Origin of the sequence: Paenibacillus allorhizosphaerae (assembly GCF_042659105.1) — a bacterium.
Classification (GTDB): domain Bacteria; phylum Bacillota; class Bacilli; order Paenibacillales; family NBRC-103111; genus Paenibacillus_G; species Paenibacillus_G allorhizosphaerae.
Window position 1 is genome coordinate 461,371 of the sequence record NZ_JBHSRV010000003.1, and the last position, 57,048, is coordinate 518,418.

A 57,048-nucleotide genomic window follows, 5' to 3' on the forward strand; every position below is an offset into this window, starting at 1 on the left:
ACGTTGTAGTCCAACTGGGAAACCATCGCATAATACATGCGCAAATATTCGTCCAGATCGTCGCCGTAGCGCAAATAGTTCGGGTCCAGCTCGTAATTCGGCGTGGGCGGACTTTCCGTTTTCGTATACGGATCGATATCGACGGCGTTCGGCCGCCGGGTCAGCCGCTTCCCGCGATACATCCGGTCAAACGGTTTGGACGGCTGTAACGGATAATGAGGATCCTGGAAAGAGACGAACATCGCGAACGGCTCATCCTTTATTTGCTCCAACCGTTCCATCGCGATATCTGCCGTCGTTTCCGAACGGTGCTTGTTGAACTCCTCCCGATTGCCGTTTTCATCAAAAAACCATACTTGCTTCAAAAAGTCGTTGTAGCACTGGTACCCGATAAAATCTTGAAAACCGCCCCGCAATTCGGCAGGCACGCCGATATTGCCTTTCCCGCCCAAGTGCCACTTGCCGACGTAGCTGGTGCGAACGCCGCCTTCGTTCAAACGATCGGCGAGACATTTGCCGTCTGCCGGCAGCGCATCGGTGTTCCCGTATATTCCGGTTTGGCAAGCATATTTCCCGGAAAACAGCACTCCGCGATACGGCGTGCATATCGGAATATTCGAATACGTGTTTCGAAACAATACGCCATCCGCAGCCAGCTTATCGAGATGGGGCGTATGAATTTCTTCGTTACCCATGCATCCCAACGCAAACGCATGCATCTGATCCGCAAACAAGAACAGTACGTTCAGTCTATCCATACCGCGTGCACACCATCCTTTTCCGGTCATCCGGTTCATTTTTTCTCCGTCTCGATCAGTTGATTCGCCTTCTCTTCCGCTTCGCGAAGCGTCGTATTCGCATTCACGTTTTCGTTAACGGTTCTGGCAACCGCTTTGTTCAACTCGTTTCTCGCTATGTTGTCGTACAGCGTAATCGGCGGCAGCGGGGCTGGCACTTTTTTATTGACGGCCTCCTTGTTCTTGCCTTTGAACGAATTCAGCCCTTCACCGAAATATGGCCGGAGCTGCGGGTCTTTCAAGCTCGTCAGCCTGCCCCGTTTATTCAGCGCGATCTGGGACGGTTCTTCCAGCAGCAGCTTCACCACTTGAAAGGCTTCCTGCGGATGCTTGCTTTTGGAAGAGACCATGAGCAGAAACAAGCTGATGCCGAATGCGTTGTTCGGCGTCTCGGCAAACGTCGGCATCGCCGCCATATCCCAATTCATCGGCTTTCCCAGATTATGCAGCTCTTCCAGCTCGCCGAGCCTTGCGCCGAGTCCGGCCAGCATCGCCAAATTCCGGTCCTGCTCGAACGACGCGACGGCTGCCTTCTCATCGGTATTTCCCGGAATTTCTTTGATGCGCTTGTACATTTCCAGAACCGTCTTCCAGCCGTCCGTTTGCAGCTTCGCCCGCAAGCTTTTCGAATCGACGATCGGCAAACTCAGTTGTTCGCCAAATCGCTGATACCCTCCGTCGATATCGAGGCCCTTGAACTTCGTTCCGTCCGTTTCACGGGTTACTTTTTTCGTAAGCTCAATCGCTTCATCCCACATCATTCCGTCTTTCGGGTAGCCGAGTCCGAACTTATCGAAGATATCCTTGTTGTAATACAATGCGGAAAAATTGAGCGAATACGGAAGAGCCAGCATTTGGCCGTTCGGAATGTAGCCTTTAATGAATTGAATGGCCGTGGGATCGAATTTGCCTGGATCGAGGTTGGTGCGCTTGATGAGGTCGTTCAAATCCAGCGCTGCGTTCAAATTGACGATGGTCGCAGCGCCGGCGGAACCGGTATAAATGATGTCAGGCATGCTGTCGGCAGCTACCAAATCCTGCGGAGCGCTTCCTTTGCCTTCGCGCACAAGCTCCAGCGTGATATGCGGATATTTAAGTTTCACCGGTTTCACGACCAGTTCCTGGAACTCTTCATCGGTCATTTTCGCCGAGTATTGGTACACGGACAAGGTGAGCGGCTCATTCGACGGTGCAGGCGAATTTGGAACGCCGGTTCCCTCCCCTTCGTTGCTGGAGCAGGCAGACAAAACCAAGAGGGACAGGCCAATCGATAGCGGCAGGAGAGCAAGCTTTCTTTTTCTGCAGCGGCACAATTGCAATGCATCGGAATAAAACGCTTTCATAGAACCGCCCCTTAATCGAACTTAAGTTGTCCGGTGCGCGCCGTTACCAGCATTGTAGCATGCTCTCCACCGTCCACTTAAGCTAAAAAACTACCCTCTTACCGGAAAAAGTTATCTTTTTTTACCCTATGCGCTGCTATCGGCCCGGTCGTTTCAAGTCGCGGTACGCTGTCGGCGTCAACCCTTTTTCGGTCCGAAACACGCGGGAAAAGTACGATACATCCTCAAAGCCAAGCTGCTCCGCAATCAAATAGACGGGGTCGTCCGTATAAAGCAGCAGCTTCTCTGCTTTCTCCATCCGAAGCGTTTGCAAATAACGGTGAGGCGTAACGCCCATCTCCCGTTTAAACAGGCGGCACAAGTAATTAGGCGTCATATGAATGTGATCGGCCAATTCTTCTAGTGTTAAAGAGCGGTGCAGATTCGACTGTATAAAAGTGAGCAAGCCGGCGACGGTGTTTTGTTTCTTCGCTCTGACTTTCGTCAGTCCGATCCGCTGCACGACATCGAAGATGCGGAATACCAGCTCAATTTGACGCAGTTTGCCCTGCAGATCGTCATGAAGCAGCTGTTGATGATGAATGATTTGCTGAAACCCTTCCGTAATGAACGACCGGAACGGAGACGGGATGAGCAGCGGGGAGCGGCGTACCGACTCAGGTAGAGCATGGCCGTAATACTCTTCGATCAAATCGAACAGCGAATCCTCGCTCGGTCGCTCGTCCTCGGCAACCAGCATGAATGTGGATGCGTAGTTGCTTAACGGATGTTCGCGGCTGGCGGCAAACTGGTGCGGTTCGTTGGGGCTAATGAGATATAGCAAGCCTTCGGTCGCTTCGGTATCGGTCCCGTTCACCTGGAACGTCCCGGAGCCGCCCGTAATATACATCAAATGATATACCGGATGGCTGTGCAGCTTGCTGAACAACCCGCTACGGTTCTCGACATAACGGGTATTGATCATAGTAACGGAATAAGTGCCTGATCGCAGCCGCAATGAAATGTCCATGCTGCATTAGCCTCCTCGTTATGGCTGTAGCGTTCCCGGGCCGCATTCATAGACGAACAACAATTACTCGTCCCCGTTCTTCCCGGCAATCCATTTTGGCTTCGGCACAGCTGCGTTTAACTGCGTTTGGTCTGCGATGGGCTGTCCAGCTCGCAGAGCAAGCTAGCCTTTGCGGCCGACCACGCAAAAATAAGGCGGCACGGACTGAGTCGCCGTGTCGGCGCCGGGCTCATCCATGCGCACGAACGAGAAGCCAGCAGCCTGAAAGTCGTTCAAGTAATAAGACAACGGCCGGTGATATGCTCCCAGCGTGGAGCGGATCGTACCGCTACCGTGGGATTTCCAGTACTGCGGCGCATATTGGAACACTCTTCTGGAACCGTCCTCCAGCGGATAGCTGAAAGGAGATTGGAAGCATGGGTGCATGACGACCCAGATCATGATGCCGCCGTCTTTCAGCACCCGATGAGCGGAGGCGAACACGGCTTTATGATCCGGGACGTCCATCAGCATCAGGCTGGAAACGACGGCGTCGAACGACGCTTCCGGCAGCTTGCGAAGCTGCATCGCATCGTCCTGGAGCCATGTGACGCCGGCGGATTTGTCCTTCGCATAGCGCAGCTGCCCCTCGCTCTCGTCCACGCCGGTAACCGTCGCCCCCCGTGTGGACAAGCGGCAGCTTAGCTCCCCTTGCCCGCATCCGATATCGCAGATCTTTTTACCGGCGATGACGGATAGCGCTTCCAACTGTTCAATAATATATCGGATCGACGTTTCCGCAACGCCTCTTTTTGTCGTCAATTCATGATACTGATCGGCAAAAGCATCGTATTTCGCCATGGGAACCACGCTCCGCTAATAGAATTCTACTTCTCTTCTATTATATGGCAATTGATTGTGCGGAAAAATAGCTGTTTTTCATCGAATCGATCTCTTTCCGAGATGAAAGATGGGGTTGTGCAAGACAGGTGCATGATAAGGTAAGAAAAAGCCCGAATCATCAGCCGCAGCCGTCATCCGGGCAATTATTAATATATAATGCTACTTCAACGCTTTATCGAGGGCAAACGGTTGCCCCGACCATGCCTTCTTCTGCGTCCACTCCGCTTCGCCTTGCCAGAATGGATGCTCCGGTCCAAGGCCGAGCGGCAAAAATACCGCAGAGCAAAGATACAAGCTGCCGGTTGAAATATACGTCTCGCCGATCTCCGGTTGATCGCCGCAAAAGCCGATGCGCAGCCATCCGTCAGCATCAAAGGTGCCCGGCGCATCGATCATGCGGCGGATGACCGCCGTGAGCGCGCAGCGGACCTGGGCCGGCTGAACGCCTTCCGGCAGCCGTTCCTGCAGCGCCATTTGCGCCAGCAGCTGGAAGGCGCCGAACCGATACGCCAGCGATCGGCCGATAGCCGGGAACGTTCCTTCCGGCGAGATGAGCCGCTCCTGAATCGCGGCATGGCGCGTTGCCCTCCGCAGCGTCGGCTCCAGCAGGCGCTCCCAATCGGCGAACTTGGAGCCGACGGTCAGCAATATATCGACAAACATCGGCTGAATAACGAAGCTGTTATAGTAGTCCCAGTGAAATTCCACGCCGTCGCCATACGTGCCGTCGCCAAGGTACCACTCGCCGTGCTTTTTCACCGCATAGTCGATGCGCATCGGATCCCAGTCCGGCTCGCCCAGCAAGTAGAGCGCCGTCTCCGTCATCGCTGCAAACAACAGCCAATTGTTGTAGCCCGGCTTGCGCGTTCGCGTTGCTTTGAGACAGGCGGCTAGATTGCGTTTCACGCGGTCGTCCAGCTTGCCGAGCAGCTCCCGCGGGGCACGAACGAGCGCATGCGACAAGAACGCCGCGTCCACGATCGGCTGACCGCCGTGCGAGAAATTCATAAAGTCGGGCGACGCGGGATCGGTCGCAGCATCGATAGCCGCTCTCGCGAGGCCGGCGAATTTCCGGCGACGCTCCTCCTCTTCCCCCGTCAAACCGGTAAGCTCAAACCAAGGAGCCATACCGCAAATGAGCCGTCCGAGCGCCTCCAAATACGTAAAATGCTCGCGGTCGTTCGTGATTGCCTGCACCGGCATCCGGCTGCGCAGTTGACGCGCTTGAAGCGCTTCCAATACGGGTTCTCCAATCCGGCACATCCAGTTGACCCAATCGTTGCGGTCAGCAGTTCCCTGATTCATAAGGGTACTCGTCTCCTCTCGTCGCTTAAACGTTTCAACTTCTTGTACCATTATAACGCGTGTGTAAAAAAATAGGGATTATTTTTTAATCCGTTGAAGCTTTTCCAGAAAAAATTTGGTACTATAGTTGAGGTTGTTTCATCTTATCTTGACGCTAAGGGGTGTTACTTACGAAAGTGCAAAAGGAAATTAAGGTGGACGAGCGCCCGCCGCTGCTTCAAAGCTTGCCGCTCAGCTTGCAGCATCTGTTCGCGATGTTCGGATCGACGGTGCTCGTACCGGTGCTGTTCAAAGTCGATCCGGCGACGATTTTGCTGATGAACGGCATCGGGACATTGCTGTACCTATTCATCTGCAAAGGGAAAATTCCCGCTTTTCTCGGCTCAAGCTTCGCCTTCCTTTCGCCGGTATTCGCCGTGCTCGCATCCGGCCAATCTTATCAGGCAGCGCTGGGCGGCTTTATCATCTCGGGGCTGATCTTCATTGCAGTGGCGCTGATCATCCGCTCTGCAGGAACGGGCTGGCTCGACGTCGTCTTCCCGCCCGCAGCCATGGGCGCGATCGTCGCCGTCATCGGACTGGAGCTTGTGCCGGTTGCGGCGGAGATGGCCGGATACATTCAACCGGCGGGTGCGACTGATTGGGCGCCCGATACAGGCGCCGTCATCATCTCATCGGTCACCCTGCTCATTATGGTGCTCGGATCGGTCGTATTCCGCGGCTTTCTCAAAATCATTCCGATTCTTGTCGGCATCGTATGCGGTTACGTGCTTGCCTTTTTGCTCGGATACGTCAAATTCGAAGCCGTCGCCGCCGCCGACTGGTTCGCACTGCCGCATTTCTACGCGCCGCAGTTCAGCTTGTCGGCCATGGCGATCATCGCTCCGGCCGCGCTCGTCGTCATCGCCGAGCATATCGGCCACTTGATTGTGACGGGCAATATCGTCGGCAAAAACTTGTCCAAAGACCCGGGGCTTGACCGCTCGCTGATGGGCAACGGGATTTCTACCGTCATCTCTGGCTTTGTCGGCTCCACGCCGAATACGACGTACGGCGAGAACATCGGCGTTATGGCGATCTCCCGCGTATACTCCGTATGGGTTATCGGCGGAGCGGCCATTATCGCCATCGTGCTCTCCTTCTTCGGGAAGCTCGCCGCGCTGATCACCACGATCCCCGGACCGGTCATGGGCGGCGTATCGCTGCTGCTGTTCGGCATCATTGCAGCGTCAGGCGTGCGGATGCTCGTGGAAACGAAGGTCGACTATTCCAAAGCGTCCAACCTGATCCTGACCTGCGTCGTACTTGTCATCGGGATCAGCGGCACGACCGTGACGATCGGCAGCTTTTCGCTGAAAGGCATGGCGCTTGCGACGGTCGTCGCCATCATACTCAGCCTCTTCTTCAAGCTGCTCGATAAACAGGGACTCACGAACGAGTAATTGACGAATCGCCAGTCTTATATAACACGACTCAAAAAAGATTCAGCTGCCTCTCGTAGGCACTGAATCTTTTTTTTCGTTGCTCCGCGCGGAACAATAGCATTGTAGAGCATGTGCTTCTTGAAAGAAGAAACCAGCATGGTAACGCTTTACTGGAAACTTATACATACTATCTTTAAACAAAAAACCTGGCCGGTTCCTCACCGCCAGGTTTTTGCCGTATGCCTAGTAATCCGATGTCGCGCTACATTTTTTCCAATATCGAGTAAACGATCGTCTTCGTATCCTTGTCGATATGCAATTCCACCGCGTAGCTCCCGATTGTAAACGTCTGATTTTCGACGGTATCGCCCGCCTCCACCCTCCGGTACACGTCGGCGAACAGCTCTTTGAACTTCAGCGCTTCATGCGCAAACAAATAATTCGCATAAGCGTCGATCGATTCCTGGTTGCGCGCGAGCACGCCGTTTTGCACGTGAACGGTAACGCCGTAGGTGCGGTACTCCGGCTCGATCCACAGCGACGCTTCTTCCCAGCTGCCATTTGGAATGAGCGTACGGTTTACATCTTTGGCTTTCGTCTCGGCATCCTTGTACAGCTTCGCCGTCGTCTCCACCAGGTCGTAGTTCGTGCCCCGCAGCTTGGCCGCTTCGCCGAGTACCTTGTACGCCTCGGCCATCTTGGCCGTCGGGAACACCACTTTCTTATAATGGCCGTCTTTCGTCGGCACGATCACTTCAAGACCCGGCGGCACCGCCGCAAGCGAAGTCGTCACGCGCTTCGATTTATCGGTAATCCGGTCCAAAATCGCCAGCGACTCGGCCCGCGTCACTTGCTGTCCCGCGCCGAAATAACCGTTCGGGTATCCTTCCATAATGCCTTTGCCGTATGCTTCCGCGACAAACCGTTTTTCCCGTTCCTTCAAGCTCAGGAAATCGCCTAAAGTGCCGGCACTCTTCAGACTAAGCGTCTCGTCTTCCGTATACTCCGTCTCTTTCACGGTATAATAAATGATTTCCGCGACCTGCTCACGCTTCAAATTCGCCTTGAAATCCGCGAATTGGCTCTTATTAATGAAATGCAGGTCGTTGGCGAGATCGATGAACGGCTTCGCCCAATAACCGAGCAAGCTCGGACGGAAGTTAAAATCCCGGTAATCCTGCTCCAAAATGCCGCGGTTCGCTGCGCCTAGCGATTGTACGAATTCTTTTTTCCATGCACGCTCGCCGTTAGGGTAAACGTTCGTATACGATAAGAGAAGCATTTTCACGAATTGATCCGCCGTTACCGGATCGTCCGGCCGAAACGTTCCGTCCGGAAATCCGTCCAATATCCCGCGGTCTACCAGTCGATTGACGGTCGCCTCCGCCCAATGCCCCTTTACATCGGAAAATCGTTGCTGCTGTTCCTGCGCATAAGCCTGCGAATAATTCGAAATAACGAACATCAACAGACATGCGGACAGCACCCGCGCGATTTGCCTCACGCAGGATGTTCCCCTGTTACTGACCCAGACCATAGTTCAACCTCGCTTGTGCCATGTCGATTAACCGCTTCTTTTGTCGTTTTGCCGCGGCCATTTTTAAGCATAAACGGTTTTACCGGGCTTGAACATTGCCCTTGAAGCCTATTATCGTTCGCATCCGAAAGACGGTAAATTAGGGAAATAGTCTGTAGTCCAATGTGAAAAAAGTAACAATACCGCCTTCGCCGGGACCTAGGGCTGCACAATAAAAAGCCCTGCATCCGTCGCTAGGACCGTTGCAGGGCATCGTAACTTGTGCATGCTCACGTAAAAGCGTTCAATCCGCCGTATTTGGAAATGGCCAGCAGCAAATCTTTTTTGATCGGCAAAATGAACTGCGCCTTCTCGAGCCGAAATATCCCGCTGCGGTTGTGCAGCTCCGACTTGATGACGTAAATCCGGTAATGCTGCATGCCGGCATGCAGATTGACCATCTCGCTGCCCGCTTCCCGGCGATTGTTAAAGCTGATCGCACGCGAAGCAGCCGGCTGATCGAACGGGGTAATGCTTATAATATCTTCCAGCTTGATATAGTAATTGGCGTGCGGCTTCTGAAACACTAACTCCTTGGTGGACACCGTCAATCCAAAGTCCCTCTTCTTATGGGAAATTTTCAAATCCCCCTCGAGGCCTTTGATCGTGATGAAATTTTCGTTCATCGTTCCTTCCTCCTCTTCTGGAGCTTACGCAAACGGACGTTTGCCGTAAGCCCGAACGTTCGGAATCACGCGGCGCAAAGACATAGGAACAGCATACCACAAACCATGTCCCATCCGCTATAAACGATTTCCGAATATCAGAGGAGGTGCCGCACGCACGAACGTTACGCTAAATCAGCGATTCCGCTCCGTCGATGAACAGCTCCGTGCCTGTAATGTGGCTGGCCGCATCGGAAGCGAGAAATGCCACAAGGTCGGCCACCTGCTCCGGCTGTCCCGGCGCATGCTCAAGCGGCTGGCTGCCTTCCGGGTATTTGACCGGGATTTTAATTTTATCGAGCTCCGGCGTCGGGTGCGTATTCTCGCTGATGTTCGTCTTGATCGAACCCGGACAAATGACGTTCACGCGAATTTTGTATCGGGCCAGCTCCAGCGCCGCCATCTTCGCAAATGCGACTTGTCCGGCCTTCGACGTGCTGTAAGCGGACATGCCGAAATTGGAGAAGACACGGCTGCCGTTAATCGAGCTGGTGATAATGATGCTGCCACCATTCTGTTTCATGTGCGGGATCGCGTGCTTGACGCAAAGAAACGTGCCTTTCAGGTTGACGAACAGCGTATGATCCCAATCTTCCGGTTTCATATCCTCGATCGGCGATAGAACGCCGTTGATGCCCGCATTCGCAAATACCGCATCGATCCGGCCCCATTGCTTCGCTGCGGCGTCGAAAGCCTGATGCACGCGATTCGGATCCGATACGTCGACGTCGGCGGTCATCACCTCGGCTTTCATGTCGGCGAGCTGCTGCTTCACTTGCTCCCTGCGTTCGTTTTTCAAATCGACAAGGCATACTTTCATTCCTTGCTGCGCGAGAGCGACCGCGGTGGCCCGGCCGATGCCCGAAGCGGCTCCAGTAACGACGGCAACTTTATCCTTCAGCTCAGGAAGAACAATCCGGGGCTTCTGTAACGTTTGAACGGTCATGATCAACACTCCTTGCTCCAGGTGGAATAAGTTTCGAATACAAGCTTATTTTGCCTGAGCGGCGGGAAGATTATGTGAACGCGGGTGTTCCGCTCGTGTTGGGCATTCATTTGTGCTACAATACGATAATTGATGAGAGATATTTACATGCGGGAGGCATTATTTCAGTTATGTTGATTATCGGCATTGCAGGCGGCACAGGCTCGGGCAAGACGACGGTGGCACGTTCCGTGATCGACCGGCTCGGTACGAATAAAGTTACATTCATATCCCAGGACAACTATTATAAAGATCATTCGCATCTTTCTATTACGGAGAGGGAAACGATCAATTACGACCACCCGCTTGCATTCGATAACGCGCTGCTCCTTGAAAATTTGAAGGAATTGAAAAAAGGATCGACGGTGCAGGCGCCGGTGTACGATTTCGCAAATCACGCACGCGCTGCAGGCCGCTCCATGGAGCTGAAGCCGAATAAAATCGTCATTATCGAAGGACTTCACGTGCTGTCGGACGAGCAGCTGCGCGACATTCTCGATATCAAAGTTTTCGTGGATACCGACCCGGACGTCCGCATTTTACGCCGCGTGCTGCGCGATATTCACGAGCGCGGACGGTCGATTCAGTCCGTCTACGATCAATATTTATTAACCGTCAAACCGATGCATGAAGCATTCATCGAGCCGTCAAAAAAATACGCCGACTTGATCATCCCCGAAGGCGGGCACAATGAAGTCGGCATACAGCTGCTCTCGATATTGACCGAGAAATATTTAATGGCCTAAGCCAATTTAGCTTCAGCTTATTTCTTTTTGCGGTATACCCGCTCCGGCCGGCCAACGTCGCCGTAAGACAAATCCGCCTGCAGTCGCCCTTCGGCGATGAGATGCTCCAGGTAGCGTCTGGCCGTCGAACGGCTGACGCCGACCCGTTTGGCCGTTTGTTCCGCCGTCAACGGCATTTCGGCTTCCAGCACGGCGTGAACGATTTTATCCAGCGTCAGCTTATCGATGCCTTTGGGCAGGGACACCGCGTTCCCTGAACTGGAGGCTTCTTTTTTGCCTGCTCCGTGCAGCAGCGCATCAATCTCCTCTTGGCTGACGCCGGCTTTTTCCTGGCGCAGGGTGAGCAATGTATGCTGGTACGCTTTGTACCGGAGTAGCGTTTCCTGCAGCCGGCTGAACAGCAGCGGCTTCATAATGTAATCGAACGCGCCGCCGCGCAGCGCTTCCCGGACGGCGTCCACTTCTTTAGCCGCCGTAATCATGATGACATCCGTCTGCCTGTGCTTTTGCCCGATCGTCCGCAGCAGTTCCAAGCCGCTCGTGTCCGGGAAATAAATATCGAGCAGCACGAGATCCGGCTCCAGCACCTCAAGCGTCTCCAGTGCTTGCGCTTCATCCGTTGCGATGCCGACGACGCTGAAGCCGGGCACTTTCTCGACGAACCGGCGATTGATTTCGGCAATCCGTTCGTCGTCTTCAATAATCAGCACCCGCAGCACCGTTTCTTCCGCTTGCAGCGTAGACCCGCTCATCTGTCATTCCTCCCCCACATCCGCCTTCTGTTTCGGAATGGACACGGAGAACACGGTGCCGCCAAGCGTCGACGGCTCGTGAAGAATGTGCCCGTTCAGCTTCTCGACCGCGTGCTTCACCAGCGACAACCCGATCCCCCGATGCTCGCCCGCTTTGCTTGAAACGCCTTTTTCGAACATGCGCTCCGCATAATCTTTGGCAATGCCCGGCCCGTTATCCTCGCACTCGATGATCAAATCCTCCCCCAAATCCGTCAAAAACAAAGTGACGCGTTTCTCGCCCGTTTGCGGTGATTCGAGCAGCGCCTCCATAGCATTGTCGCACAAATTGCCGATGATCGTAACGAGCAAATCACGGTCGATCCATGCAGGAACGTCGCGGAACGTGCTTTCGGGGTCGATCTCGAAACGGATTTTCCGTTCCTGCGCATGGCTGTGCTTGCCGATGATCAGCCCGCCGATGACCGGATCGGGAATTTCCCGCATGATGAATTGAACGAGATTCTGATGCACATCCGTCTCGCGCGAGATCATCTCGACCGCCTCCTGATACGATTCGAGCTGAATCAACCCGGAGATGACGTACAGTTTGTTCGAATATTCATGCGTCTGGGCACGCAGCGCTTCCGCGAACCGTTTCACCTGCGATAATTCTTCTGCAAGCCGGAACAGCTCCGACTTGCTGCGGAAGCTGGCGACCGCGCCGATCACTTCGCCTTGCCTGCCCATAATCGGCACCCGGTTCGCCACGACCTCCTGCTCGCCGATCAGCATCACTTCGTCAAAATGCGCCTGCCCCGACTGCATCACTTCCAGCAGCTTGGTCGACGGGACGTATTCGACAATCGGACGGCCGATCAAATCCGTATCGTCCGGCAAATCCAAAATGTTCAGCGTTTCCTGATTGGCCATTGTGATGCGGCCTTCCCGATTTACCGCGAGGATTGCTTCGCGGATCGATTGCAGCACCGCTTTTTTCTCCGTATATAGCAACCCGATCTGCTCCGGTTCCAGCCCGTGAATCGAACGCCGCACGCCGCGTGCGATCAAGACGGCGCCGCCCATCCCGAGCAGCAGCGCGAAGATGCCGATCAGCATGACTTTATCCTGGTATATATCGTCCCAGCGTTCGATATCTTCCAGCAAAAATCCGACCGAGACGATCCCGATCACATCGCCCTGTTTGGAAAGAACGGGCACTTTCCCGCGAATCGCCGGCCCGAGCGACCCTTCCGCCTTGGAAATGATCGAATGCCCTTCCAGCACCGGGCCGTTGTCGCCGCCGACCATTTCTTTGCCGATCCGGTCGGGCAGCGGGTGAGCATACCGGATGCCTTCCCTGTTGCCGACGACAATATACTCGGCCCCCGTCCTAAGGCGAATTTCTTCGGCAAGCGGCTGAATGACCGCAGAAGGTTCCGGCCGGTTAAACGCGTCCCTCAGCTCCGGCAGCCCGGCTACGGTCTCGGCGACGGACAGCGCACGTTTGCCGGTCGTCTCTTCCATCATGGTCAGGAGAACATACTGCACGATAGCGCCGACAACGCTCAGTACGAAAAACAACAAGGAACATATGAGCACGATCAGTTTGGTTTGAAGGCGCATTCTGAGGCGAGTGCCCCCCTTTCATGCTTGTCATGTATAATATATACCGAAAGAGACGCTGCAACAAATACGCGCAAGCAAGGCATGCTTTCCGTCCGCTGCACGAAAACCCATCTCCGGCAGCGGAGACGGGTTTCGATGACGCAACGATCAGCCTTCCTCGTTCACAAGCACTTTTTTGCCCTTCAGCTTCAGCACGAGCGGAATAAGCACCCACAGCAAGCCGATGATAAGGAAAATGACGGAAATCGGTTTTTGCAAAAAGATCATAAAATCGCCGTTCGAAATCGTCAGCGCCCGGCGCATATTGTTTTCCATCATCGGACCGAGGATCAGGCCGAGCACGAGCGGCGCGAGCGGAAAATCGTGCTTCGGCAAATAATAACCGACAAGCCCGCAAATCATGATCAGCATCAAATCGAAGGTCGAATATTGCACCGCGTACACGCCGAATACGGAGAAAACGATGATCAGCGGCAGCAAATATTTGGCCGGCGTCTCAATCACTTTGGCGAATACTTTTACGAGCGGCATATTAAGAATGAGCAGCATCAAGTTGCCGACGAACATGCTGGCGATGACGCCCCAGGCAAGCTGCGGATGATCGGAAAACAGCAGCGGACCCGGTTGAATGTTGTACATGATAAATGCACCCATCATAATCGCCGTCGTTCCCGAAGACGGGATGCCGAGCGTCAGCAGCGGAATCATCGCTCCGCCTGCAGCGGCGTTATTCGCCGACTCCGGTCCGGCTACGCCTTCAATGGCGCCTTTGCCGAACTTCTCGGGTTGCTTGCTTGATTTCTTCTCCACAATATAGGAAAAGAACGAAGCCAGAATCGCCCCAGCGCCGGGTAGCAGCCCGATGAAAAAGCCGAGCAGCGATCCGCGGGCAATCGGTGCCGCGCTATCTTTCAAGTCTTGTTTTGTAGGTAAAATACGGCTGATTTTAGCGATCTCGCCTTCGTTTTTGTCCCGTTCGAGAATCGTTTTGAACACTTCGCCCAAAGCAAACGTACCGACCGCGATCGTCAAAAATTCAAATCCCTGGAACAGTTCCGGAATATCATACGTGAACCGCGCGACGCCGGAAACGTTATCGATCCCTACGGTTGCGAGCAGCAGCCCGGTACCTGTCATGATGAGCGATTTGGTCATCGATTTGCCGGCCAAACCGCTAATGGCCAGCAGCCCAAGAATCATCAACGAAAAATATTCCGCCGGGCCGAATTTGATCGCAACGGCCGATAGCGGCTGCGCGAGGAAAATCAAACCGATCAGCGACACAAGTCCGGCCGCGAACGACCCGATGGCCGCAATGGCGAGCGCCGCCCCGGCTCTGCCCTGTTTGGCCATCTGGTAGCCGTCAAGCGCCGTGACGACGGAAGAAGATTCCCCCGGCGTATTGAGCAGGATCGACGTTGTCGAACCGCCGTACATCGCCCCGTAATATACGCCGGCGAGCAGAATGATCGAGCTGGTCGCCGCTTCTTCCGCACCCAATCCGGCGGTCAGCGAGGCCGTTACCGGAATCAGCAGCGCCACGCCGCTCATCGGCCCGATCCCCGGCAATACCCCGACCACCGTTCCGATCAGCACGCCGAAAAATACGAACAAGATGTTATGCCACTGCGCCGCAGTAGCCAAGCCGTGAAGTAAATAATCCAGTGTGCCCATGTTCAACCTCCTACGATAAGCCTAACCATGCTGGAAATCCGGGCAACGTGCCGTCCATCACTTCGACGAACAAATAATAAACGCCGAGCGAAAATCCTAGCGAAATGAGTAGCGATTTCCACACTTTTCCCCGCTCCATCGTTTGAAATCCAATCATCAGGAAGAGAAAGGTGGAAATGACGAACCCGATATCTTCAAGAAAAAACGCATACAGAACCGCTGCGGCAAAAATAATGCCGAATCGCTTATAGTCGAGATTTTGCTTCTGCTTCTCCCGCTGCTTGTAGCGGAACGTCTCGTAAATCAACCGAACGCTCATGAGTGTAACGAACAGCCCCAAAGCGAACGGAAATACATTCGCCCCGACATTGCTGCCGTATGAACTTTGAGTTAGTTTCTGGCTTTCAATCATAAACGCCGCACCGATGGCGAGAAAAACGATGCCGGCATAGCGATCAAACGTTTTGTTCAACGGTAGTCCCTCCTTACTGTTGCCGGTACAAAAACTTGCTTTGTAACTGACCTAAGCATAAGAGGGAGAAGAAACGTCTCCTCCCTCCGATCCTTCAGCTACTTCTGCATCCCGAGTGCGGTCAGCATATCTTTAATTAACGTTTCTTGCTGGCCCAGATACGTTTGGAAGTCGGCGCCGCTCTTGTAGTCGCTTTCCCAATTATTCGTTTGCAGCTCTTTTTTCCACTGCTCGCTCTCGGAAAGCTTCTTCAGCGTGCCGTCCCAGAACTTCTTCGCGTCCGCGCTCATCTCTTTCGGTCCGAAGATACCGCGCCAGATCAAGAATTCTGCGTCAACGCCCTGTTCCTTCATCGTCGGCACATCTTTCATGCTGCCGCTCAAACGCTGAGGAGCCGCGATACCGAGCACTTTAATTTTGCCCGCTTTCAAGTATTGGTCGAGGGAAGAAGCGTCCGTGCCGATAACGTCGGCATTGCCGCCAAGCAGCGCTGTCAGCGCTTCGCCGCCCCCATCGTAAGATACGTATTTCACCTTCTTCGGATCAACGCCGAACTTATACGCCGGAAGAATGGCAACGAGGTGATCCATAGAACCCGGCGCAGAGCCGCCGGCAACCGTAATTTTCGATGGATCCGCTTTCAAATCGTTCAGCAGCGATTTCAGGTCGTTGTATTTGGAGTTGGCCGATACGGCAATCGCCCCGTAATCTTTGGTCAATTGAGCGAGCGGCGTGGAATCTTTGTAGCCGTACGGGCTATTTCCTTCTTTTTTCAGGTTGTTGATTAAGATCGGCGGCGAGCTGACGAACAGTTTGTAATCGTCTTTCTTATCTTTCGTCGCATATTCGGCCATGAAGACAGCCCCGCCTCCGCCCGGTTTGTTTTCCACAGTGACTGGTTTTTCCACCAGCTTCGCGTCGGACAGCGTTTTGGCGATCGCTCTAGCGGTCAAATCCCATCCGCCACCCGCACCGGAAGGCGCTACGATACTAAGCGGCTTTTCCGGATACTTGGAAGCGCTTGCCGAAGAGCCCGAAGCAGCTCCGCCCTCTTTGGCATTGGGTGCGGAACCCCCTGCGCCGCATGCGGTCAAACTGAGTGCCAGTACGCCGGCCAGCGCCATTTTCCAGGAATGAGCAGATAACGTTTTCAATTTCATATAATGAGACCTCCCGTGAATAAATAAGTTGACGTATTCTTTCTTGTTAGCGCTTTCTCTATCGCTTTGTCATTGTAGCACCGCCCCGGCGGACTCGCATAGCTTATGAGCATAAGTTGAATAAGTGGTCATTTTGCGAATAAAGTTCATTTTGTTCACGGACATTCGCGCACAAAAAAAGCTCTCCGGCAGCGATGATCGGCATCGTTGCGGAAAGCTGTTCTTCTGAATGGTTGGCGGCTTTATAGGCCTACTTTGATGATTCCAAGGCGATTTGGGCGCCGCCCGGAACCTCCACCTCACGACCATCCACCTGCAGCCACACTGATTGGACGGATGGATTATATACAAAACTTGACGCTGCGGAAAACTGCAAAAGGCGAAACGCTTTCATATAATCGACGATTTCAATATTCGTAGCGTACCAAATATCTTCCCGGCCTCCGATATATTCGCAGAACGATTCGATCAAATCCCAGTTATTGTCGTTGTCAAATTCATAGCTGTGGCCCCAAACGTACATCATGTATAAATACTGGCGCTTGTTTAGGCTTACGAACTGCTCCGCCAAGCGCATCAAATCGCGCTTATGGTGGCAAGTCGGTTTCCACTCGAACCAGTCGTCGGGCATCGAGAAATTTCCGGTCGCCTCCACGACACGCGAATATTCGAATCCCAGGAACGGCAGCAGCTCTTTGATGTATCGGTTGTATGATCCGTTCGGATAAGATAACCCTCTCACCGTGTATTGAACGATGCTTTCCAATTGCTTGCGGTCCTGAAAAAGCTCCTCTACGAGCTGCTCTTTCGGGCTTCTGGCTATCGTCGGATGCGTTATCGTATGCGCGGCGACTTCATGCCCCTGATACAGCTCCGCCGTTTCGTCCGCCGACAGCCGATCCCCATTCCCCAGCAAGCCGGAATTGATATGGAATGTTCCTTTCATCCGGTGCTTGTTGAAAATTTCAACTAGCCGCTTGTCCGCGGCTCTTCCGTCATCGTAACTTAATGTCAGCACTTTATGCTTTCCGCCCGGGAAGGCGACGATCACTTTCGGCAATGTCAACACCTCATCGAAATAATTTTCTTTGCCTCACGCATTAGAATATTGCTTGGCGAACGGCTATCCCCCCAAGCTGCGACGCTCCGGGCTCTGTTACGATGATACTCTGCTGCTCTGATCGGTAACTTTCTTACGACGATTTGCCGGCGTATTCGGGCAACATGCCGCCTACCGACATATGATCGCTCGCAATTCCCGCTCCGACTGCAGCGTGAAGCGCGGCGCCGACGGCCGCCTCTTCTTCCACGGCAGATAGCTGCAGCCGCATGCCGAATCGTTTCTCGCAAACGGATCTTAGGTGTCTGTTCTTGCGTATCCCGTTTCCGGACCCGATCAACGTTTCCACTCGATCCTTTACCGGTCCTGGAAGCCTGGCGAAAAATCCGTACAATTCCTCCATTATCCCTTCAAGAAATCCGGCAATGAGATGTTCCGGCGTCAAATTCGACGGCCCTATTCCTTCAATCGATGCGCGGCGTCCGGGGTCTTCCCGCGTCCCGTAAAACTGGGAATGTACGATGAGCTTGTCTTTTTCAGCCTTCTTGCGATCTGCCAGAAATTCCATTGCTGCATACAGTTCCCTTGCCGCTGCTTCGGGTCCGACGAAAGCTTCAATGACGGCGCGGAAAAAACGCTCCAGCATGGCGTATGCTTTACCTCCGGCGAGTGACGCCCCGACGAGCAAGTAACCGCCGCCGGGAAAAGGCCGCGTTTCCAAACCGCGCACAGCTGTGAATTGTTCCGTGAATACGGATAACTGCCCACCTGTTCCGATGTTAAGCAACAGAGAGGAAGGCAGTTCTTTCACCGACCCGAGAATGCTCGCCTGATTGTCGCCGATGGCGTGGAACACCGGAATACGACCAAGGTAATCCCCAACTTTCGACATGGAACGATGAATCTGCGGCATCCAGTCGGGAGTACACCCCGCGGCAGCTAGCGCATCGGCATTAAACCGCCCCCGTTCCACATCGAAAAAACCAAGGCTTGCAGCGTTCGATGCGTCCATCACAGGCGCGATCCTCCCCGTCAGCCGCATTACGGCGTAATCGGCGATCGTGCAGAGCGCAGTCGCCCGCACCGGCACTTCTCCTTGATCAAGCAAAGCGGCGTGTGTCACAAATCCGTACCCTGTATAGACGGGATAACCGGTTGCCCCGGTCAATCGCTCCGCTAATGCAATACCGTCCGATGACGGTCGCAAGCCTCGACGGTCCTGCCATGTATAAAGCGGGCTCACCGCATGGCCATCCGCGCCGGTATACAAAATGCCGTGCATTTGCCCTGCGATCCCGATCCCCACTGCATTGGGGGATAATGTGAGCAGTTCACCCAATATGCGCTGCACGATCCGCATGATCTGTTCCGCATCTTGCTCTGTTCCCGCTGTTCCCCCGACGGAGCTGTCGTTAGGTTGGGTGAGTACATGGACAACCCGTCCTTCGTGCAGCTCCAGTGCGACGCCGCAAATGGAAGTGGTTCCTATATCCAGACCGATGACGATCATAACATTCCTCCCTGCGGCCAACAAGCCGATGCATTGGGGCCAAGGTCTTTGATGCGAAGCGGAAGCGCCGCAGTTCAATGAACAATAGTCGCATATAGATCGACGCTGTCTTGCAGTTTTAAAACCGGATCTCATTCATGCTGCACGAGCTAGCCTTGCCGCACAACAAGATTAGTTTTGCAGTGCCTGGTGAGCGAGCAACAGCGCACCGGACAAGCCTGCGTTATCGCCAAGTCCAGGTGGGACAACATACGTATCGATCTGCTCCTGCACTCGAGGATGAGCGACATAACCGTTTAACAGCTCACCGAGACGATGCCGAATCATCGGGAACAGATGTGTTTGTTTGCTGACCCCGCCGCCAATAATGATTTTTTGCGGCATCGTAATCAGGATGAAGTTCATGCAAGCTTGCGCCAAATAGTCGGCTTGAATGGTCCATGCCGGATGATCCGAAGGCAGCTCGGCAGCTTTGACGCCCCATCTTCGCTCTACGGCCGGTCCCGCGGCCAACCCTTCCAGACAATCGCCATGATACGGGCAATTCCCGACGTATTTGTCTTCCGGGTGCCTGCGGACCAATATATGCCCCATCTCCGGATGCGTAAATCCGTTGACAATGCGCCCATTCGCGACAAGCCCCGCCCCGATGCCGGTGCCGACGGTTATATACAAGCATCCCGCGAGCTCGCGGGCCGCTCCCCACGTCGCCTCGCCCAATGCTGCTGCATTGACGTCCAGATCGAAGCCGATCGGAACGTCAAATCGCTGCTTTAAAGCGCCAAGCACGTTGTAATTCCCCCAATGCGGCTTCGGCGTGCTTGTGATATAGCCGTATGTCGGGCTGTCCCGGTTCGGATCGATCGGACCGAACGAGCCGACGCCCAATGCATCAATCGCCTTGTCGGCAAAATAGCCCACCACTTGCACCATCGTTTCCTCGGGGACGGTAGTCGGGAACGAGACTCTGTCGACAATTTGTCCGTCCTCCGTCCCGATGCCGCACACGAATTTCGTGCCGCCCCCTTCAATTGCGCCTAAATAACCCATATCGGTTCACTCCAATTCTTTGTACTCTTTAACCGGAGTACGGCTTTCTATACCCGAAAATTTACTTTCCTAAAACACTTATTCCATACTCGCTTCCCATTTCCTGCACGAGACGATCCGATTTTGACTCCCTTTTCTCCCGATGCTACACAATGCAAAAGAGGCAGCTGCACCAGCTGCCTCCCGCTATTCCGTTGCCAATCCAGTGCTTTACGCGTATTGCTCGCCAACCGCGCATAAATCGGAAACGCTAGTCTTTCTTCGAATCCGTAGCGGGATCGCCGGCTACGGCTGCCGCCTTCTCGATCGCAGCCGGTGCGCTTACCGTGCCGGTGCGCTGCGTCAGCCCTTTCACCAGCTTCTCCAAATCGATGCCGCTGACGCTTTTCAGCATTTCCGGCGCCGTCGCCATCAGCGAAGTGACATAGTTGCTAACGCGTGCAGCGCCTTCGCCGTGGCCGGTATCGACCACCGTCAGCTTGTCGATCGATTTGATCGGCTCCGCCACTTTGCCCGCCAGTTCCGGCAGCATTTTCACGATGATGTCGAGCACCGCAGCTTCGCCGAACTTCTCGAACGCCTCGGCCAGCTTCTGCTTCGCTTCCGCTTCGGCCAAACCGCGCAGCCGGATGACTTCGGCTTCCGCCGTACCTTTGGCGCGCTCCGCGTCGGCCACCGCCTGGCCTTCGAGCCGCTTCTGCTCGGCCATCGCTCTCGCTTCCGCTTCGATGCGATACTGCATGGCGTCCGCCTGCGTGATCTGCTTCGCCTTCTCCGCTTCCGCAGCCTGAACGACCGCGTACCGGTCGGCGTCCGCCTTCTTCTTTACTTCCGCGTCATACTGCTTCTCGCGGCGGAGAATTTCCTTCGCCTCAAGGTCGATCTCGCGCTCCTTGCGCACCAGCTCGACACGCATCTGCTCCTCGACCACGCTCTGTTTCGCCCGAGCTTCCTGGATGTGGTACGCCTGATCCGCTTCCGCGCGCGCCATATCCTGATCCTTTTTGAACGAGGCAACCTTCAGTTCCCTTTCCTTCTCCGCCTCCGCTATATTCGTGTCGCGCAGCAGTTCCGCTTTTTGGCCTTCTTCCTCCGCAAGCGCCTTTTGAATCCGGGAATCCCGTACGGCCTGCGCCTCCGCAATTTCCGCGTCGCGCTTGACCACCGCGATCCGCGGCTTACCGAGCGCGTCGAGATAGCCGTGTTTGTCGCGCAAATCCTTGATGGTGAAGGACACGATCTGCAGTCCCATTTTTTTTAAATCTTTGGCAGCGACGCCCTGCACTTCCTGCGCGAATTTATCGCGATTCCGGTATACTTCCTCCACCGTCATCGAGCCGAGAATGGCGCGCAAATGTCCTTCGAGCACTTCCTGGGCTTCGCCTTTCAGCGCCTCCGTCGGTTTCCCCATAAACTGTTCAGCCGCCGTGGCTACATCTTCGACGGAACCGCCGATTTTAATAATGGCCACACCGTCGGCCATAACGGGTACGCCCTGTTCCGTATAAACCTCGGGTGTCGAGACATCAAGCTTATGAGATAACAACGACAAGAACTCGGCCCGCTGGAAAATCGGTAATATGAACGAACCCCCGCCGCGCACGATTTTGATTTTACGGCCCGTATCGTCCGTCAGTACGTTTTTGCTGCCTAGAAACGAGCCGGTCACAATCATGGCCTCATCCGGACTTACCGTTTTGTACCGGGCCCAAAAAGCAAGACCGAGAATCACAATCACGCCGACAACTATGCCGGGCACTACCATCACATCGCTAAAATTCATTCACATCCACTCCTTCACATTTCGTTAGAATCCAAACCGGAGACAAAGAGCGTGCCGTCCTTGACTTCCACGGTCACAACCCGTCTGCCGGCTTCGATCGGCGTGCCGTCAAAGCTTTCGGCAATTTGATTCGTCACGCCGCCGCCGGTACGTACCAGCACTTCTCCGCATCCTTTGGCCGGGATCGGCACGGTCACTTCCCCGATGCGTCCGACCAAGTCGTGGATGGAAAAAGCAACTGAGTTTTCGCTGTTCTCCATCGGCTTGACGTACAGAAAAAATATGAGAACGGCCGAAGCCGCGGCGGCTAATATGGAAAGCATCAATACAAGGGCCGGACCAAACACGGTATATTTGGTCAGCAAAACGCCGGCGCCGCCCAATAACGTTATCGCGCTGAACAGCACCATCGGCTGGAGCCAATGAAGCGCGTCGGCGGACAAAAAATCGAACAACCCATCCAGCGCGTTGCCAAGCAAATCGCCGAACAAAACCGTAGCAAAAGCAAATAAAGCGCCGGTGATCAACAACCCCCAATACAGCTCAAGCATGTGCTTCCCCCCTAACGTCCAAAAAATGTAGGCACACTAGTTAATACGAAAATACTGGGAATAAGTTGCACCTTTTTACTGGAAACCATTTCCTCGTTTTGAAACAACGATTCGGCACGCCAAAAAGAAAAAAGCCGCCCGTTTACGCTGAGGCAGCATTGCCGAATACGTGTTCGACTGCGAAAACCCGGTTCTATATTAATTGACTACATAATCGTAGAGCTATTCGATCGGGATGAATTCCCCTTTCTCCCACCGCTTCATGACCATCAAATCCCCGATATCGTCCCCTTCTCCGGAAAATCGATGCGTCCCAATAACGCCTTCTTCGGCCGCCCGTGAAGTATCGATCATTTTGAGCAAAACATGCCGTCGATCCCGAAGATCCCACGCTTTGTAGAGGATCGATTCGGAGTTTCACATCACAACATAGCCTGGTTCGAATCAATGTGCGGAAGCAACTTTCCACCTTCTCCAACTCAAAATCCAATCCACCGGATGGCTGCCTACTACCGCTGCTTCAGCGCCATCATCTGATATACCGCGCGAGTATCGCCTTTGAGCGCCACCTGTTCGTTCCGCATCTGGGAAGAGCCGTCCCCGTCCAAAAAAATGCCGTCCACAAGCCGTTTCGGCGCTACGATCTCCTTCACCGCCGTACGAAACTGCTCAACCGTGCATGGCTTGTCCGAGACGATCATATATAAGTTCTGTTCCTCGTCGAATACGGCTCCCGAGCGAAGCCTCGGCTCGCCGAATGCCGGCATATCCTCGTCCAACGCTTGCCCTACCCATCGATCGTCCGCGCGAAGCGACATGCTAACGCCTCCTTGCGCCCAATACCGCACACGATCGGTCACTTTAAGATCCTGAGCCTCTTGCACCACCTGCACTGAGAAACGGCGTGTCACTTCATCCCACACAAGCGTCCCTTTGGGGTAATCGATGTTGTACCAGCCCGAACCGTAGTCGTACGCTTCGCCCTTGAGCGGTTTATCGTTGATGACGGCTATGCTGAGCAAATCGCCATTCCAAAAGAAGCCTCCGTTCATGCCGAACTCCGACGTTGTCGTGACGTTCGTCGTAATGTGCTTCAGCTGAATGTTGTCCGGCCGGGTGCTCATCAGGTGAAGCTTTACCCCGTTCGAAGCCGTGCGTAAGCCATATGAATAATACGAGCGCACCGGAGTCGCTTGCGGCGTAGTCCAATAGGCCGATGCAATGACGGCGATTAAATTGCCGAGCATAAATCCGGCGAGCAGCAGCGAAAGACGACTCTTGTCGATGGATAGCAGACGATGGCGGAAGGCGGCGAACATCGAATCGAACCCCATTTCTATGATCAATTCCATTTTCATTTTTCATAGTCTTGCAGTCTATTCTATGATTCCGCACTTCCCAATATGATGCTGCCGCCTATTTTTCCAGTTCCTGCATCTTTTACCTTTCATACTACTCTATCCGTTTTCTTTTTCCTATTCCTTTTTACGGCATGAGGCTTGAATTTTTGTAGGGACAAACAGGCTTTTCATCGTCCGATAAAAAAAATATATCGAAAAAATAAAATTTATAAATTATACTTAATCAGAGTTTTAGCGTATGTTATTAATATAAAATGATAAATTCAATGGATGAGGTGAACCGCATGGCAAAAGTAACCGGTTTGGAAGGCGTTGTGGCTGCTGAAACGGATATCAGTCTGGTGGACGGGGAAAAAGGGCATTTGATTTATAGAGGATACTGGGCGAAGGAACTGGCGCTATCCTGTACGTTCGAGCAAGCGGCTTACTTGCTGTGGCACGGCGTGCTGCCGGACGAGGAAACATTGAAGTCATTTACGGTGCAGCTCAAAGCGCATCGCGCTCTGCCCGAACATGTCAAGCGCATCATCGACGCGCTTCCAGACGGCACGCCGCTGATGAGCATCATGCAAACCGCCGTCTCGGCGATGTCTACGGGCGATTTCGTATGGCCTCCGACTGAAGCTCAGGCGATTCAATTGACCGCTATGCTGCCGACGATCGCCGCTTACGGTTACCGCAAGCATAACGGGCTCTCTTGGCACGAACCGCTCGATCAATTGGATCATACGGCGAATTATTTGTATATGCTTTCCGGAAAGCTTCCGGAAGCGTCGCATGTAAAGGCGCTGAACGCATATTTAATTCTCGGCATGGAGCACGGCATGAACGCGTCCACCTTCTCCGGGCGGGCCGTTTCCTCGACGCAATCCGACATGGCCTCGGCCGTCAGCGCCGCCATCGGCGCAATGAAAGGGCCGCTGCACGGAGGAGCGCCTTCCGAAGTCATCGCGATGCTTGATGAGATCGGTTCGAAATCAAATGCCGAGCCCTGGATTCGCGATGTGCTGTCCCGCGGCGGAAGGCTGATGGGCTTCGGTCACCGCGTGTACAAGACGAAAGATCCGCGTGCCGAAGCGTTGCGCCAAGTGACGGAGCAGCTCACCGCCGACGATCCTTGGTTCGATTTGGCCATTCATGTGGAAAAAACGGCCATTCAACTGCTCGAAGAATATAAACCGGGCAGACGGCTGTATACGAACGTCGAGTTTTTTGCCGCTTCCATCATGCGCGCGATCGCGCTGCCGACACCGCTGTTTACTCCGACGTTTACGGTAGCGAGAGTCGTCGGCTGGACGGCTCACCTGCTCGAGCAAGCCGCGGTGAACCGTATTTTCCGCCCGCAGTCCATATATACGGGCCCTATGCCGCAAGAGACGCACGCATAACGAAGAACTTACGATTTGGCGTAGTTCCGCCAAGCAATAAATGCGAAAAACCGGTGCCTGCAGGCGCCGATTCTTTGCATTTATTGCTGCTGGCGGACTACGCCTTTTTTCAATATGATATTCGCATATTGGGCCCGTTCTCCGGTCGCTACGACGGCGTACGCTTTCTTCGTCCTTTCATAGAACGAAAATCGCTCTTCGAACACGATCTCATGCGCTTCCTGCTCATGCTTTTGAATCAGCTGCCTGTACTCGTCCCAGATGACAGGGGTGACCGGATCGCCGGGCACGACTTGCATCAGAACGGCTGCATGATCGGCGTAGGAATCGAGCGGTAAAAAGGTCAGTATAGCGTCAAGCAGCTCCGGTATGCGATGACCGTCGGCGCGAATCAGCCGGGCTGCGTGGCTTGCCGCCGGAAAGTTGCAGTCCGCCAGCACGATTTCGTCGCCGTGGCCCATCTCCATTAATATTTTGAACAGCTCGGGAGAAAGAATCGTAGGAATTCCCTTCAACATATGCTGCAACCTCCGCAAATTGTGATAAAGGCTTTTTCTGGCAATGCCTATGCTAATCGTACGCAAACGGCGATCGTCGTGTCAATCCTGCCGCATCGTACGAGTCAGGAGGAGTTACTCCGGTTGGATGGATTCCGAATGAAGAATCGGTTACTATGGAACATATGTACATGTACATACCGGTTCAAATGACAAGTATACAACGAGGTGCCGCAATATGGAACAAGTCGTCATTGTCGGGGCAGGTCCTTGCGGATTGTCCGCCGCGCTCGAGCTGCAAAAAATCGGGATCGACCCGCTCTTGATCGAAAAAGAAAATATTACGCATTCGATTTATTTATACCCGACGTATATGCAGTTTTTCAGTACGCCGGAGCTGCTGGAGATCGGAGGCTACCCCTTCTCGACGCCCAACGAAAAGCCTACGCGCCTGGAGGCGCTCCATTATTACCGCAACGTCGCGATTCGCAGCAAGCTTCGCATCCGGTCGTACCGTACCGTGACTCGCATCAAACGGGCCGATGACGGCACATTCCTCCTGCAAACGACCGACCGGTTCAGCAACTCGGGGCAAGTCGCAGCCGGCAAGGTTGTCCTTGCGACCGGCTATTTCGATCACCCGAACATGCTGGGCATCCCAGGCGAAGAACTGCCGCACGTGACCCACTACTACCGGGAAGCGCATCCGTATTCCGGGACGAAGGTTGCCATTATCGGCGGGAATAATTCCGCCATCGACGCCGCAATGGATTTGCTGCGCGTCGGCGCGGAAGTGACGGTCATTTACCGGGGCGATCAATACTCTTCGAACATCAAGCCCTGGGTTCGCCCGATCTTCGAAAGCATGGTAGCCAAGGGCCGCATCGCCATGCGGTTTCGCTCCCGGGTCGTCCATATCCGGGAAGGCAGCATCACCGTACTGCACGAAGGAGCGAAAGAAACGCTCCAGAATGATTTCGTCCTCGCGCTGACTGGCTTCCGGCCAGACCGCAGCCTGCTGACACAAACAGGCGCGGCGCTGAATAGCGAGGGCATTCCGGTCTATGATCCCGACACGATGGAGACGACCGTTCCCGGCCTGTATATCGCCGGGGTAGCGGCTTCGGGCGCGGACGCGAACGAAGTGTTCATCGAGACCGGCCGTTACCACGGCGTTTCGATCGCAAAGCACATCGCCGGCTCCGCCTAGTCCTGGCTGGCGGCCGTGCTTTTGCAACAACAAAAACCCGGCTGCAGGCCTTTCAGTCCGCAAGCCGGGTTGTGCTCGTTGGATGGTTTAAAAAATAAGTTCCTTCTCGCGATGCGTCAGGCGGCGTCCGGCGATGTCGACGGCCAGCTTCCCGTCGGCTAGTCCCCATATGCGCGAACCGTACTTCTCCGCCAGCTCCACCTGATGAAGGCTGCAAAAGATGAGCAGCTTCTGCTTGCGGCAGATCGACTGCAAATCTTCCATGACCCGGCTGGCCGCTTCAGGATCAAGTCCGGAAACCGGCTCGTCCGCGAAAATGACTCTCGCTCCTTTAATCATCGCCTTGCAAATGGCGACGCGCTGCTTCTCTCCGCCGCTCAGCTTTTCGACCTTTTCATGCGCTTTTTCGAGCAGTCCAACTTTGTCCAAATAATCCATTGCTTCCATATGATCGTCTTCCGAGACGGTATTCGTTATAAAGCGCACCCACGATTTTTTGAACAATAAAGCGTTGAGCACGTTTTTCAAGGCCGACTTGTTGTGGTTCAAGGCCGGCTTCTCTTCTAAATAAGCCCACTGCTTGCGCAACTGGAATTTTTCCCACGCATTGACCGAGGAAATGTCCTGCCCGTCGAAAATATATTGACCCTCATCCCATTTTTCCTTCAGCATCAGGCAGCGAAAAAACGTCGTCTTCCCGCTCCCGCTCTTGCCGAGCAGCGCAACCAGCTCCCCTTCGTCTGCCTGAAAGCTTATGCGCTGCAGGATGCGATGGTTCGGGGGGAACGTCTTGCTTAAATTGCGTACGATGATCATCCGGCGATTCTCCTTTGCTCCGTAAATCCGCTTGACGCATGACTATACTGTTTTTACTAACTATACCATGTTCGGGCTCATAAAAACCATACGGCAGCGCATGCTAGTAGGAACAGAAACCGCGGCGTATTCGTTACTGCAACGAAGCATGCGGCGATCGAGACGTAGACCGGAAGCCAAACAAAAGAAAAACTCCTTATCGGAGTTCTTCAGTAACTTTACTTCGTTATCGGCGCAAAGGGAACATTGGATTCGCATAGTTCAGATTCACCATTATTGGGGATTCGTTTCCTTCGGAATTTCATTCAGGTTCGGCGGGCGGTTTGCCGCTTTTTCCGCGTGCATGACCGCTTCATCCTCGGTAAACTTGTTTTCTTTAAAATTCGGATTGTTTTTGGTGTTTGGCGTCGCGTTGTCCATAGTAAAACTCACCTCCCATCAGGTTTATTTTTACTAATTTCCCTATTTATATACAATTATGTTCTTGTAATGAAAATTTAATAATATGGTTCGACACCGATTTACAATTTTCAAATCCGATTCGTACTATAATGATTCGGAGCGAGAAAATATTTACAATACGAATGGGGTCAAACGATGAAGGAAGTCGAATTACAAAAAAACCTGGAACGGATGCAGCATCAGCTTTATCTGCTAGTGGAGGAGACAGGCAGTTTCGTCGACCCGAAAGTAGTTGAACTCAGCCAGCAAATCGACCGCCTCATCGTAACGCTGCAGCGGATACGCATGAAGGACATGATTAAATAAGACAAGCTTCTGACCGAAGCCCTTTCGATGAAGATACATTCGTGTTTTAGCGGAAGCTTTTCTTGAAAGATCAGAATTGTTCAGCTCCGCTGAAAACTTATAAATTCTGATCTTATAAGACAAGCTTCTGACCGAAGCCCTTTCGATCTTTGCTTTTAGATACATTCATGTTTTAAAGGTGCTTTCTTGCGATTACCATTTCATCAAATGATTAGTAAGAGGCCATTTCAAAAATGCGCCTCTTTTTTGCGGCCGGACTTGAAAAACTTTACATGATATGTTATATTAAAAACGAGGAATATCAAGGCTTTCAACAATTCACGAACTTTCTTCCTCGCCATGAATCCGCTTTCTTGATTTTCTTGATGTCCGTACCGCATATCTTGAAAAAGGAGCGATGCATAATGAATTCGGGAGCCCAACAAACACAGGAAAAGAAAATTTCCGTTGAATTGACAGTGAACGAGGCGCTCGCTTTAACCGGTGTCCGTTTTCCGCAAAACCATCAGCTCGAAGTGGATGCGATGCACAAGATCAAGAAGTCGTTGGACGAACAGCTCATCGATCCGCGCCGCAGCCTTCAGTAACGTAAGATGTTTCTTAGAACATAATGAGATCCCGCGCATCGCCGTATGCCGGGGTCTTTGTTTTGTCCGTGCGATTTGGTTTATAATAGCTGCAAAGACCGAAAAAAGGAGCGACTCCGACCATGAAGCAGCACATCGCCTCCGCTATTGACCGGCAGGCCGACAATTTCACCGCGATATCACGGTACATCGGTGAAAATCCGGAGCTTGGAAACGAAGAATGGAAAGCTTCCGCCCGGCTCACCGACGAGCTGCGCAGCCAAGGATTCGAAGTGCAAACTCCGGTGCTTGGCCTTCCTACTGCTTTTTTCGGTACATACCGTTCGGCCAAGCCGGGTCCGACCGTCGCTTTCCTTTGCGAATACGATGCGCTCCCGGAGCTCGGGCACGCGTGCGGACATCATCTCATCTGCGTGATGGGACTGGCGGCGGCAGTCGGCCTGAAAGCCGTCATCGACGAGCTCGGGGGCACGATCCGGGTGTACGGTACGCCGGCGGAAGAAACGCGCGGCGCGAAAGTGACGATGGCGGCAGCCGGCTTATTCGACGACGTTGATTTTGCGCTGATGGCGCATCCGTATCATATGTACGAAAAATCGGGCGAATCGCTCGCCATGGATGCGATTCAATTCGAATACTTCGGCAAGGCGGCGCACGCCGCGGCAAGTCCGCATGAAGGCATTAATGCACTTGATGCGGTGCTGCTTCTGTTCCAGTCCATCAATGCGCTGAGACAACAGCTCGAAAGCCATACCCGCATTCACGGCATTATTACGGAAGGCGGCAAAGCGCCGAACATTATACCGGATTATGCCGTTGCGCAGTTTTATATCCGGTCCGCCACCCGCCCTTATACCGACGAAACGGTGCAGAAAGTGCTTCGATGCGCGGAAGGTGCCGCGCTGCAAACCGGCAGTACCTTGCGCACGTCGAATTACGAGTACTCTTACGACGAACTCATCACGAATGAGACGCTATCCGACTTGTTTACGCGGAACCTCGGCATCCTCGGCGTGCCCGAGGACGAGATCGCTTACGGCAAGGACCATGGCTCGGTCGATCTGGGGAACGTTTCCCGCCATTGCCCGGCCATTCATCCTTACGTCAAAGTAATCGACGAAACGCATCTGTTGCATACGAAAGAGTTCCGCGATTTGGCCATGCAGCCGCGAGCTTTCGAAGGAATGCTCCTCGGCGCCAAGGCGCTTGCGTATACGGCCTGCGATGCGCTGTCCGACCCGGCCGCGCTTCAAGCTGTGCGCGACGAATTTAACCGCAGCGTGAATAACGTCAGCAACTAGGCACGCTTCCATGAAATAAAGCCGCGGCGTTCCCGATTCGTTCGGGAATGCCGCGGCTTTATGCTTGTACACATTACAATACTTTACTTAAAAATTCTTTCGTTCTCGGGTGCTGCGGATTCGCGAAGACGTCCGCAGGCTTCCCCTGCTCCACGATTTTACCGCCGTCCATAAAAATGAGCCTTGTGCCAACTTCCTTGGCAAACCCCATCTCATGCGTAACGACGACCATCGTCATGCCTTCCGCCGCCAGCTCCTTCATCACGTCCAGCACCTCGCCGACCATCTCCGGATCGAGCGCGGACGTCGGCTCGTCAAAGAGCAGCGCCGCAGGCGACATGGCAAGCGCACGGGCGATCGCAATGCGCTGCTTCTGGCCTCCGGACAGCTGTCCCGGGTAACTGTCCGCCTTGTCAACCAGCCCGATGCGTTTGAGCAGCTCATAAGCGATATCGTTCGCCGCCGACGCGCTCCGCTTCTTCAACTTACGCGGCGCAAGCGTAATATTTTCGAGAATCGTCATATGCGGGAACAGATTGAATTGTTGGAACACCATGCCCATCTGCTGGCGCAGCTTGTTGAGATCCTGTTTATTTTTCAAGAGCGAAACGCCTTCGAACTCAATGTCTCCTGCGCTCGGCTGCTCAAGCAGGTTCAGGCAGCGGAGAAATGTGCTTTTCCCTGATCCGCTCGGACCGATGACGACGACGACCTCGCCTTTTCCGATCTCGATATCGATGCCGCGCAGTACTTCATTTTTGCCGAACGTTTTATGCAAACCGGTTACTTTAATCAGAGGTCCTCATCCTCCTCTCCGCGATTCCGAGCAGTTTGGACAACGTAAATGTGATCACAAAATAAATGACCGCCGCCACAATGAGCGGTCCGAAAGGCTGAAACGTATTGCCCCGCACCGTATCCGCCTTGTACATCAATTCACCGATGCCGATAACGGAAGCGATCGACGATTCCTTGATGACTACGATAAACTCGTTGCCGAGCGCCGGAAGCACATTGCGCAGCGCCTGCGGCAAAATGATATATCGCATCGCCATCGGATGGGACAAGCCTAGCGAACGGGCCGCTTCCATCTGTCCCTTATCGATCGCCTGGATGCCGGCGCGGAACACTTCGGCAACGTAGGCCGAGCTGTTGATCGAAAGCGCAAGGACAGCCCCCATGAAGTCCGGAAAGGAGGAGCCGAAGCCCGGGAGTTCCGGGAAATGGATTCCGATTTGAGGCAGCCCGTAATAGATCAGGAACAATTGTACGAGCAGCGGCGTACCGCGGATAAATTCGATGTAGGACGTAGCGGCCGCTTTGAGCGGCCAGATGCTCGACATGCGCATCAACGCGATAACAATACCGAGCGCCACACCCAAGATAACGGTGAAGAACGATAGGATCAGCGTTATCCGCGCCCCGTCAACGAAATACATATAGTACTTAGACAAAAAAGAAAAATCCATCGTTCTCCTTCTTTCCGAGCAGCCTTGCGCATCTTAGTGTAAATCGAATAAAAAACCCGCCGGAAAAGTTCCGCCCGGGTTTTGTCGATCATCGAAGTATGGATTGTATTATTCCACCAATTCGTTTGCTTCAGCCACAAGCTTTTCAATCGATTTGTCGTTCATCAAGCGGTCAAGCGTTTTATTCATGGCATCGACCAGTTCGGCCGAACCTTTCTTAACGGCAATGGCGGAGCCGCTGTCTTCGTTACTTAGCTTCATTTCGGAAAAGATCAGATCTTTATTTTTGGACAAATACGCTGCAGCTACAGGCTGCTCAACTACAAGCGCCTCAGTCTTCTTATTTTTCAAGTCAAGCATCAAATCGGAAATTTTGCCGAGCGCCTTCGCTTCGGAAGCAGGCATCTGCTCTCTTACGATTTTCTCTTGCGTAGCGCCTTTTTGCGCGCCGACTTTTTTCCCTTTCAAATCGTCGATCGACTTGATTTTGTCTTTATCTTCCGCTCGAATAACGACCGTTTGAATCGCTGTATAGTAAATTTTGGTAAAATCTACACTCTTTTGGCGTTCAGCGTCAGGCGTCATCCCAGAGATTACAAAGTCAACGTTCCCTGTTTCGAGCGCCGCGAGCAGTCCGTCGAATTTCATGTCTTTTATTTCCAAGGTGACGCCAAGATCTTTGGCAATCGCTTTGGCAATCTCGATATCAAAGCCGACGATCTCGTCTTTTTTGTTAATTTCCTTATGAAATTCATACGGAGGGTAGTCCGCACTTGTACCTACAACGATTTTTCCGGCTTTTTTGATCTGCTCCAGCTTCGTTTCTTTTTGCTGTTGTGCGGCGGGCTTTTCTCCGTCTTTGGCCGGTTGGGACGAGGAAGCCGGTTGTTGTCCGCAAGCGGAAAGCACCAATACAACGCATAACATGACAAAAACAAACGCTTTGTTTTTAAACATTGGTCAATTCTCCTTTCTGAGTAACTCGTACATTATATAATAGAGCCACTGGTTTGACAATATCCACTATAATCGACACACACCGGCAAATCGCGGAAACCCAGTTGAACCGATGCAAGCAAACAAAAAAAGAAACCGCCGACCGCCAGTACATTCTCGGTTCGACAGCTTCTATTATTAATGGATCTGCGGTTTTATTTCGATCTAGCCCCTTGCTTTGGTTCAGTCAAGCTGCGGCCGGTTGCCGATTCCGGCTCGAACCGCTTCCGTTCGGTTCTTTCAATCTGTACAATGCGCCCGTCATGAACCACGATTTGAACGATGCCGTATTCCAGGCCGTTCACGCTTTGAAGAATCCGTTTAGTCCAAAGTTCATCCACTTGCAACGGTTTTGCCATTGTTCTCCCTCCCGTTCGCTACCTGCCTAAATTGTCCAATCGTTCCATTCGCGCTTCTGCTTGTCGATGGTGAGCAGCCAATTGACCGTCGTTCCTAGCAGTTGCTCCCTGGCAACGCTGCCTGTAAACGTATGATTCGCCTGAAAAATCACTTCTTTATCGCAAATCCCTTGACTGCGCAGCCAAAACAGCTTTTGGTATAAAAAACAATAGTCGACCGGAATGACCTCGTCGCCTGTGCCGTGAACGAGAAGTACGTCTCCGCCGAATTTGCGGAGCTGCTCGAACGGCTGATGTTTGGCAAGCGATTCGAAAAACACGGGTTCCAACCTGTAACCTAAGTAATCGGCGCTGCCGTGTTGTACGGCATCTTCGTACAGCTTCTTGCCGGTGATGCCGACAATATCGCTGAACGGATAAGCAACGGGCGCCCATAAGACAAGCGTCTTCACGCGCCGGTCGCGCGCGGCGGTCAAGATGGCCGCTGCGCCGCCCAAGCTGTGCCCGAGCAAAACGACCCGCTGCGGATCGACGCAATCGATGTCCAGCGCGTAATCGATGACGCGCCGGGTCTGGTCGATCATCGCGTCCATCCCGCCGCGGCCGTACTCGCCGGTACTTTCGCCGCACCCGCCGTAGTCGAAGCGGAGCACCATATGGCCGTTCCGGCTAAATTCCCGGGCTGCGTTCACGAACAGACGGTCGATGCCGATCCGCGTTCCTATGAAACCATGCGCGATGATTATGATCGGGTTTTTACCGGAATGTCCGCTTGCTTTCGCACGGTCTCCCCGGACTTCGGGGTAGTGAAGCGTAGCGGCTAGCTCCAATTGCTCGAATGGTATCGTAATCTGATGCTCCAATGTCTACCCCTCCTTTAGCGGATTCGCAATGATATGAATGAATACCAGTTATATATGGACAGGAAGCGGATCGCTCTTCAAGCTGTTTTCTTGCATCGCATGCTCTGATTCGTTAAACAAGTACAACCGGTGAATCAAGACGCTGACCGAATCGCCCGGCGCAAGCGCCGGCAGCTCCAGCGATCGATAAGCAAACAACCGGTCCCCCTTCACATCCACTTCCACCTGCCAATTCGTACCGCGGAAAAACACATTTTTTACGGTTCCTTTCTCCGCCGCGGACGGGAAAGGAATCTCCCCCACACTCCCGATCTCGATAAATTCCGGCCGGATGATCGCTTTAGCCTGCGGCAGCGCGGTCGCATCAAATCCTTTCAGATACGATATATCGCCGATTTGATTCGACTCCCCGATGAAGGTAGCGACAAAAGGCGTTTGCGGGCGCTTATATATTTCAATCGGCGTTCCTTGCTGCTCCAAACGCCCTTCATTAATAATCATGATCTGATCCGCAACCTCGACCGCTTCTTCCTGGTCGTGCGTAACGAATATCGTCGTGATGCCGACCCGGTCGATCATATCCTTAAGCCATGTGCGCAGCTCCTTGCGCACTTTGGCGTCGATGGCGGCAAACGGTTCGTCAAGCAGCAGCAGCTGCGGTTCCGGTGCGATCGCTCTGGCAAAGGCGACGCGCTGTCGCTGACCGCCGGATAATTGGTGCGGAAGCCGTTTTTCCAATCCGAGCAGTCCGGTCAGCTCGATCAATTCGTTCACGCGCTCCTTGATCTGCTGTTTGCTTCGCTTTTGGACCGTCAAGCCGAAGGCGATGTTGTCGAACACGCTCATGTGCCGGAAAAGCGCATAATTTTGAAAGACGAAGCCGATTCCCCGTTCCTGGGGAGGAAGCTGGTTGACCTTCCGGTCGTGAAACAGGATATCGCCGGAATCCGGCTCCTCCAGGCCGGCAAGCATGCGGAGGATGGTCGTTTTCCCGCCGCCGCTCGGACCGAGCAGTCCGATCAGCTTCCCTTTCTCTATCTCGAAACTGACATCTTTCGTCGCTTGAAAGGTGCCAAAGCTCTTCGTCAAGTGTTTGGCAACGATATGCATCTCCGTCATGCCCCTTCCGTTTTATGCTGCCCTTGAAACTTCCATTCGATCAAGCTTTTTACTATTAGCGTCACCACCGCCAGCAGCACGAGCAGCGATGCGATGGCGAACGAAGCGGCAAATTGGTATTCGTTGTACAATATTTGAATATGCAGCGGCATCGTATTGGTCTCTCCGCGGATATGACCGGACACGACGGATACCGCCCCAAATTCGCCCATCGCTCTTGCGTTGCAAAGGATGATGCCGTACAGCAGCCCCCACTTGATGTTAGGCAATGTCACTTTCCAGAAAATACGCCATCCTTTCGCACCCAGCGTGACGGCCGCTTCTTCTTCCTGCGTCCCCTGTGCCTGCATGAGCGGCAGCAGCTCGCGGACGACGAACGGGAACGTGACGAATACGGTCGCAAGCACGATGCCCGGCAGCGCAAAAATGATCTTGATATCATGCGCCTGCAGCCATGGGCCGAACCAGCCTTTGGCGCCGAACAGCAGCACGTAAATGAGGCCGGAGATGACGGGAGAAACGGCGAATGGCAAGTCGATCAGCGTGATCAGCACGTTCTTTGCTTTGAAATTGAACTTCGTAATCGCCCAGGCTGCCGCAATGCCGAAGATGACATTCAGCGGAACCGTAATGGCGGCTACCGTTAAGGTGAGCCCGATCGCGGATACCGCTTCGGGTTCTTGCATGGCGGCGATGTACACCTCCCAGCCTTTGCGGAACGCTTCAACAAAAATGCTCGCTAAGGGCAAGATCAGCATAAATCCTAAAAACAGCAGCGCGACCGCAATCAAACACCATCTCATGACGCGCGGTTCCGTAATATGCCGAGGCCGTTCCAGCACGGCTCTTCCGGGGTTCGCGACCGTCGTTACATAACCGGCCATTGTTGACCTCTCCTCTCACGCGGATACGGCATGCCGATTCGCCCGCCATTGCAAATAGTTAATAATCAACAGCGTCAGGAACGAGATCACCAGCATGACAAGCGCGATCGCCGTAGCGCCTGCATAGTCGTATTGCTCCAGTTTGGTCATAATGAGCAGCGGCGCGATCTCGGTCTTCATCGGCATGTTGCCGGAAATAAAGACGACGGAGCCGTATTCCCCGAGCGCTCTGGCGAATGCCAGAGTGAAGCCGGTAAGCAAGGACGGAAACAGCTCGGGAAAGATGACGCGGGTGAACGTCCGCAATCGACCGGCGCCAAGACTTACCGCCGCTTCTTCCACTTCTTTCTCCAACTCCTCGATCACCGGTTGCACCGTTCGCACGACGAACGGAATGCCGATAAACGTAAGAGCCATCATAATGCCGAGCGGGGTGAACGCGATCTTGACGCCGAGCGGTTCCAGCAGGCTTCCAATCCATCCGTTCTGGGAATAAATCGTGGTAAGCGCAATGCCGGCAACGGCGGTTGGCAGTGCGAACGGAAGATCGACGAGCGCATCGACAAGCTTTTTGCCGGGAAACGTGTACCGAACTAGCACCCAAGCGACGATAAACCCGAATACGACATTGATCAAGGCGGCGCCGAGGGCGGTGCCGAAGCTTACTTTATAAGCCGCGACCACCCTGGGATCGAGCACCGTTTGCCAAAATTTATCCCAGCCCATACCGGATGTTTTAATAAAAATGGCGGAAATCGGAAAAAGTACGATCAGGCTGAGATACAAGACGGTAAAGCCCATCGATAAACCGAACCCGGGCAATATGCTGCGCTGCTTCCATGCTTTTCTTGCCATTGATCTCGCTCCCTGTTACGGTTTGTAAATTTGGTCGAATACGCCGCCATCGGCGAAATGAGTTTTTTGCGTTTTTTGCCAGCCGCCGAACGGTGCATCGTCGACAGTGAACATTGGAACTTTCGGGAATTGGTTCTCGTACTTTTTCGCAACGGTCTCATTGCGCGGACGATAGTAGTTTTTTGCGGCGATTTCTTGACCTTGATCAGAATACAAGTATTCCAGATAAGCCGCAGCTACTTCGCGCGTCCCCTTTTTGTCGACCACCTTGTCGACGACGGATACCGGAGGCTCCGCGAGTACGCTGATGGAAGGCACGACAATCTCGTATTTGTCTTTGCCGAACTCGTTAATGGAAAGGAACGCTTCATTCTCCCAAGCGAGCAGTACGTCGCCTATGCCGCGCTGCACGAAGGTTGTCGTCGAATCGCGCGCGCCGGAATCGAGCACAGGTACGTTCTTGAACAGCTTCTGCACGAATTCTTTCGCTTTCGTTTCGTCATTGTTGTTCTTCTTGTAGGCGTAGCCGTAAGCTGCCAAGTAGTTCCAACGCGCGCCGCCCGACGTTTTCGGATTCGGCGTAATGACTTGCACGCCCGGCTTGATCAAATCGTCCCAGTCTTTAATGCCTTTGGGATTGCCCTTTTTCACCAGAAATACGATGGTGGACGTATAGGGCGAGCTGTTGTTCTTCAAACGGCTCTGCCAATCTTTCTGAATTAATCCCGCTTCTTGAACGGCGTCGATGTCGTAAGCGAGCGCCAGCGTGACGACGTCGGCTTCCAATCCGTCGATGACGGAGCGTCCCTGCTTGCCGGAACCGCCGTGCGATTGCTTGAAGGTGACCGTCTGGCCCGATTTATTTTTCCAATACGTAGCAAAGGCTTTATTATATTCCTGATACAGCTCGCGAGTCGGATCATACGATACGTTGAGCAGCTCGACCGATGGTTTCGCCGCTGTGCTGCCGGACGCCCCCGAAGCCGGAGCCGTGCCACCTGCGCCCCCGCCGCAAGCGGTTAAACCTACTAGCGATATCGTTAATGCACTGACGGCAAACCAATTGCGAATCGACTGGAACGTTTGCACCTTCTGTGTATTCATAATGAATTCTCTCCCCATTTATAATTTTTGCTTATAAAATCATTAACAAACTTCGAGCGGCAGGCTTTTCCCGCTTTATTTGCATAAGAGAAGCTTCCGCATATTCACCAATGCATCTTCGTCAGAATACACTTCGTGAAGTAAGATTTTATTTTTCGGCTTATCGGCTGTACTGGGCTAAGCAGCGCCCACAGCACATCATATTGGGGTTCCGGTTGTCCGGTGACTATTAATTACATAATTCCGATAAACTTACTTTGTTATGTCAGTATATTAGCATCCGCCTACGGTGCTGTCAATCGGTTTTTTGGAAAAAATTTTAAGTGCCCGCCATTAAAAAAGAACAACAAAAAAACGGCGTCTTTCTCGACCGCAGCAGCGGTTAAGAAAAGCACCGTTTATTCCGTTTCGACGGGGGTACAGTCCGGGCAGTAGCCGAACACCTCGAAACGATGGGTTGCGATTTGAAAATTGCCGGGCAATCCGGCCACATGCTTCATCGGGCAAAATTCGAAGGGCACCGTCTTCTCGCAGCCAAGGCAAATGAGATGATGATGATGATGCGATTGGCATCGGGCCCTAAATTTCAGACCGTCATTCAAATAAATTTGTTCCAGCACGCCCATCTCGCTGAGCAGGCGTAAATTGCGATATACCGTATCGAAGCTTACGCCCGGATACTTTTGGCGCATATAATCATAGACGTCTTTCGGAGACAGGTAGCCGCTGGCTTCGGCAAACAGCGCAGCCAAACTTTTGCGCTGGTCGGTAATGCGCCAGCCTTTGGCCGACATGGCTCTTACGATATCGTCAATAGTGGATTGCACGTCATGTTCGTGTTTCGCCATAATACCCTCTTCTCTCACAGCTGACACAAGGTTTACTTCCATAATGCCTTAATGCATGCACGGAAGTCAAGCTTGCTGCGCTTCCAGCTTGGCCAGTTCATCGACTAACTCGCTCTTGTCGAAATGCTCTCCGATAAATACGGCGACGTTCGGCACTTCCTCTTTGGGCGCGATTTTGACAAAGTCCATTTCCCGGTACGCATATTGAAAAAGAAACGGACTGATCGTATCGGTGAACCGTAGAATGCCTTTGGCCCTGTAAATTTGTGCGGGCAATTTGCCGATCAGCGCCTCGAACGATTCGCTGTCGATCGGCGTTTGAAAATAATGCGTATACACCATCACATGCTCATGCGTATGGTGATGACCGTCATGTCCGTGTTTTTCGTCATGGTGCGTATGACCGCAGTGCTCCCCGTGACCGCAAGCCTCCGAATGAATGTGATCACCGGCAGTTGATTCGTGCAGCTGTCGGTGGTCCGGTCGGCCGGACAGCCGGTCGAACAACGACATATCGACGGCGCATTTCACGGTGCGCGCGATCGGAGCTGACGGGTTCCATTCGCGGAGCAGCGCTTCCAGCCGAACCAGTTCCTCCGGTTCGACCAGATCGGCTTTGTTCAATAACAGCTGCGTGGCGCAGCGAATCTGATCTTCCATCAGACGAAACGTCTTCGCTTTCGGCTTTGCCGATCGTTCCGACAGCTGCGCCGCATCAACGACCGTAACGACCGAGCGCAGCTCCATCGCAGTCAGCAGCGAAGCGTCGGTCACGCCGTCCAATATTTCAATCGGATTCGCCGCCCCGGTGCACTCGACGAAGACGACATCCGGCGCATGTTCATCGACCAGCTGCTTAAGCTCCATCCCCAAATCGCCGCGAATTGTACAGCATATGCAGCCGCCGAGCATTTCCGACATCGGCACTTCCGCGCCCAGCATCATGCCGTCGAGATTCACGTCGCCCAATTCGTTCATGAGCACGGCCGGCTTTTGGCCGAGCGATTTATAGTAGTCTAGCGCTTGCGTGAGCAGCGTCGTCTTGCCGCTGCCGAGAAATCCTGTCAATATATGAACGGGAACCGCTTGCTTCATCTGTTTGCACCGCTTTCGTTTGTCGAATAAGGGTAAGTATAGGAAAAATTGTACTCCCCGTGCGAGTCGTTGTCAATTATAAGTAAACTTTACGATTACCTTAGGCGAAGTGAGAAAGGCGAATGCATGTCTAATTTGTTACACTTAAGCATAAAGCCTAATACAATGTTTACTGAAATGAGGTGCGCTAATGTTCGAACCGCTTGGAATCGAACCGACGATCCAGATCGATCCGACCTTCGAATACTATAAGAATCGTTCGGAAGAAAGCGTCGCACTGGAGCTGGAGCTCGCCGGATACCGCAATGTGCGGTATTTCGTAACGGACGAAACCCGCGTGAACGGGCGGCTCGTATCCGCCTTGCGGGAGCGCGGGATGAACGTGTGGGCTATGGTGCTCGGCAACGGATCGTACACGGCCGGGCATTTGCCGCCGGATTGGAAACAATGGCAAATGACGCTGCTGAAGCCGGTGAATGACGGCTATTTCCGCTTCTCTCCATTCAGCCGCCGCTATGTGGCGTGGAAAAAAGCGGCGTGCGCCGACCTTGTACGGCGGTACCCGTTTACCGGCTTCGAAGTCGCCGAGCCCTACTTCCCGGAGTGGAACGGCTTGTCCAGCGGCGTGTACGGCGACGTCGGTCCGTACGCCAGAGCGGCGTTCAAACGGTTCTCCGGCGGCGAGATGCCCGAATTCCGCTACAGTGCCTCCCCTCTCTATTATAAAAAAGATCGCGCCCGCTACTTGCTATGGATCGAATTTCGCGTCCAGGCCGTGAACGGATTTCTGCACGAATTGATCAACAGCCCCGGCGGCGTCAGGGATGCGCGTCCGGATATCTCGATTGCGACATGGTCGCTCGCCGTCGACGCCGGCCGCGACCCGGTCGATGCCGTCCGCGAATTTCAAGGCATCGATGCGGCGGAAATGATCCGCCTCGTACGCCCGGATCTTCACGTACTGCAGACGCACTGGCCGGATTGGATGCGGGCGAAGCTTCCCCCGGACTACGTGAAACACTACGATCCGTTCGTGCGGCAAATCCGCGCCTCGCACGGAGTGATTCCGCTCGGCGTGCAGACGGATATCGGCTCGCTTCGCCCCATGCGCAGAAGCCGGGAATGGCTGAAGCGGTTTGCCTCCGCTGCGGACCGGTCGGGCTACCGGATGTGGACAGCGTACGAGTATTCCATCGGGCTGCCGATGTACACAGAGCCTCCGGTCCCTCTGTTTGCCCACCGGATGGACCGGGAACGGGTGCTGCTTGCTTTCAACAAGCGGGTGGAGGAAGCGTCGGCTGGAGAGGCTGGACATTACCGAATCGCAGCTCCCGATGCACACGCGAAGCAAGCCCCGATAGACATTGACGCCTGCTACGTGGACGGCAATGCGGTCATTCTTACATCAAGCCGCTGGCCTGAACAATCGTTCGAGCTGGAACTGTCCGGTATTCGCGATACGCCCGAACGATGGCTGCTGAAAGGCGAGCGGGCGAACGTTACGCCAAGCGACACGCGCGTATCGGTTCCCGCGGCCGAATGAACATTTGGTTATTGCTTCCGATTCGCGGTACAATGGGAGTAGCCTGTTTCCTTGTTCGGACCGGCCGTACGCATCAAGGGAATCCGGAATCATCAGCCGACAGGAGTTGAATCAAGTTGAGTATGACTTTATCCGAATTGAGGCAGGAACGCGCGAATGCCATCAGCCACGGCGTCGGCGTCGTTTTGAGCATGCTTGCCCTCGCGCTGCTGCTCGTTCATGCGATTCGAAACGGGAATGTGTGGCATGTCGTCAGCTTTTCCGTATTCGGCACCTCGCTGCTGTTGCTCTATTTGTGCTCCACCTTGCTGCACAGCGCCCGCAAAGAAAAGTGGATCGACTTGTTCGAAATTATGGACCACGCCGCAATCTATATATTAATCGCCGGGACGTATACGCCGTTTCTGCTGGTTACGATCCGCAGCCCGCTTGGTTGGAGTTTGTTCGGCGTCGTTTGGGGACTGGCGCTCGTCGGCGTCATCTTCAAGCTGTTCTTCGTTAAACGGTTCAATCTGCTGTCCACCTTGTTCTACATCGCCATGGGCTGGATGGTGCTGTTCGCCTTTGAGCCGCTCAAGGCCGGGCTGCCGGTTGCCGGACTTCAGTTTCTAGTGGCCGGCGGCGTGCTGTATACGTTCGGAACCATTTTTTACTTATGGCGCAAAATCCCTTATCATCACGCGATCTGGCATGTATTTGTACTGGCCGGCAGCATTTGCCATTTCATTACGGTTTATTTCTACGTTTTGCCATAAGCTGGCAAGCCTATATCGCGGCTTCGTTTCCTTATAGGCGCACCCCCGGTTGGCGGTCTCATACAATAAAGAAGGCAGCCACGACATAGAGGGGATTGAAATGAAATGTTGAGCAGCAAGAAAAGAATAAAAATCATCAAAGCGAAATATGGACGAAAACCGATCGGTGCGAAAAAAGTTTACCGGCTGCTGAAGCGTTCCATCCGCAAACGCCGGCCCATCTCCGTCATCCGTCTGGGGGATGTCATGGCAAAGCTTCTTGCGAGGCATAATATCAAATCGTTAAAATCCGTTTCGAAATTTCTCGGCATCAAACTTCCGCCCTCGAGAAAGCTATTGAAGAAAATTGATCGATCGGTCCGATCCGCACATATCGTCGGATTGTCGCATTACAAAGGAAGCGCCCGATTAATTCGAGCTTACATGCGAAAAACGAAATGGCGCCCTCCCGTCGTTACCGACTCGTTCATCAACGACCGGCTTTACGAAGGAGGCTATCTGCGTCGTTTGCTGCGGCGCTATCGCGTTGCGCTTGTAGGCCGAGCCGCTCCGGAAGCGGCCGAACGGCTGAAGGGACGAGGATACCGCATTCCGCTCACGGTATCGCTCGACCACGCCAGAGAGCTTCGCCGCGCCCAATCCGTTTTGCGCCGGCACCGGAAGAAGTACGATCTCGTATTCGTCGGCGGCGGCGTTCCAGGCCGCATTCTATGCACGCGGGTCGCCAAAAAAGTTCGCCGCAGCGCCGTTGAAATTGGGCACATGATGGACGCTTTCTCCCATCCCCACGCCTGGTCGAAAAAAGGAGACAACCGCAAAGTCTTCAAGAAACGTTGGCTTCGCAAGCTGAAGAAACATAAGCGTTAAGGCGAATCGTCTGCGTTGCATAATACAACTACTAAAATGGGCAATACCCTTGACCATACGTAAAGAGCACTCCAAACGCACTTTTATTAAAGTGCAGTGGAAGTGCTCATTTTAGTTTCGGATCGATTGGTTGTATGTCGCATCATATCGCCGCTGAAACCGTTCGCGTGAGAACCCGCCGTTCCGTTTTTGCCCGCTAAGGCGTGTCCGGCTTGCGCTCGTTGCCCCACAGCGTAGCCGCGCCGCCCATCGATTTGCGCCATTCATGCCGCCAGCGATGCACATCCCGCACGGTAATTTCCGGCATGTTCGCCCGGCTCGCTTTGGGAGCGACAGGCGGGAACGGCTTGTGCGGCTCCGCCTGATACCAATACGCGACCGTGCTCATATCGAGCGCCAAGTTATTGTCGTGACCATGTTCGATGCTGGCTCTAAGCGATTTTTCGAAATAAACCGGATCTTCCAGGAAAAATCGGTAGCAGTGCGTTCGGCCCATCCAGCCGAGCCGATCCGGGATTCGCGCATAGCCAAAGTACGGATGCGAATACAATTCATTTGGGCACCACGAGCTGTTGAAGAAATCTTCCGTTCCCGTACCGTGCAGGGATCCGGGCCAGCCTTCCCCGTCGATCATCCACATGTCGTCGCCTTCGCCGTACCACATCGGTCCGGGACTGTCCACGTAGTAATTGATCCCGACAAAATGCCCTTTTCCTTCAATATCGGCGAACAAATAATTATGAGCGTCCGTCTTGTTAGCCCCTTGCGGCGCGATGACGCCCCATTCCGTCTCCCCTTCCGGAGGCTGGACTCCGGTCAGTTCCCGGTTCCACCAGGCATGAAACCTACCCATCGTAGCAGGGATGGACGGATGACTCTCGTAATCGATATAAAAGTATAAAGATCTCAGCTCATGCTCAGAATCGTTCTCCAACGTAATTCTGGCGCCTCTGCCAAACGGCATCGGGAAATAACAATTGAGCGCTTTTCCTTTCATCGGCGCAGCCGCGAGCGGCAGCGAACTGAAATTGTATTCCTCTCCCCAGCCTTGACCGAAAAAATCGCCGAGCGGCGACTGTACGCTGGGGGACTCTTCCCCGTCCCAGTACATGCGAATAATCGCATTGCGGCGAATAAACGCATCTTTGGTGCTCAGCGTCATCCAAATATGCTTAATGATGCCTGCGCCGTCGATTGAAGCAAGCTCCGCTGTTTCGCCTGCGGGAATGGTGATGCAATCCCGATTGCCGCCGGTGCGGTCGTAGCTGGAGACTCGTTTCGTTTTTACCCCATGTTGCAAATCGGCGATATGTCCGAGCGGTCCTTTCATACCGAATCTTCCTCCTCCACATCGTATGGATTCATTTTATGCAACAAGAAAAACTTCGACCAAAGGAGCCGTTCTATCATGCATATCCTCGTTGTCCCGGTTGAAGATTGTTTTCTTGCTGTCCCGTTTACCTCTTAAAGTATAGCGGTACTTGCCCGCCTTTGAATTTAGCCAAAACGGCCGCATCTTTATCAATTATTGCTATAATGATTGGGAGGAGGCGGACACCTTGAGCGAAGCTTTGATATCACCTTTTATCCGAAGAGCATGGGATAGCCGCGTATCCGTCCCATGGCACATCCGCGAACGCGATCTTTGGGATTATGAACTGTTGTATGTAAAAGAAGGCGAAGTGGTCGTTACGGTAAATCACTGCACTTACGAAGGCATTCCGGGTGACGTCTTTTTGTTCAAGCCAAGACAAAAGCACTCGATTCGTTCCGTTGGAGCCGCCGATATCCGGCAGCCTCACATTCACTTCGATCTGCTCGAACAGGCGGACAGCGGCGGCGTCCCCATTTCCTTCGTGCCTGAGGAAGAGATGAGCCCGGAGCAAAAACAATGGTTCCGCACCGACCGGTTGTCGGACGGGCCGATCGCTCTCCCGAATCATATGAGGCTGAAAAATCCCGCCGCATTCGAACAAATGCTGTTCGACCTGATCACCGAATTCCAGCTGAAGCTTCCGTATCACGAGCTGCAAACGAAAGGCCAGTTCATCAAACTGCTAACTTATTTGGTCCGCGAGCATCACTGGAGCAGCATACCGCAAGTAAGCGGCCATTTGCCGATCCTGCTCAACATTCAGCAATACTTGAATCATCATTCGGACTGCGACGTTACGCTGGACGCGCTTTCGTCCATGTTTCACATCAGCAAATATTATTTGGCTCGCCTGTTCCGCAGCGCCTTCGGCATGAGCCCGATCCAGTATCATCAAACGGTCCGGCTTGAAAAAGCAAAACAGCTCATCCAGTTCACGGATATGACGATGCAGAGCATTTCCGAGCGGCTCGGCTTCGCGAACATTCATGTGTTCAGCCGCGCATTCAAAAATAAAGAAGGGGTCGCCCCCTCCCATTTCCGCCGAAAGCGGTCGTGATTCATCTGAAGAATTACCAAAATAACTCCTTGCGCCCGCGCAATTTCGCGATGCCCTCGACAAAGTAATAATCGCCGTAAATTAACGAGACGTGGATGTTTTGTTTAGCGGGAGCGTGGCCGGTGCCTTTGACGAGCATTCCTTCTTCCGGCTTACCCCAAGCGCCGTACTTTTCGTACAAAGAACGAAGTATGCTCGTTCCGCCATCCTGATATAGCCTGGCTTCAGCAGGATCGACGAGCTGCGCCAATTCCAGCAGTCCCGAAGCGGCTATGGCGCCTGCGGACGTATCTCTCGGCGTCTCCTCATCGGCCGAAACCGGTGCCCGGAAATCCCAATGCGGCACATGGTCTTCCGGCAAATTCGCCAAGAAGAAATGCGCTACCCGCTTGGCGGCCTGTAGGAATCGTTCTTCCCGGGTATGCAAATAGGACAAGGCAAGCCCGTATAAAGCCCAAGCATTCCCGCGAGACCAGGCGGATTCCTCGGCATAACCTTGACCGCCCCGCGCGCCGGTACGTTCTCCAGTCTCCGGATCGAACGTCACGATATGGTAGGTCGATCCGTCCGGCCGCACAAATTCCCGCAGCACCATATCGGCATGCGCCGCGGCGATATGCTTGAACCGCGGGTCTTCCGTCACATCGGAGGCCCAGTACAGCAACGGCAGGTTCATCATACAGTCGATAATGGCCCATCCGGTTTTCCCTTGATCCTTGCCGTTCCATGCACGGATGAACTGGCCTTTCATATTGAATCTGCCCGCCAAATGACTGGCTGCAATCAGCGCGCGACGCTTCGACTCCTCATCCTGCGTCAGCTTGTAGCTGGCGATCGAAGTCAGCGTCCACATAAATCCGGCGTCGTGGTCGATCGGGTAATACCGATTCAACACCTCGTCCAGCTTCCGTTCGCACTCCTGTGCAAGCGCTTTATATTTATCGCTCCCGGTATCGCGGTATACAAGCCAAAGAATACCGGGCCAAAAGCCCGCGGTCCACCAGGTCGGCGACATGAGATCATACGTACCTTCTTTCGCAGCATGCGGGAAGCCTGCGCCGATTCGTTCGCTTGTCGTTTCCAGCTTGTCCGTAATTTGCTGCCATGCCCGCTCCACCCACGGGTTCGAATTCATTCGTCACACAGCTCCTTTTTGGTAGAGGTTCGGTTCAACTAAAAGTACATTGTCATTTTGAAAAATGATGCCTCAACTACTTCTGCTGGTCTTGAATATACTTCTCCAATTGTTCCTGAGCGGTTCGGAGCGCCGTGTTCATGTCCACATTTTTCAGCAGAACGCTTGTAGCGGCATCGTTAATAATGCCTCTCGCTTTCCCGTCGTACTCCGTTAGCGGATGCAGCTTATTCGGGGCGACGCCGAAAATGGCATTCAAATTTTTCCCTTTGATCGTTTGCAGGTCGGCTCCGTAGCTTTTTTGGTATTCCGGCGTTTTCTTGAGCACGGTCAATCGTCCGCTCTTGTTAATGATCGTCTGCACTTCGTCGCTTGCAATATGGGAAAGAACCCGGAACGCTTCATCCTTATGCTTGCTTAACCTGGATATGTGCAGCATATGGAAATCGCCTTCACGCACAAATCCTTTGGCTTCCTTGAAGTTAGGCAGCGTGACCATATCCCAGTTGATCGGGTTGCCTTCCTGCTGGTACTGTTCAAGAGAACCGATCATATCGCCCCAAGCGCCGATCATGGCCCAGGTCCGGTCTTTTAGGAAATAACCTTGACCCTGGCCCCCGAGAAATTTGCCGTCAACGACATAGCCCGGAATCTTATACAATGCAAGCGCTTTCTCCATAACCATACGCCACTGATCCGTTTGAAGCACTGCCTTGTTTGTCTTCTTGTCGACGTAAGGCAATGACAGACCGAAGCCCATCAGATCGACGCCGCCGGGGTTCAGACCGCGGTATGGAACGCCGTTTTCATTTTTCGTAAGCTTACGGGCAATCGCTTCGGCATCGTCCCACGTCATTCCGTCTTTCGGGTAAGCGACCCCGAATTTATCGAACAAATCTTTATTGTAAAACAAGACGGAAAAATTCATGGCATACGGCATGGCCACAGTCTCGCCTTTATCACTGTACCCTTTCAAGCCTTCTGTTGTAAAGGGGTCGAATCGGTTCATGTCTTCACCGTATTTTTTAATATACGGATTCAAATCCTCGATGGCATCCAGCTTTTGAAGGGGGATGACTCCCGTCGTGCTGGCGAGCAAAATATCCGGCAACTCGCCGGATGTAATTAGTTTTTCGACCGTAACGTCTTTGCTTGTCCTAACGAGCTCCATCGTGATGTTGGGAAATTTCTTCTTGACCGGTTCCACGAAAAACTTCTGAAATTCCAAATCCGCAATCGCTGCATTCGTCTGAAGCACGCGCAGCGTTATCGGCTCCGTGCTGATCGGCGCGTCTTTGCCTCCAGTCGCGTCCGGCTGCTTCCCTCCTCCGCCGCAGCCTGCGATTTGCGCCGCCGACAATAGAACGATTGCAACTTTTCCCCACGGTTTGTACATGCCCGTTCGCCTCCGAATCGATCGATTTCTCGTTTCATTCATACAGCAAATGGCCGGCATCAAACTTCATCGTTGCAGCAAAGAACATTTACCCGCTTCACGCCGAGCCCGATCTTCATTATGGTTCATTCCATACCGGGATTTTCCCCTCATTAATTTGCTTGATCAGCTCCAGCGGAATTTTCGGTTTTCGGTCATAGGTCAGCAGCCCGTTAATTTCCTGTTCCACATCCGTCAGCTGCGTATAACAATAGCCCTGCACCGCGGACGAATGCAGCAACGGATGAACGACGGCGACCAGACGGTCGATGAAATCCTGTTCATTTTCCGCGCCCGAATACCCCCACCCTTCCCAATCGCTTTTCTTGAACGAAATACCGCCGAACTCCGATACGTGAATCGGCTCCCCCTGGTATGGGAAACCCGGCACGTAGATCCATTTGCCTGCCGGTTTTACCGTTACGGCCTTGTCTTTGGTCGCATAACGCTCCTCCAATACTTCTCTGCGCCACTGATAATCATGGATCGTGCAAATATCCGATCGGACGTGCTCCCAGCCGTCGTTGGATATGACCGGGCGGGTGGCGTCCAGCGATTTGGTCAGATGATACATCGTCAGCGCGTGCTGCTGCTGGTTTTTATCGATCAGAATGTTCGGTACGCCCCAGCTTTCGTTGATCGGCACCCAGGCGACGATACACGGATGATTATAATCGCGCTCGATCGCCTCCTGCCACTCCTGCATCATGCGCCGGACGTAAATGTCCGAGTAGCTGTAGGCATTGGCCATCTCGCCCCATACCAGCAGTCCCAGCTTATCGCACCAATACAAGTATCGCGGATCCTCGATCTTCTGATGTTTGCGCGCGCCGTTGAAGCCCATATCTTTGGTCATCTGCACATCCTGGCGAATCGCATCGTCGCTCGGCGGCGTCAAAATACCATCAGGGAAATAGCCTTGATCCAGCACCATCTTCATTTTGTAAGGCCGGTTATTAAGACAGATGCTGCCGTCCTCGATCGAAATTTTTCGCATGCCGAAATAGCTGTTTACCAGATCGACCTGCTGGCCGTTCACGAGCAGCGTAAATTCAATATCGTACAAGTTCGGGCGTTCCGGCGTCCACCACCGGCTGTTGCGATGTTCATTGAATTCGTGCAGCTTGATCCGTCTCGACTCTTCCTCCGTTTTGAATAGGACGACATCTTCCGCGATTTCCGCACCCTTGAACGAAATGCGAGTTTTGAGTCGAATATCATCGGCATCACGAAAACCGTCGACGAAAGCGTGAATCTGTATTTCATTCGCATCGATATCCGGCGTAAGCTTGACCTTGCGTAAGCTTGTCTCCGCGACAGCCTCCGCCCACACCGTCTGCCAAATGCCCGTCGTCCGCGTGTAAAAGATGCCTTGCGACTTTTCTTTCCAATACTGCTTGCCTCTTGGCAAGGTCATGTCTTTGCTGAAATCTTGAGCTTTCACGACGATCACATTCGCTCCGCTCGTAAGAGTGTCGGTAATATCAGCCGCAAACGGAGTATGTCCCCCTTCATGGAACTTGACAAGCAGTCCGTTAACCCATACCCATGCCAAATAGTCGACGGCGCCGAAGTGCAGGATCGTCCGCTTTCCGGCGAATTCCTCCGGGAAACTTACCGACTTTCGATACCAGACGACATCGTGAAAAGCAGGATCGCCGACGCCGCTAAGCGGGCTTTGGCAGCAGAAAGGCACTTGGATCGACTTGGTAAAAGTGCGGCCCGAATACCATTTCTCCTTGTCTCCTCGCTGCTCGTCGTCGAATTCAAACTCCCATTCCCCGTTCAGATTCAACCAGAAAGCCCTTTCAAATTGCGGCCTGGGATAGTCCGTTCTTGCCTGCTTCGCTGCCAATGGATTCGCTCCCATCTCTATATTATGTTATTATAATGTACATAAAGATTTTACAATACACAAGTCGCAATGTAAACTGATAATATGGAAAAAAAAGACTAACGACTAGTACCAATGGAGGAATGGTTTTGTCGCAAATGCAAGGTAACTTGAAACGTATTCCCGCTACGAGAGTACAAGAAACCGCCAAGGCACTGTCAGGCGACGTTCGATTGCGCATTCTCGAAGTATTAGGAAAAAAGCCGATGAGCATCTCGCAGCTGATGGATGAACTTGGCGTCGCCCAACCGACCGTATCGATCAATGTGCAAATTCTCGAGCAAGCTGGGCTGCTGGAGACGGCTCAAGGTGCGAACCGGGAAAAAATATGCTCACGCTCCTGCGATACCGTGCTGTTCGAGCTTCCGATGCTGCCCGGCGAAGCGCTTGACCATCTGGAGGAGATCCAGATGCCGGTCGGGATGTACTCGGACTTCCGGATTCAGCCTCCGTGCGGATTGCTCGGCAAAGAAGGAATGATCGGCTGCTACGACGACCCGAGATCGTTTTATTTGCCCGATCGCTCCGATGCGCTCATGCTCTGGTTCAGCGAATCCGGATATGTAGAATACCGGTTCCCGAATCCGGTGCCTCCCGGGGTGAAACTAACGGCGCTCTGCCTCAGCGCGGAGCTGTGCTCGGAAGCGGTCGGCTTTCAGCATGACTGGCCGTCGGATATTACGTTATCCGTCAACGGCGTCGAAATCGGCACATGGACAAGTCCCGGCGATTTCGGCGAGCCGAAGGGGATCATTACGCCGAGCTGGTGGATCGGAAATACGCAGTACGGGCTGCTGACGGAATGGCGTATTGAAGAAACCGGCAGCTTGCTGAACGGCACCCGGTGCTCGGATGCGTGTCTTGATCATCTGGATTTGCACTTCGACCGGCCGATCACGGTCCGTTTCGAAGTGAAGGAAGATGCAGTGAATAAACGGGGGCTGAATTTGATGGGGGCCCATTTCGGCAACCATGCGCAGGCTGTGAAGCTTACTTTTATACGGTAACGGATTGCGAACCAATGCGATTCGGTTGCATGACCAATGACCATGCGGGGACTGCACCGAGTAAATGTTATCGGAGCTAGTCCCTCCACTCACTTTCTGTACTTTTCCATCCATTGCACCGCAAAGTCGACAAGCGCACGCTGAGCATCAGTATGGCCGTCGCTCCCGGCATCGTATTAGCGAGCCAACGGGGAATGCCCTCCCAAACCGTAATCCAGCGATTGATGATTCGTAATGTACGCTGCCTTCGGTCCGCGGGCGGCAAACGAAACTTGAGGGTGACTGCTTCGCACTGTACCAAGTTGTTTGCGGAAACATTCCGCTACGAACCTATGCCGCTTGTCCATGCATGTGCCCAAAAATAGAATGACGCATGGTACTGTCATATGGCAGACACCATGCGTCAATTTTATACATGCGGATTCAGGCGTACAATTTCGATAACCGGTTTAGGACGTTGTCCTTCTCAAACGCCGGTATAACTTATATTTACATCAAGCGTGGCGTAAGCGTTTGCCGGTAAGCCGGAAGCGAAATCCGCGATCCGCACCGCGATACGGTCACCGGCATTAAACGACCTATTGCCGGTAAACGCAGCGATCAGCGGATTGACGGAAGCGCTGGGGCCGGATATCCCTCCGATCCAAAGAGCGTCGTTCTTCCACAGCTCGAAGGTGAACGAAGCCGTACCCGCCGGAGCGCTGAAATACGCCGCATAACTGGACAGCTGTCCCGACTGGGAGAGGAAGTATACTTGGGCGGGATGATTTTCGGCTCTCTTCATGACCGTGGACGCCGCTCCCGCAACATGATCCGTATAGAAGTGCAGCGTCTCTTGCGTTCCAGCTGCCGGCACCCAACCCGCGCCATCCCATACGACGATCTGGCGAATATCCGTATCGAAATAAACGAATCCTTTCTCGGAACGGAACGAGGCAGGCTGCGGGCGCTGCGCCGTCGTTCCTTTGCGCCTGGCCATGAGCTCGCTGTCCTCCCCATGGCGGCTTCTAAGCATGGCGTAAAACTCAGGCTCGACCGGATTTCCGCTATTGACAAAATAATCCGTAAGCTCCTTGGAAAGCTTTGTGTTCATATGGTAATATCGCAGCCTGTTGTTCACATCGATAAAGTCATAACGAGCGAGCAAATCCGGCCGCGCGACACCGTCCAACACCGGCGCATGAACGGTACAGTTGACGAAATAAGTGCCGAGCTCGGTTGAAAGGTAATACAAGCTTTTTCCGTCGTCCAGTGCGTCGGCTTTGATGTCGCATTGATCCAGTTGAATGCGGCCGCGCATCGGTCCGCCTTCGTAAGCGTCCATGCAGTTGACGACGCTGCGGCTGATGCAGACGTCGGCGATTCCGCCCTTGAAATGTCCGAAAAAATCTCCGACCTGGACGAAATCGATTTTCGGATACAAGGCGTACTCGTCCTCATATACCCCGGTATTCAGCGCATTGATTAAGAAATTGACATGCGTCGATGCTTGCGAGGCTTGCGCCGGCACTTTCTCCCCATGAATATTCTCAAACCGCATGTAGCAGTTCGCTTTCACCCGCTGGCCGTCCATGCCGCCGGGCCTGCCCAGGTGCAGGCTGTACGGATTCGGGATTTGCAGCAGCCGCACGCCCTTCTCGCGCCCGCTGACCCCGATGTTGCGAAATTCTAGCTGGTACGGGAAAAACACCCGCGCGCCGGACGAAGTGATTTTGGAAAAAGACGCGATCCGCATCACCTGCGCCTTGCCTGTCAACGCGGCCAAGCCGGTATAATCGAACGTAAAGTCTTCCACCCGTATGGTTCTACCATAGCCGATCGGATACTTGTAATCGAAATTCTGCGGGTTGAAATCGAGAGCAAGCGCGTCCGTCGCTCCGTTCTCGACCATCAGGCGGCAGCTGCGCAGGCGAATATGGCCGTCCCACTTCGCGCCGTAATCTTGGCGGAAGCTGATAAACTGATTGCCGAAGCGCCTCGTATTCTCGATAAACAGATCGCCGCCGCCGGTTAACGTAAACCCTTTATACCCGATCTCCGAATCTTTGACATACAAATTCCAACAGTGGAAATGAACGTCGACCCGATTCAATCGGCAGTTCTCGATATGGAAATTTTTAAACAGGTTCGTGCCGAAAACGCCCCAGTGCACCCAAGACCCTTCTGCGGTTACGTTGCGAAACGTTGCGTTTAACGTCCGGCTTCCGCCGATTCCGTATGTACCTTGGGCCACATCCCGCGCCGTCCCTTCCCGGTCTTTCTCCCACGGAATGAGCCGGACATTTTCGAGCAGCACGTCGAACACCCGGGAGAACTGGTAAAAGCCGTTGCGCGGGTTCATGGAAACGTCCGCTTGCCCCGGCGCCAAACCGACCCATTGATTGCGGATGATCGTCCGGCTGCGTTCGACTTGAAAACCGTTATAGAAATAGCCTTGATACGTTTCGCCGGGATTGTTGCCCGACAAATAAAACGTGCCGCCGTCAATGACCAAATAGCTTTCGTCGCACGGGTACGCAACGAGCTTTGTATAATTGCTGAATGTCCACGCAATGTCGCCGACGATCTTGCCATGCTCCTCGACGTAAAAAAACTCTTCCTTGCTCCAGCCCGTATTGCCTGCATACCCGGCGCGTATGCCGATCCGATCCTGCGAGTCTTCAATAAAAACGAGGCAGTTTTTATATTCCGTCAGCTGATCGACGATCGTGACGCCCGGCTTCATTCTCGACAGGAACGCAGCTTTCGTCGCCTCGTCGAACCCAATCGTGATGGGCGCATGCCTGCTTTTTACCCGGAAACGAGGGTTCGTTCGAGTGTTGAAGCTTTCGTCGATGTAAATCCGCGCCTGCCCCCAGCGTACGCTCGTCTGGATGATGATTTCGTTCGTCGCCTTGATCCAGTACTGGCCGGATTCGCATACGATGGGCAGCCCGCGATCGTTCGCGAATTGATGCGCCTTCTTGATCTGAACGCCGTCGTCGTTCACCCCGTCGCCGACTGCGCCGAACTGTTTGTAATGAATGCGATCTCCCGGCAGCAGAGCAGCCTGCATGCCGGCCGTAAGCGTGATGACGCTGCCTCCATCCTCCGTCAATGTTCCGGTACGAATGATGTAATCGGACCCGCCGCCGTCACCCGGCTCGAAGTATCCGGCCGTGCTCGCATAAGCGCCGTCCGTCAATCCGGTATCCGCTTTCATAGCGGCAACGGACGAATACAGTAACCGGTATTTTGGACCGCTTTCGCTACCGCTGCCGGTACCATACGTCGATTCTGTCACGGATGCACCCCATCCCGTCCCGGCGAGTAACGGCTGAGCGGCAATGACCGCTCCCGCACCGCCGAGTGCTGTCATGAATTCGCGCCTGCTGATCGACGCAGTCTTTTTGTCATCTTGGGAGTTTGTTTTGTCCATGCAAAATCACTCCTATTGACTATAATTTTCTTTAAAAGCGATGTCCATTTGTTCCCTGGCTTTTCTTAGCGCCGTATTCACGTCGTACTTTCCTCCGTCATTGTCGTTAAACGCCTGAGCCGCATGCTTGGCGAATTAGCTGTCGGGAAGCAGCCGCTTCGGAGGCAGTCCCGTTTTACCGGCCAACACGCCCTCCCAGTTTTTCCCCTTCGAATAAGGGATGTTGGACGCGAATTGTTGGGCGACAGCCACATGCGCATCGACTTGACTCGTCACCCCCGGCTTCTCCTGAAATGTCGGAAATTGCACCACATCCCATCACAGTCCCGCTTCGGTCCGTTCCTTCAGCTGATTGTTGCGGTTTAATGCGTCTCCACTCGCATTCAGCGAGTTGCCAGGAAGGCTCCACACATTGTATGCCGTTTCATACACTTTTTTCCACATATCGTTCGTTAAGGCATATATTTTCGCTGCCGGATCGATAAAAGGCAGTGACAATTGGAATGCCATTTCCGACCAAGTCAGATGGAGCCCCTTAGCAGCACGGCTTCGAACCGGGACAAATCGCACTGTTGCTTTGTTGTTAGCGCTTCCAAATCGAAACGAGACTCAGCGCTTTCAAATCCCGTATGCCGCTGTTCCATTTGAGCAGTATATCCGACACGTCGCCGGGTGTGACCAGGTTTTCCAGTGTGGTCCTTTTGCTGGCCTGATGAATTCGAGCGTAATGTGGGGGTATTTGTTGGACAGCGGTTCATGACATAATTTTGGATTTCCGTATCGTTCAGGTAAGCTTCCGAGGCGTTTAACTTGATCGTTACCGGTTGCAGCCGGACGGCGGGGACATTTCTTCTGATGCGGGGTTCTTGCTGCCGGATGAAATGCAACCGCTTAAAAGCATGAGCGAACCGATAAAGACGATTGCCATGTTGGCACGTTTCATATACGATACCTCCCGGCAAATCGAAGCTTGGTATTCATTTGGAACTTTAAAGGCGAAAGCGAAGTTCGATTATACCGTGCGGCAAAGTTGAACTTCGCTTTTGCCTAAATATTCCTTATTCGCAGCGCACAAGCAGATCCATCGGATATCGTCCGGCGTTTCGGCCGTACAGCGCCACCCCACCCTTGTCCGCCCGAATCGTTAGAAGCAGCTTGCGCGTGCGGTCAAGCTTCGCGGCGATGCGGCCGGGAACATTGATCTTGCACAAATACCCGTACGATCCCGCTTCTTCCAGCTTGTTCGCAGCCGTCTGATAGTGCCAGGAGAGCACGCCCCTGCTGTCTGCAGGATCGTCCGGAAGCAGGAACAACTCGACCGGTTCCCCGTCGATGCTGACTTCGATGCGCGACTCGTGACGTTCTTCGTCCGTCATGTAGTACATGTTCGGATTGCGTTCCGTGTTCGCGTCCGCGCCGTGCATGAAGGAGATATCAGCCTTGGTGTAAACCTCGCCTTCAACATTGCGGGCAAGGAGCCGTTTCGCGCCGGCTTCGAAATAAATTTCAACGTTACTTAGGAAACGGAGCTCGGCTTGATCCGGCAGCGTTATTTCATATTCGAACTTGCCTTCTCCTCCCCCATTCACTTTATGGCCCTGAATCGCATTCCATTGGTAAGGGAATGAATGATGCTTGAATTGCCCGACCGGTAAGCTGACCGCTTTGCCGGTTCTTCCGGCCGTCTCGTCAAACTTTCCGTTTCTTACATCGAACGTCGTAAAGTTGCGCGTCACAACTTCGCCTTCCTGCGTCAGTAGCCTAATGGCGAGCACCGCTACGGCATCCTGCTCCGGCAAGCGGACGGCAAGCGGGGCGAGCGGCGAAACGCCGTACCCGTTCCAGTCCAAAGCTACGCTGCCTTTCTCCGCAACGGTTCGAACGCCGAGATGGTCGAACCACAGCTCCCACGACAGATGAAGCGTCTTCCCGAAGTGTCGGTCGGAGAAACTCGAACGCAGAAGCGCAACTTCCACAGTGCTTCCGGCATCTGCCGTTTGGCATGGCGGCGCATCGATGACGATGAAATCCGGGGAATGAAGATCGGCCAGTGTCATGCCCGGGACAAACCATTCATAACCGAACCGTTTCTCCGTGCCGTTCAACCGGTAATAACCGTTAAATTCGTTGATGACATCCCGGAATTCGGTAAAGACGAAGCCGCACATTTTATCATGGCGCCGGAATTCGTTGAGCATATACCGGTAGTGCCATGCGACGTCGCTGTCTCCCGCTCCCCCCTCGATCCCCCATACGTTGCCGCATTCGCTGTTCATGAGTGGAGCGTCGCTCTGGGCGTAGCCGTCGCAATAATTAAACGTCGAACCCGGGAACGTCTGGTCAACGATACTGTCGACATGCTCGCGCACGATCTCGTATCCGTTTTTATAAAAATGCCACGTATTCAGGTCGGACTCGACATGATCCCAGTTACAAGGCGAATTATCCTCTACAAGCCGGGTCGGATCGAACTGCTTCGCCCACCGGTATATCTCCCGCACCCATTGCTGAGTCTCAGGCAAATACCGATTCGCGGGAATCCAGTCTCTCGTCTGGTCCGGCGCTTTATCATCCGTCTTGAGCCCCCACGTCTCATTGAACATGACCCAGGAAAAAATCGACGGATGATTGATGTCGCGCTCAATCACTTCGCGCGCTTCCCGCTCATACGATGCACGGGCCGTTTCGTC

Annotated in this window: 56 protein-coding genes (2 of these 56 cut by a window edge); 12 read left to right on the forward strand and 44 right to left on the reverse strand. The window is 53.5% G+C overall.

The window, feature by feature from the left end:
* From ACFQI7_RS15305 to ACFQI7_RS15325, 5 genes are all read right to left on the reverse strand, one after another.
* Nucleotides 1–758 carry the 5' portion of a sulfatase-like hydrolase/transferase gene (locus ACFQI7_RS15305; protein WP_218097777.1) on the reverse strand. The gene continues 571 nt to the left of window position 1, outside the view, so 758 of the gene's 1,329 nt are visible here — the first part of the coding sequence; its start codon is at nt 756–758; the stop codon falls past the left edge of the window.
* A gap of 35 nt (nt 759–793) precedes the next feature.
* Entirely contained in the window at nt 794–2,140 is a 1,347-nt protein-coding gene (locus ACFQI7_RS15310; RefSeq protein WP_218097778.1) for an ABC transporter substrate-binding protein, read from the reverse strand.
* Nucleotides 2,141–2,276: 136 nt separating this feature from the next.
* Entirely contained in the window at nt 2,277–3,149 is an 873-nt protein-coding gene (locus tag ACFQI7_RS15315; RefSeq protein WP_218097779.1) for an AraC family transcriptional regulator, read from the reverse strand.
* Between the two features lie 162 nt (nt 3,150–3,311).
* Nucleotides 3,312–3,989 (reverse strand): class I SAM-dependent methyltransferase, encoded by a 678-nt coding sequence (locus tag ACFQI7_RS15320; protein ID WP_218097780.1) that lies wholly within the window; start codon nt 3,987–3,989, stop codon nt 3,312–3,314.
* 201 nt (nt 3,990–4,190) lie between these two features.
* Nucleotides 4,191–5,336 (reverse strand): DUF2264 domain-containing protein, encoded by a 1,146-nt coding sequence (locus ACFQI7_RS15325; protein WP_218097781.1) that lies wholly within the window; start codon nt 5,334–5,336, stop codon nt 4,191–4,193.
* 176 nt (nt 5,337–5,512) lie between these two features.
* Here ACFQI7_RS15325 and uraA point away from each other — a divergent pair, with 176 nt between their 5' ends.
* Nucleotides 5,513–6,778, forward strand: a complete 1,266-nt coding sequence (uraA, locus tag ACFQI7_RS15330) for a uracil permease (RefSeq protein ID WP_218097782.1) — start codon at nt 5,513–5,515, stop codon at nt 6,776–6,778.
* Nucleotides 6,779–7,022: 244 nt separating this feature from the next.
* Here uraA and ACFQI7_RS15335 read toward each other — a convergent pair whose 3' ends face one another.
* The 3 genes from ACFQI7_RS15335 to ACFQI7_RS15345 form a co-directional block, all read right to left on the reverse strand.
* Complete coding sequence (locus ACFQI7_RS15335; RefSeq protein ID WP_218097783.1) at nt 7,023–8,264, reverse strand: S-layer homology domain-containing protein; 1,242 nt, start codon at nt 8,262–8,264, stop codon at nt 7,023–7,025.
* A 302-nt stretch (nt 8,265–8,566) separates the two neighbouring features.
* On the reverse strand, nt 8,567–8,962 hold the full coding sequence (locus tag ACFQI7_RS15340) for a hypothetical protein (RefSeq protein ID WP_218097784.1): 396 nt from the start codon (nt 8,960–8,962) through the stop codon (nt 8,567–8,569).
* Nucleotides 8,963–9,131: 169 nt separating this feature from the next.
* A complete protein-coding gene (locus ACFQI7_RS15345) occupies nt 9,132–9,947 on the reverse strand; it encodes an SDR family oxidoreductase (RefSeq protein WP_218097785.1) in 816 nt (271 codons plus the stop codon).
* 170 nt (nt 9,948–10,117) lie between these two features.
* Between ACFQI7_RS15345 and udk the strand changes: the two genes are divergently transcribed.
* The gene (gene udk / locus ACFQI7_RS15350) at nt 10,118–10,732 is read left to right on the forward strand and encodes a uridine kinase (protein WP_218097786.1); all 615 of its coding nucleotides are present in this window, start codon (nt 10,118–10,120) and stop codon (nt 10,730–10,732) included.
* A 17-nt stretch (nt 10,733–10,749) separates the two neighbouring features.
* Here udk and ACFQI7_RS15355 read toward each other — a convergent pair whose 3' ends face one another.
* The 12 genes from ACFQI7_RS15355 to ACFQI7_RS15410 form a co-directional block, all read right to left on the reverse strand.
* On the reverse strand, nt 10,750–11,484 hold the full coding sequence (locus ACFQI7_RS15355; protein WP_218097787.1) for a response regulator: 735 nt from the start codon (nt 11,482–11,484) through the stop codon (nt 10,750–10,752).
* Nucleotides 11,485–11,487: 3 nt separating this feature from the next.
* Nucleotides 11,488–13,089 (reverse strand): ATP-binding protein, encoded by a 1,602-nt coding sequence (locus ACFQI7_RS15360; protein ID WP_218097788.1) that lies wholly within the window; start codon nt 13,087–13,089, stop codon nt 11,488–11,490.
* A 150-nt stretch (nt 13,090–13,239) separates the two neighbouring features.
* Complete coding sequence (locus ACFQI7_RS15365; RefSeq protein ID WP_218097789.1) at nt 13,240–14,766, reverse strand: tripartite tricarboxylate transporter permease; 1,527 nt, start codon at nt 14,764–14,766, stop codon at nt 13,240–13,242.
* A gap of 10 nt (nt 14,767–14,776) precedes the next feature.
* Entirely contained in the window at nt 14,777–15,238 is a 462-nt protein-coding gene (locus ACFQI7_RS15370) for a tripartite tricarboxylate transporter TctB family protein (RefSeq protein WP_218097790.1), read from the reverse strand.
* A gap of 98 nt (nt 15,239–15,336) precedes the next feature.
* Nucleotides 15,337–16,398 (reverse strand): Bug family tripartite tricarboxylate transporter substrate binding protein, encoded by a 1,062-nt coding sequence (locus ACFQI7_RS15375; protein WP_218097791.1) that lies wholly within the window; start codon nt 16,396–16,398, stop codon nt 15,337–15,339.
* 250 nt (nt 16,399–16,648) lie between these two features.
* Nucleotides 16,649–17,458, reverse strand: a complete 810-nt coding sequence (locus ACFQI7_RS15380; protein WP_218097792.1) for a polysaccharide deacetylase family protein — start codon at nt 17,456–17,458, stop codon at nt 16,649–16,651.
* A gap of 133 nt (nt 17,459–17,591) precedes the next feature.
* On the reverse strand, nt 17,592–18,968 hold the full coding sequence (locus tag ACFQI7_RS15385) for a sedoheptulokinase (protein ID WP_218097793.1): 1,377 nt from the start codon (nt 18,966–18,968) through the stop codon (nt 17,592–17,594).
* Nucleotides 18,969–19,139: 171 nt separating this feature from the next.
* Complete coding sequence (locus tag ACFQI7_RS15390; protein WP_218097794.1) at nt 19,140–20,018, reverse strand: ROK family protein; 879 nt, start codon at nt 20,016–20,018, stop codon at nt 19,140–19,142.
* A gap of 250 nt (nt 20,019–20,268) precedes the next feature.
* Nucleotides 20,269–21,801 (reverse strand): flotillin family protein, encoded by a 1,533-nt coding sequence (locus ACFQI7_RS15395; protein ID WP_218097795.1) that lies wholly within the window; start codon nt 21,799–21,801, stop codon nt 20,269–20,271.
* A gap of 14 nt (nt 21,802–21,815) precedes the next feature.
* Nucleotides 21,816–22,352, reverse strand: coding sequence for an NfeD family protein (locus tag ACFQI7_RS15400; protein WP_218097796.1), 537 nt, complete (start codon nt 22,350–22,352; stop codon nt 21,816–21,818).
* Nucleotides 22,353–22,574: 222 nt separating this feature from the next.
* Entirely contained in the window at nt 22,575–22,706 is a 132-nt protein-coding gene (locus ACFQI7_RS15405; RefSeq protein ID WP_377517055.1) for a hypothetical protein, read from the reverse strand.
* A 155-nt stretch (nt 22,707–22,861) separates the two neighbouring features.
* Complete coding sequence (locus ACFQI7_RS15410) at nt 22,862–23,704, reverse strand: hypothetical protein (RefSeq protein WP_230414690.1); 843 nt, start codon at nt 23,702–23,704, stop codon at nt 22,862–22,864.
* 293 nt (nt 23,705–23,997) lie between these two features.
* Between ACFQI7_RS15410 and ACFQI7_RS15415 the strand changes: the two genes are divergently transcribed.
* The gene (locus ACFQI7_RS15415) at nt 23,998–25,101 is read left to right on the forward strand and encodes a citrate synthase/methylcitrate synthase (protein ID WP_218097798.1); all 1,104 of its coding nucleotides are present in this window, start codon (nt 23,998–24,000) and stop codon (nt 25,099–25,101) included.
* An 80-nt stretch (nt 25,102–25,181) separates the two neighbouring features.
* On the opposite strand, the gene fucU is transcribed toward ACFQI7_RS15415, so the two are convergent.
* Nucleotides 25,182–25,619, reverse strand: coding sequence for an L-fucose mutarotase (gene fucU / locus ACFQI7_RS15420; RefSeq protein ID WP_218097799.1), 438 nt, complete (start codon nt 25,617–25,619; stop codon nt 25,182–25,184).
* Between the two features lie 217 nt (nt 25,620–25,836).
* On the opposite strand from fucU, the gene ACFQI7_RS15425 reads away from it, so the two are divergent.
* Nucleotides 25,837–26,808, forward strand: a complete 972-nt coding sequence (locus ACFQI7_RS15425; protein ID WP_218097800.1) for a YpdA family putative bacillithiol disulfide reductase — start codon at nt 25,837–25,839, stop codon at nt 26,806–26,808.
* An 87-nt stretch (nt 26,809–26,895) separates the two neighbouring features.
* On the opposite strand, the gene ACFQI7_RS15430 is transcribed toward ACFQI7_RS15425, so the two are convergent.
* A complete protein-coding gene (locus tag ACFQI7_RS15430; protein ID WP_218097801.1) occupies nt 26,896–27,624 on the reverse strand; it encodes a phosphonate ABC transporter ATP-binding protein in 729 nt (242 codons plus the stop codon).
* 273 nt (nt 27,625–27,897) lie between these two features.
* Nucleotides 27,898–28,044 (reverse strand): hypothetical protein, encoded by a 147-nt coding sequence (locus ACFQI7_RS15435; RefSeq protein WP_218097802.1) that lies wholly within the window; start codon nt 28,042–28,044, stop codon nt 27,898–27,900.
* A 177-nt stretch (nt 28,045–28,221) separates the two neighbouring features.
* Here ACFQI7_RS15435 and ACFQI7_RS15440 point away from each other — a divergent pair, with 177 nt between their 5' ends.
* The 3 genes from ACFQI7_RS15440 to ACFQI7_RS15450 all read left to right on the forward strand — a co-directional run bounded on the left by ACFQI7_RS15440 (nt 28,222) and on the right by ACFQI7_RS15450 (nt 30,280).
* The gene (locus ACFQI7_RS15440) at nt 28,222–28,392 is read left to right on the forward strand and encodes an aspartyl-phosphate phosphatase Spo0E family protein (protein WP_218097803.1); all 171 of its coding nucleotides are present in this window, start codon (nt 28,222–28,224) and stop codon (nt 28,390–28,392) included.
* 404 nt (nt 28,393–28,796) lie between these two features.
* On the forward strand, nt 28,797–28,979 hold the full coding sequence (locus tag ACFQI7_RS15445) for a hypothetical protein (protein WP_218097804.1): 183 nt from the start codon (nt 28,797–28,799) through the stop codon (nt 28,977–28,979).
* 122 nt (nt 28,980–29,101) lie between these two features.
* Nucleotides 29,102–30,280: a M20 family metallopeptidase gene (locus tag ACFQI7_RS15450; protein ID WP_218097805.1), complete on the forward strand. Its 1,179-nt coding sequence runs from the start codon at nt 29,102–29,104 to the stop codon at nt 30,278–30,280.
* 73 nt (nt 30,281–30,353) lie between these two features.
* On the opposite strand, the gene ACFQI7_RS15455 is transcribed toward ACFQI7_RS15450, so the two are convergent.
* The 11 genes from ACFQI7_RS15455 to ACFQI7_RS15505 form a co-directional block, all read right to left on the reverse strand.
* A complete protein-coding gene (locus ACFQI7_RS15455) occupies nt 30,354–31,076 on the reverse strand; it encodes an amino acid ABC transporter ATP-binding protein (protein WP_218097966.1) in 723 nt (240 codons plus the stop codon).
* Nucleotides 31,069–31,749, reverse strand: a complete 681-nt coding sequence (locus tag ACFQI7_RS15460) for an amino acid ABC transporter permease (RefSeq protein ID WP_218097806.1) — start codon at nt 31,747–31,749, stop codon at nt 31,069–31,071. Before ACFQI7_RS15460 ends, ACFQI7_RS15455 begins: the two co-directional genes overlap by 8 nt.
* A gap of 108 nt (nt 31,750–31,857) precedes the next feature.
* Nucleotides 31,858–32,706: a transporter substrate-binding domain-containing protein gene (locus tag ACFQI7_RS15465; RefSeq protein ID WP_218097807.1), complete on the reverse strand. Its 849-nt coding sequence runs from the start codon at nt 32,704–32,706 to the stop codon at nt 31,858–31,860.
* Between the two features lie 194 nt (nt 32,707–32,900).
* Nucleotides 32,901–33,104 (reverse strand): YezD family protein, encoded by a 204-nt coding sequence (locus ACFQI7_RS15470; RefSeq protein ID WP_218097808.1) that lies wholly within the window; start codon nt 33,102–33,104, stop codon nt 32,901–32,903.
* Between the two features lie 26 nt (nt 33,105–33,130).
* Nucleotides 33,131–33,967 (reverse strand): alpha/beta hydrolase family protein, encoded by an 837-nt coding sequence (locus tag ACFQI7_RS15475; RefSeq protein WP_218097809.1) that lies wholly within the window; start codon nt 33,965–33,967, stop codon nt 33,131–33,133.
* 48 nt (nt 33,968–34,015) lie between these two features.
* Nucleotides 34,016–35,077, reverse strand: coding sequence for a sulfate/molybdate ABC transporter ATP-binding protein (locus tag ACFQI7_RS15480; RefSeq protein ID WP_218097967.1), 1,062 nt, complete (start codon nt 35,075–35,077; stop codon nt 34,016–34,018).
* Nucleotides 35,078–35,082: 5 nt separating this feature from the next.
* Complete coding sequence (gene cysW, locus ACFQI7_RS15485) at nt 35,083–35,970, reverse strand: sulfate ABC transporter permease subunit CysW (protein WP_218097810.1); 888 nt, start codon at nt 35,968–35,970, stop codon at nt 35,083–35,085.
* 15 nt (nt 35,971–35,985) lie between these two features.
* Nucleotides 35,986–36,825: a sulfate ABC transporter permease subunit CysT gene (gene cysT / locus ACFQI7_RS15490; RefSeq protein WP_218097811.1), complete on the reverse strand. Its 840-nt coding sequence runs from the start codon at nt 36,823–36,825 to the stop codon at nt 35,986–35,988.
* 15 nt (nt 36,826–36,840) lie between these two features.
* Complete coding sequence (locus tag ACFQI7_RS15495; protein ID WP_218097812.1) at nt 36,841–37,929, reverse strand: sulfate ABC transporter substrate-binding protein; 1,089 nt, start codon at nt 37,927–37,929, stop codon at nt 36,841–36,843.
* 398 nt (nt 37,930–38,327) lie between these two features.
* Nucleotides 38,328–38,777 carry a Fur family transcriptional regulator gene (locus ACFQI7_RS15500; protein ID WP_218097813.1) on the reverse strand — a complete coding sequence of 150 codons (450 nt, stop codon included), beginning with the start codon at nt 38,775–38,777 and terminating at the stop codon, nt 38,328–38,330.
* Nucleotides 38,778–38,843: 66 nt separating this feature from the next.
* Nucleotides 38,844–39,872, reverse strand: coding sequence for a CobW family GTP-binding protein (locus ACFQI7_RS15505; protein WP_218097814.1), 1,029 nt, complete (start codon nt 39,870–39,872; stop codon nt 38,844–38,846).
* Between the two features lie 190 nt (nt 39,873–40,062).
* On the opposite strand from ACFQI7_RS15505, the gene ACFQI7_RS15510 reads away from it, so the two are divergent.
* From ACFQI7_RS15510 to ACFQI7_RS15520, 3 genes are all read left to right on the forward strand, one after another.
* The gene (locus tag ACFQI7_RS15510; protein ID WP_218097815.1) at nt 40,063–41,415 is read left to right on the forward strand and encodes an N-acyl-D-glucosamine 2-epimerase; all 1,353 of its coding nucleotides are present in this window, start codon (nt 40,063–40,065) and stop codon (nt 41,413–41,415) included.
* A gap of 122 nt (nt 41,416–41,537) precedes the next feature.
* Complete coding sequence (gene trhA / locus ACFQI7_RS15515) at nt 41,538–42,170, forward strand: PAQR family membrane homeostasis protein TrhA (protein WP_218097968.1); 633 nt, start codon at nt 41,538–41,540, stop codon at nt 42,168–42,170.
* A gap of 105 nt (nt 42,171–42,275) precedes the next feature.
* On the forward strand, nt 42,276–43,037 hold the full coding sequence (locus ACFQI7_RS15520) for a GT-D fold domain-containing protein (protein WP_218097816.1): 762 nt from the start codon (nt 42,276–42,278) through the stop codon (nt 43,035–43,037).
* Nucleotides 43,038–43,233: 196 nt separating this feature from the next.
* On the opposite strand, the gene ACFQI7_RS15525 is transcribed toward ACFQI7_RS15520, so the two are convergent.
* Nucleotides 43,234–44,367, reverse strand: a complete 1,134-nt coding sequence (locus ACFQI7_RS15525; protein ID WP_218097817.1) for a glycoside hydrolase family 172 protein — start codon at nt 44,365–44,367, stop codon at nt 43,234–43,236.
* Between the two features lie 229 nt (nt 44,368–44,596).
* Here ACFQI7_RS15525 and ACFQI7_RS15530 point away from each other — a divergent pair, with 229 nt between their 5' ends.
* Nucleotides 44,597–45,469, forward strand: a complete 873-nt coding sequence (locus ACFQI7_RS15530; protein ID WP_218097818.1) for an AraC family transcriptional regulator — start codon at nt 44,597–44,599, stop codon at nt 45,467–45,469.
* Nucleotides 45,470–45,482: 13 nt separating this feature from the next.
* Here ACFQI7_RS15530 and ACFQI7_RS15535 read toward each other — a convergent pair whose 3' ends face one another.
* The 3 genes from ACFQI7_RS15535 to ACFQI7_RS15545 all read right to left on the reverse strand — a co-directional run bounded on the left by ACFQI7_RS15535 (nt 45,483) and on the right by ACFQI7_RS15545 (nt 49,894).
* Nucleotides 45,483–46,604 carry a glycoside hydrolase family 88 protein gene (locus tag ACFQI7_RS15535; protein ID WP_218097819.1) on the reverse strand — a complete coding sequence of 374 codons (1,122 nt, stop codon included), beginning with the start codon at nt 46,602–46,604 and terminating at the stop codon, nt 45,483–45,485.
* Between the two features lie 76 nt (nt 46,605–46,680).
* A complete protein-coding gene (locus ACFQI7_RS15540; protein WP_218097820.1) occupies nt 46,681–48,000 on the reverse strand; it encodes an ABC transporter substrate-binding protein in 1,320 nt (439 codons plus the stop codon).
* A gap of 118 nt (nt 48,001–48,118) precedes the next feature.
* A complete protein-coding gene (locus ACFQI7_RS15545) occupies nt 48,119–49,894 on the reverse strand; it encodes a glycoside hydrolase family 2 protein (RefSeq protein ID WP_230414692.1) in 1,776 nt (591 codons plus the stop codon).
* Nucleotides 49,895–50,031: 137 nt separating this feature from the next.
* Between ACFQI7_RS15545 and ACFQI7_RS15550 the strand changes: the two genes are divergently transcribed.
* On the forward strand, nt 50,032–50,940 hold the full coding sequence (locus ACFQI7_RS15550) for an ArsR/SmtB family transcription factor (protein ID WP_218097969.1): 909 nt from the start codon (nt 50,032–50,034) through the stop codon (nt 50,938–50,940).
* 176 nt (nt 50,941–51,116) lie between these two features.
* Here the strand turns inward: ACFQI7_RS15550 and ACFQI7_RS15555 are convergent, their stop codons facing one another.
* The 6 genes from ACFQI7_RS15555 to ACFQI7_RS15580 all read right to left on the reverse strand — a co-directional run.
* Entirely contained in the window at nt 51,117–51,326 is a 210-nt protein-coding gene (locus ACFQI7_RS15555) for an AAC(3) family N-acetyltransferase (protein ID WP_218097822.1), read from the reverse strand.
* An 80-nt stretch (nt 51,327–51,406) separates the two neighbouring features.
* Complete coding sequence (locus ACFQI7_RS15560) at nt 51,407–54,358, reverse strand: hypothetical protein (protein WP_218097823.1); 2,952 nt, start codon at nt 54,356–54,358, stop codon at nt 51,407–51,409.
* A 135-nt stretch (nt 54,359–54,493) separates the two neighbouring features.
* A complete protein-coding gene (locus ACFQI7_RS15565; RefSeq protein WP_218097824.1) occupies nt 54,494–54,634 on the reverse strand; it encodes a hypothetical protein in 141 nt (46 codons plus the stop codon).
* Between the two features lie 42 nt (nt 54,635–54,676).
* A complete protein-coding gene (locus ACFQI7_RS15570) occupies nt 54,677–54,856 on the reverse strand; it encodes a hypothetical protein (protein ID WP_218097825.1) in 180 nt (59 codons plus the stop codon).
* Between the two features lie 319 nt (nt 54,857–55,175).
* The gene (locus ACFQI7_RS15575) at nt 55,176–55,301 is read right to left on the reverse strand and encodes a hypothetical protein (protein ID WP_268966811.1); all 126 of its coding nucleotides are present in this window, start codon (nt 55,299–55,301) and stop codon (nt 55,176–55,178) included.
* 115 nt (nt 55,302–55,416) lie between these two features.
* Nucleotides 55,417–57,048, reverse strand: partial view of a glycoside hydrolase family 2 protein gene (locus ACFQI7_RS15580; RefSeq protein ID WP_230414694.1) — the 3' portion only. It continues 1,152 nt past the right edge of the window; the window shows 1,632 of its 2,784 coding nt (coding positions 1,153–2,784); its start codon lies beyond the right edge, outside the window — the gene reads right to left on this strand; the stop codon is at nt 55,417–55,419.

Excerpts from the sequence above, each read along its gene's own strand:
- ACFQI7_RS15540 (WP_218097820.1), bottom strand. The coding sequence starts at position 48,000 with ATGTACAAACCGTGGGGAAAAGTTGCAATCGTTCTATTGTCGGCGGCG.
- ACFQI7_RS15445 (WP_218097804.1), top strand. The coding sequence starts at position 28,797 with ATGAATTCGGGAGCCCAACAAACACAGGAAAAGAAAATTTCCGTTGAA.
- ACFQI7_RS15375 (WP_218097791.1), bottom strand. The coding sequence starts at position 16,398 with ATGAAATTGAAAACGTTATCTGCTCATTCCTGGAAAATGGCGCTGGCC.
- ACFQI7_RS15355 (WP_218097787.1), bottom strand. The coding sequence starts at position 11,484 with ATGAGCGGGTCTACGCTGCAAGCGGAAGAAACGGTGCTGCGGGTGCTG.
- ACFQI7_RS15450 (WP_218097805.1), top strand. The coding sequence starts at position 29,102 with ATGAAGCAGCACATCGCCTCCGCTATTGACCGGCAGGCCGACAATTTC.
- ACFQI7_RS15385 (WP_218097793.1), bottom strand. The coding sequence starts at position 18,968 with ATGATCGTCATCGGTCTGGATATAGGAACCACTTCCATTTGCGGCGTC.
- ACFQI7_RS15390 (WP_218097794.1), bottom strand. The coding sequence starts at position 20,018 with ATGGGTTATTTAGGCGCAATTGAAGGGGGCGGCACGAAATTCGTGTGC.
- ACFQI7_RS15470 (WP_218097808.1), bottom strand. The coding sequence starts at position 33,104 with ATGGCAAAACCGTTGCAAGTGGATGAACTTTGGACTAAACGGATTCTT.
- ACFQI7_RS15310 (WP_218097778.1), bottom strand. The coding sequence starts at position 2,140 with ATGAAAGCGTTTTATTCCGATGCATTGCAATTGTGCCGCTGCAGAAAA.
- cysW (WP_218097810.1), bottom strand. The coding sequence starts at position 35,970 with ATGGCCGGTTATGTAACGACGGTCGCGAACCCCGGAAGAGCCGTGCTG.
- ACFQI7_RS15465 (WP_218097807.1), bottom strand. The coding sequence starts at position 32,706 with ATGTTTAAAAACAAAGCGTTTGTTTTTGTCATGTTATGCGTTGTATTG.
- ACFQI7_RS15500 (WP_218097813.1), bottom strand. The coding sequence starts at position 38,777 with ATGGCGAAACACGAACATGACGTGCAATCCACTATTGACGATATCGTA.
- ACFQI7_RS15560 (WP_218097823.1), bottom strand. The coding sequence starts at position 54,358 with ATGGACAAAACAAACTCCCAAGATGACAAAAAGACTGCGTCGATCAGC.
- ACFQI7_RS15415 (WP_218097798.1), top strand. The coding sequence starts at position 23,998 with ATGGCAAAAGTAACCGGTTTGGAAGGCGTTGTGGCTGCTGAAACGGAT.
- ACFQI7_RS15345 (WP_218097785.1), bottom strand. The coding sequence starts at position 9,947 with ATGACCGTTCAAACGTTACAGAAGCCCCGGATTGTTCTTCCTGAGCTG.
- ACFQI7_RS15520 (WP_218097816.1), top strand. The coding sequence starts at position 42,276 with ATGTTGAGCAGCAAGAAAAGAATAAAAATCATCAAAGCGAAATATGGA.
- ACFQI7_RS15405 (WP_377517055.1), bottom strand. The coding sequence starts at position 22,706 with ATGATCGATACTTCACGGGCGGCCGAAGAAGGCGTTATTGGGACGCAT.
- ACFQI7_RS15510 (WP_218097815.1), top strand. The coding sequence starts at position 40,063 with ATGTTCGAACCGCTTGGAATCGAACCGACGATCCAGATCGATCCGACC.
- ACFQI7_RS15505 (WP_218097814.1), bottom strand. The coding sequence starts at position 39,872 with ATGAAGCAAGCGGTTCCCGTTCATATATTGACAGGATTTCTCGGCAGC.
- trhA (WP_218097968.1), top strand. The coding sequence starts at position 41,538 with ATGACTTTATCCGAATTGAGGCAGGAACGCGCGAATGCCATCAGCCAC.
- ACFQI7_RS15460 (WP_218097806.1), bottom strand. The coding sequence starts at position 31,749 with ATGGATTTTTCTTTTTTGTCTAAGTACTATATGTATTTCGTTGACGGG.
- ACFQI7_RS15575 (WP_268966811.1), bottom strand. The coding sequence starts at position 55,301 with ATGAAACGTGCCAACATGGCAATCGTCTTTATCGGTTCGCTCATGCTT.
- ACFQI7_RS15400 (WP_218097796.1), bottom strand. The coding sequence starts at position 22,352 with ATGCTTGAGCTGTATTGGGGGTTGTTGATCACCGGCGCTTTATTTGCT.
- ACFQI7_RS15480 (WP_218097967.1), bottom strand. The coding sequence starts at position 35,077 with ATGCATATCGTTGCCAAACACTTGACGAAGAGCTTTGGCACCTTTCAA.
- ACFQI7_RS15440 (WP_218097803.1), top strand. The coding sequence starts at position 28,222 with ATGAAGGAAGTCGAATTACAAAAAAACCTGGAACGGATGCAGCATCAG.
- ACFQI7_RS15535 (WP_218097819.1), bottom strand. The coding sequence starts at position 46,604 with ATGAATTCGAACCCGTGGGTGGAGCGGGCATGGCAGCAAATTACGGAC.
- fucU (WP_218097799.1), bottom strand. The coding sequence starts at position 25,619 with ATGTTGAAGGGAATTCCTACGATTCTTTCTCCCGAGCTGTTCAAAATA.
- ACFQI7_RS15360 (WP_218097788.1), bottom strand. The coding sequence starts at position 13,089 with ATGCGCCTTCAAACCAAACTGATCGTGCTCATATGTTCCTTGTTGTTT.
- ACFQI7_RS15320 (WP_218097780.1), bottom strand. The coding sequence starts at position 3,989 with ATGGCGAAATACGATGCTTTTGCCGATCAGTATCATGAATTGACGACA.
- ACFQI7_RS15315 (WP_218097779.1), bottom strand. The coding sequence starts at position 3,149 with ATGGACATTTCATTGCGGCTGCGATCAGGCACTTATTCCGTTACTATG.
- ACFQI7_RS15555 (WP_218097822.1), bottom strand. The coding sequence starts at position 51,326 with ATGACAGTACCATGCGTCATTCTATTTTTGGGCACATGCATGGACAAG.
- ACFQI7_RS15525 (WP_218097817.1), bottom strand. The coding sequence starts at position 44,367 with ATGAAAGGACCGCTCGGACATATCGCCGATTTGCAACATGGGGTAAAA.
- ACFQI7_RS15395 (WP_218097795.1), bottom strand. The coding sequence starts at position 21,801 with ATGAATTTTAGCGATGTGATGGTAGTGCCCGGCATAGTTGTCGGCGTG.
- ACFQI7_RS15550 (WP_218097969.1), top strand. The coding sequence starts at position 50,032 with ATGCAAGGTAACTTGAAACGTATTCCCGCTACGAGAGTACAAGAAACC.
- ACFQI7_RS15495 (WP_218097812.1), bottom strand. The coding sequence starts at position 37,929 with ATGAATACACAGAAGGTGCAAACGTTCCAGTCGATTCGCAATTGGTTT.
- ACFQI7_RS15340 (WP_218097784.1), bottom strand. The coding sequence starts at position 8,962 with ATGAACGAAAATTTCATCACGATCAAAGGCCTCGAGGGGGATTTGAAA.
- ACFQI7_RS15365 (WP_218097789.1), bottom strand. The coding sequence starts at position 14,766 with ATGGGCACACTGGATTATTTACTTCACGGCTTGGCTACTGCGGCGCAG.
- ACFQI7_RS15425 (WP_218097800.1), top strand. The coding sequence starts at position 25,837 with ATGGAACAAGTCGTCATTGTCGGGGCAGGTCCTTGCGGATTGTCCGCC.
- ACFQI7_RS15435 (WP_218097802.1), bottom strand. The coding sequence starts at position 28,044 with ATGGACAACGCGACGCCAAACACCAAAAACAATCCGAATTTTAAAGAA.
- udk (WP_218097786.1), top strand. The coding sequence starts at position 10,118 with ATGTTGATTATCGGCATTGCAGGCGGCACAGGCTCGGGCAAGACGACG.
- ACFQI7_RS15410 (WP_230414690.1), bottom strand. The coding sequence starts at position 23,704 with ATGGAATTGATCATAGAAATGGGGTTCGATTCGATGTTCGCCGCCTTC.
- ACFQI7_RS15430 (WP_218097801.1), bottom strand. The coding sequence starts at position 27,624 with ATGATCATCGTACGCAATTTAAGCAAGACGTTCCCCCCGAACCATCGC.
- cysT (WP_218097811.1), bottom strand. The coding sequence starts at position 36,825 with ATGGCAAGAAAAGCATGGAAGCAGCGCAGCATATTGCCCGGGTTCGGT.
- ACFQI7_RS15325 (WP_218097781.1), bottom strand. The coding sequence starts at position 5,336 with ATGAATCAGGGAACTGCTGACCGCAACGATTGGGTCAACTGGATGTGC.